This window comes from Pseudomonas sp. VE 267-6A (assembly GCF_024126555.1).
Lineage (GTDB): Bacteria > Pseudomonadota > Gammaproteobacteria > Pseudomonadales > Pseudomonadaceae > Aquipseudomonas > Aquipseudomonas palmensis.
The window spans coordinates 172,074-228,796 of the sequence record NZ_JAMYBY010000010.1 but is presented as its reverse complement, the minus strand read 5'-3'; the positions used below and the strand labels follow the sequence as shown (position 1 = coordinate 228,796).

Here is a 56,723-nt window from a genome sequence, read left to right as displayed (position 1 = left end):
CCAATTACCGCCTTGCCTACACCGAATGAGCCTATCGTCAGCATCGCTCCTGGTGTCACGTCGAGCGGGCTAGATTGCTTCGGCGTATTCACGCTGTTCCACAATTGCGACCATTCTCCCCAGACACCAGTGGCCAGGCGAGTGCGCAGAAATGCCATCGGCGTTCCCGCAGTCAACGTATCCCACAACTGGGTGGACATGTTGGAGCTACCACGCTCCAAGTGAAACAAAGTCCCGTTGGGTACAGTTCCGCTACCAAAACCGGGAGGATAGGGTGGCTTGGCTCCCAAACTAGTGTTGGCGATCAGATAAACACCGGTCTCACGAATATCGTCGATACTGCCTTCAAAACTGGCAGCTTTGGAGCCCAGACCAAAGTTCGCCATGATCGCCCGCACTGACGCGGCGTTGGCCAGCTTTGTACTCGTGTCAGTACCCGCCAACGTGGGTGCTGTCGGGGCGCCAGTCAATGCCGGACTTGCGAGGGGCGCCTTCAACGCCAGCGCAGCATTGACCTGAGTAGTCGTAAGCACATCAATCAGACCATAACCTGCCACAGTGGTAGGGTTGGTAGCGGCCACAATTCGGCCATACTTGTCGACAGAGACACTACGATAAGTACCAGGTACCACCCCGGTAGGCCCGAACGCCATGTCGAAGGCCAACGCCGTAACGCCTAAGGTTATGGGCGCATCCGTCACCAACTGCCACCCACTGTCACCATTGACCGTACCCCGCTCCACCAGCACCAGCAGGCCGGGCGTGACCTTGACGCTGCTGTCCGCATCCGGGCAACGTGTCCACGCTCCACTGGCAACCAGATACAGGCCGTTGTCCTTGGCAGCGGCCTGATTCTTCACCAGCACGCGCGCGCCCGCCTGTAGCGCAACACCATCCATCGTCTGCAACCCGCTCAAGGTGACCGCGGCCGTGGTCGCAGCCAGCACCGAGTGCTTGAAGTCGCGCTTGGCCAGTTCCTCGGTCACGAACTCGCGGGTCGCCAGCACTACACCCGGATCGATCTTGAGTTGCACATTGCTGGCGCTGCTGACCACCAGGTTCATGCGCACCACCTGGGTACGACCCGAGCCCTGGTTGAGCAGCGGCTTGTAGGTAGGCGCACAGTTGGCCACCGCCACCAGGTCGCCGTCGGCGTCGTACAGCCCCACCTCGCGAATCCAGCGACCGCCGATCTCGGCCGGAATCACCTGCTCGGCGACGATGACCGCACTGTCCTTTTCGTCGACCTTGAGCTGGTTCAGCGGCGCCCGCCGCCACTCGTTGAGCAGGCTGGTCCAGCTCGCGTCGGGCATTGGCAGCGGCGGGTTGTCCAGCCCTGCCGGACTGGCGTCACCGACGGCCATGTGTGTGATTTTCCAAGGAATGCCCAGGGCATCCGCATTGGCCTGTTTCGCGGCCCCCACCTTGGTCAGGATCGCGTAGAACTGGGAGTTCTGATCAACCATTAGTAAATGTCCAGATAGTCAATGGTGTGTTCTCGCCCACCACGCCCGATGGCCCCCATGACCGTGAGGTCGGCCGGCGCAGGCGGGTAGATGTCAAGTTCGTCGCCGTCTTGCAGCGCGGCGCCGAGGTAAAGCGACCCAGCGGTTTCCAGGCTGATGACCAGGCCACTCAGGTGTCGGCTGACGGGCCTGGCGTCGTCGATCAGCCAGGTCAGTTCCTGGTACGTCTGTTCGCTGATCCCCGCCTCGGACACGCCGATCTTCAGCGCGAACGTGCCGGGCACCGCCGGGGGCGTGGCCTTGAACCACTCGATCACTTCGATCAAATAACCAAACGGCTCCACCACGCGGCGCAATGCGCCGATCGTGCCCTTGTGGGCATGCACGTAGAACGAGGAGCGAATCACCGAGCGCTTGATCGCCTCGGGCCAGGTGTCGTCCCAACGGTCCACCGACCAGGCCCAGGCCAGCTGGTACAACAGGTTCGCCGGGCAGGTATCGGGGTTGTACAGGGTGCGCAGGGTGACCTTGAGGTCTTCGCTGGAGGCCGCCTCGACGGCCCGTTCCAGCGGCGTGCTGTTGAGCGGCAGGAGGCTGTGCATGTCAGCCCCCCCGCGTCAGTTCGAACCCGGTGCACCAGGCCGCCTGCGCCTTGCTCGGTCGGATGTCGGTCCAGTTGCGCAGCTCCACCCGGCTCACACCGGCGATGTGCAGTTGCGCATCGATGGCCGAGCGCGAGACCTCCACGCCAAGACGTCGTCGGGGGTTGACCCAGGCCTGCAGGCGCCGCTGGCACTCGGCCAGGGTCGCTTCGTTCTCCGGCCCCGTCCCGGCCATGTAGAGCACGGCATCGATGCGATAAGGAATCACCTCGGCACTGCGCACTTCCAGGCGGTCCGCCACCGGGCGTACATCGTCGTCGTTGAGGTAGGCGGCCACTTCGGCCAGCAACTGCGCACTGGCGATGCCGTTCTCCTCCAGGCTCAGCACCGTCACCTCCACCACTGCCGGTGACGGGCTTTCTGCAGAGGCATCGGCCACCTGCCCCGAGGCATTGCGTGCATGCAGGATGTAGCTGTTGCGCGGGCCGGCGGTGGTCAGGCCCTCGTACACCAGTTGCACCCGCTCGCGCAGTGCATCGTCTTCCTCAAGCACTTCGAGGGTCGGTGGCACACTGTTCGCGTCTTCGGCCTGTACCACCAGCCGCTTGAGCTGCACGTTGGCTGCCAGCTGGTCCAGGTCGCTGCCCTGGGCATAGGCCAGCAGCAGCGCCTTGGCGGCATCGTTGACCCGCGCCCGATTGAGCAGCTTGCGGTACGCGCCCACCTCCAGCAGTTTGGTCACCGGGTCGCTTTCCAGCAGCGCGTCCCAGTTCTCGCCCATGTGCGACCGAAAGGCCGCCAGGTCATCCTGGAAGATGTCCTCGAAGTCGAGATCTTCCAGCACCTGCGGCGCGGGCAGCGCCGACAGTTCCACGTTGCTCATGCCGTTATCTCCAGCAGTTGGCTGTCACCCAGGTACTGCCCGCTCAGCTGCAGGCTGATCTGCCCGCCCACTACCGCCACCACGCGCACTCGCTGCAATTTCAGGCGTGGTTCCCAGCGGGTCAGGGCGCGGGCGACCTCGGCCTGCACCGCACTCTTCCAGCCCTCGTTGACTGGCAGGTCGACGAAACGGCGCAGCTTGCTGCCGTAGTCGGGGCGCATGCGCCGGCTGCCCAGCGGGGTGGTGAGGATGTCTTCGATGGACTGGCGCAGGTGCCCGATGCCGGACAGCGTCTGCCCGCCGTGGCGGCTCATGCCGATCATCGCGGTACCTCCCTGGCCTGAATGCATTCACTAGCCATGTTGTCTCCAGGCATAAAAAAGCCCGCGTCGGCGGGCGGGGTTCAGTGCTTGTGATTGGCGGTGTTGCCGCCGGTGTCGATGATCTTGCCGGCCCCCAGAATGTCACCGGTCACGCGCAGGCCACCGTTGATGCTCACCTCACCGGTCAGGGCAATGTTGGCGGCGTTCAGGGTGATTGCGTTGTCGGTGACCAGCAGCGAGCTGCCGGCCACCTTGAGGCTGACGGTGCCACCGGGCAGCTCGATGCTGTAGCTGCGGGCCTGCCAGTCGTAGACCAGCGAGCCACCGTCATCGAAGCGCCATACCTCGACGTGCTCGCGGTTGTCGGGTGGCGCGCCGGCATTGCCGTACAGGCCCGGTACGAAGGTGCCCTGCGCCGGCTCACCGCTGGGGCTGAGCAGTGCGCCCTGCTCGTTCAGGCTCGGCGCACGCCAGTGGCGGGCCTTGCCTGCCGCGTGGCTGTGCCAGCGCACCCAGGCGCTGGTCCAGCCGGCGCCATCGGAGACCCGTACCCGCGCTGCCGTCAGGTCGATGCCGACCACCCGACATGGAATGACCAGCGCCGCCAGCATTCGGTCATGCATGGAGCTGGCGTAACTCATGCCATGTCCTCCGGTGCCTGGTAGCTGTCCTTGTGCGCAGGCCCTGTGTCGGGGCTGAAGGCGAACAGCAGCGAACCGGGTGGCTGGTCTGGCCAGGGCCACTGCAGGTCGCCAAGGTAAACGGGCTGCTGCCATTGCACCCGCCATTCCAGGGTGCCGGGTACTTCGGCAGGTATGGCCGTCTGCGCCTTCACATTGAGGGTCGCCGCGACGAAATCCACGCCCCAGAACTGCTTGTGCAGCACAAGCGTTGATTTCGCCGCCAATGTGGCGGCTTGCAGGGCGGCGTGTTGCTGCTGTGCATCCACCAGGATGCGTGCCTCGAAACGCGCCAGGATGCACAAGCGTCCATCGCCGGGGTCAACGCTTGCCTCCATAGCGGTGATGGTGTGACACAGTGCCGGTTGCGGAGTGTGCTCGTTGACTGCGCTGAACGCTTCAACCGTCGCGAAATCAGGTACACCCGCCTGGAATGTTGCGGTAATGGCCTGGCTCAATAGCTTGAGTTCGTTCACAAGCCCTCCTTTCGTGTCTTCTTCGGCAAGCCGCCCACTGCGGTTGCAGCGGGCGTTGCGTTCACTGCGGCGACTACGGCTCGAACCAGCCGGTCGGCGCAATCCGGCCCTCGGAGCGCTTGGCTGCCAGCGTGCCGGCATTCTTGAAGTTGAAGGTCTGCGGGTACAGGAACGCCAGCGATACGCCACCGAACACGAAGCTGCGCGAGCCGCTGTTGTCCTTCAGGTCGTAGTTGGTACGTACATCGTGGTTTCCGCTGTCGGGCGAGAAGTACTCGGCGTAGTCACCGGTGGCAGAGGTGCTCATGACGCACCTGGAGTCCATTCGAACGCCGGTAGCCAAGGGTGCGATATACCCGGAGCAGTCCATCAAGGTGCCGACAGGGCCTGGACTTGCACCGGGCGTTTCGGGTAGTAGCAGGTAAATGCCTCTGGACACCACCTCGGTGCCCGTGTCGTAGATGTTGCGCACCTCATGGGTGTCCAGATAGAACGACGCCAGGTAGCAGAAATGTGCGAACCCGGGGGGCGCGGGCAACAAAAATGCGCCGAAGGACAGCGCCCCTATGTTGTCGAGCGTAAGGGTGGTTGCAGTGTTAGCGACGACGGTCGCTACCCGGCCCGACCACTGCCCGCCCTCACTGATGACCAGGCACTGCACACCGGCAAGATTGTTGTCGGCCACCCAGTCGTAGCTTTTTGCAGCGATATCGTGGGTACCCTCGCCGGCCTTGTTCAGCGTGATCACGTTGCCGCTGATACTGCCCACGCGCAGGAACGGCATGGTTTTCACCACGGCACTGGCGTCACCTTCATTGGCACAGGCAAAGGCGGCGTACCAGCTCTCTTTGCAGTTGCTGCGTTCGGCACCGAGACCGGCTGGCGCCACGCTGGCGACCTTGTCAGCCATCGCGAAGGTCGGAACCATGCCCCGTGTGTATTGGCCGCGAAAGCGAAAACCGCCCATCGCAACAAAACTCCTGCTCAGCCTGACCGACGTGGCAGAGCCGTAGATCACCGCGTCGCGCGGCCCCTGGGCCAGGGTTAGGCCGACGTTGCCGGCATTCTCGTACAAGCGGGTGTTATCAGACATAGGTTTCTCCGGACATGAAAAAGCCGCTGCAAGCGGCTTTCGATAGTGTTGCGATGATCATTGCTCTTGGTCGCGCTCACGCAGATCGCGCGGCAGTGGCGCATCCGATGCCAGGGGCGGCACGCACTGTGCCACACCCAGCCGCTTCGCAGCCCAGCGCTCGTAAAGCCCGATGGCCACGTCGGCGCCCGCCATGGCGGTCAGGCAACCAAAGGCTGCGGCGCTCCAGATCGACAGCCCGCTGGCATACAGCAGCATCACGGTCGATACGCCGCAGACCATGCAGGCCCCGGAGCGCAGCAGCAGTCGCCTGAACAGGCCCCAGCCGCGGGCGCCCTCCTTGTCTGCGCGCCACATCTCGCCAGACAGACCGCCCAGCAATGCCAGGACGATCACCAGCCAGATCGGCATTTCCAGCAACGTCTGTTGCTCGTTTGTCATGCTCGTGCTCCCTTGTTGAACAGCCGATCACTCGGCATTCCAAAAAGCCCGGTCGCCCAGGCTTTTCAGTAATGCGTTGTCGGACCGCCGGCCACTGCTGGTGCGCCGTGCGATCCCGCCTCAAATTGTTCCTCCGACCGCGGCCGCCTGCCCGCCGGATAACTGCTTACGGTGCTTTACGCTGCACACCCGGGTCAGTTGCCAACCCTCTGAACAGTTCAGGCCTGTTCATCGCTGCCTTTGCCACTGCCGGTGTCTGACCGGCTTGAGACAAATGCTATGCATCAATGCATATTCAGTCAATGCATTTATGGAAATATTTATGCATCTGATTTTGCAATAACGCATGAAAGCCTTGCCCTGCTTGCACTGCAGTGCTGTCTTGAGGGGTAGATTTTTTGCAGGAACCGGCCTTGCCAGTGAAGGATTCAGTGGGATTGCCGCAAATATTTGGTGCGATCATTCGCCGACAAGGCCGCCCCCTGCAGTCATTTGCAGGCACAAAAAAACCCGCCGAGGCGGGTTTGATGCAGCGACAGAACCTAGCGGGCGTACATGCCCCACCAGAACACATGCCCGAGGATGCTGATCTGCTCCTCCTGCATCTGCTGGAAGGTGTAGTCCTCATCCGGGTGCTCGTCGCGGTTGAAGCTGCGCAGGCGGATACCCGTGGGCAGGCGATACAGCTGTTTCACGCGCAACTGGCCATTGTGGTTGATGGCATACAGGTCGCCGTCGACAATGTCGCCGATGCCGCTCTTGCCCGCATTCACCCCCACCGTGGCGCCATCACGCAGCACCGGCAGCATGCTGTTGCCGCGCACCGTCACGCACTTGGCCTGGTCGAACTGCACGCCGTTGTGACGCAGGCTGCGCTTGCCGAAGCGCAGGCTGGCCTTCTCGCTTTCCTCGATGACGAATCGTCCTGATCCTGCTGCCAACTCGACCTCACGAAGAAACGGAATGGACACCTCGTCGTCCTCGACGGGGGTGTCGTCATCCCACAGGCTGATGTCCTGCAGCTGCACGTCGGCGCGCGGCGCGTTCGCCGGGCGGGTATCGCCCAGGTCGGCACGGCCGCGCAACTGATCGGTGCTCACGCCGAAGTACTCGGCGATCTTCGACACATGCTTGTCGGAAGGATCGACGATCTTCTCGCTGAGAATCCGCGACAGGGTGGATTGGGGCACGCCGGTGCGACGGTGAAGCTCCGTGGGGGAGATCCCGTGGCGGTCGAGCAATGCTCTCAAGACGGTAGCTACGTTGCGTTTTTGCATAACGTGCATAGTACCCATCTCGTGCGCAAATGCAAATTCAAATATGCATTAACACAATGCCAGGGGCAAAAGGTCGCTGCGCAGCGTTAGGCCCGGCAACGGGGAAAAAATCCCTGTACCATTGCCCGCTGCCTTTGGTCTAAACGACACTGCGAGCCAAGTTTCTGTAATGAGCGATCTTTCCGCACACACCCCGATGATGCAGCAGTACTGGAAGCTGAAGAACCAGCACCCGGACCAGCTGATGTTCTACCGCATGGGCGATTTCTACGAGATCTTCTACGAAGACGCGAAGAAGGCCGCCAAACTGCTGGATATCACCCTGACCGCCCGCGGGCAGTCGGCGGGCCAGTCGATCCCCATGTGCGGTATCCCCTACCACGCCGCCGAAGGCTACCTGGCCAAGCTGGTGAAGCTGGGCGAATCGGTGGTGATCTGCGAGCAGATCGGCGACCCGGCCACCAGCAAGGGCCCGGTGGAACGCCAGGTGGTGCGCATCATCACCCCAGGCACGGTCAGCGACGAAGCCCTGCTCGACGAGCGCCGCGACAACCTGATCGCCGCCGTACTGGGTGACGAACGCCTGTTCGGCCTGGCCGTGCTGGATATCACCAGCGGCAACTTCACCGTGCAGGAGTTCAAGGGCTGGGAAAACCTGCTGGCCGAGCTCGAGCGGGTCAACCCCGTGGAGCTGCTGATCCCCGACGACTGGCCCCAGGGCCTGCCCGCCGAGAAGCGCCGTGGCTCGCGCCGCCGCGCACCATGGGACTTCGACCGTGACTCGGCGCGCAAGAGCCTGTGCCAGCAGTTCGCAACCCAGGACCTCAAGGGCTTCGGCTGCGAGAAGCTGACCCTGGCCATCGGCGCCGCCGGCTGCCTGCTCGCCTACGCCAAGGAAACCCAGCGCACCGCCCTGCCGCACCTGCGCAGCCTCAAGCACGAGCGGCTGGACGACACCGTGGTGCTCGACGGCGCCAGCCGGCGCAACCTGGAGCTGGACGTCAACCTGGCCGGGGGCCGTGACAACACCCTGCAATCGGTGATCGACCGCTGTCAGACCGCCATGGGCAGCCGCCTGCTGACCCGCTGGCTGAACCGGCCGCTGCGTGACCTGAAGGTGCTGCAGGCCCGCCAGAGCTCGATTCGCTGCCTGCTCGACGGCTACCGCTTCGAGAAGCTGCAACCGCAACTGAAGGACATCGGCGATATCGAGCGGATTCTCGCCCGTATCGGCCTGCGCAACGCTCGCCCACGGGACCTGGCGCGCCTGCGCGACGCGCTTGGCGCGCTGCCTGAACTGCAGAACGCCATGGCCGAGCTGGAGGCACCGCATCTGGCGCGCCTGGCGGCCATCGCCGGTACCTACCCGGAACTGGCCGACCTGCTGCAGAAGGCGATCATCGACAACCCGCCTGCGGTGATCCGTGATGGCGGCGTGCTCAAGGTCGGCTATGACGCCGAGCTCGACGACCTGCTGTCGATGAGCGAGAACGCCGGGCAGTTCCTGATCGACCTCGAAGCCCGCGAAAAGGCCCGCACGGGCCTTGCCAACCTCAAGGTCGGCTACAACCGCGTGCATGGCTACTTCATCGAGCTGCCGAGCAAGCAGGCCGAACAGGCGCCGGCCGACTACATCCGCCGCCAGACCCTCAAGGGCGCCGAGCGCTTCATCACCCCAGAGCTCAAGACGTTTGAAGACAAGGCGCTGTCGGCCAAGAGCCGCGCCCTGGCGCGCGAGAAGATGCTCTACGATGCGTTGCTCGAAACCCTGATCGGCCACCTGGCCCCGCTGCAGGACACCGCCGCGGCGCTGGCCGAACTGGATGTGGTCAGCAACCTGGCCGAGCGTGCGCTGAACCTTGACCTCAACTGCCCGACATTCGTCGACGAACCGTGCATGCGCATCAGCCAGGGTCGCCACCCGGTGGTCGAGCAGGTGTTGACCACGCCGTTCGTGGCCAACGACCTGGGCCTGGACGACAACACGCGCATGCTGGTGATCACCGGCCCGAACATGGGTGGTAAGTCCACCTACATGCGCCAGACCGCACTGATCGTGCTGCTGGCGCATATCGGCAGCTTCGTGCCGGCCGCCAGCTGCGAGCTGTCGCTGGTGGACCGCATCTTCACCCGTATCGGTTCCAGCGACGACCTGGCCGGCGGGCGCTCTACCTTCATGGTGGAGATGAGCGAAACCGCCAACATCCTGCACAACGCCACCGAACGCAGCCTGGTGCTGATGGACGAAGTGGGCCGCGGCACCAGTACCTTCGACGGCCTCTCGCTGGCCTGGGCCGCCGCCGAGCGCCTGGCCCAGCTGCGCGCCTACACGCTGTTTGCCACGCACTACTTCGAACTGACCGTGCTGCCCGAAAGCGAGCCGCTGGTGGCCAACGTGCACCTGAACGCTACCGAGCACAACGAACGCATCGTGTTCCTGCACCATGTGCTGCCAGGGCCTGCCAGCCAGAGCTACGGCCTGGCAGTGGCACAACTGGCAGGCGTGCCGGCACCGGTGATCCAGCGAGCCCGCGAGCACCTGGGCCGCCTGGAAACCAACAGCCTGCCCCACGAAACCGCGCCAGCAAGCCCGGGAGCGCCCAGCACGCCGCACCAGAGCGACCTGTTCGCCAGCCTGCCGCATCCGGTGATCGAGAAGATCGGCAAGCTCGACGTGGACAACCTGACGCCACGCCAAGCTATCGAAATGCTCTATACACTAAAGACTCTGTTATAACGCCCCATCGCACAAACTGATAGAATCCCGCGCGGTTCGGCGGGGCAGCGAGTTATTAGCCTGGCTCGCTGCCGACCTACCGAACCGAGCGGCCCTGTCTGGAAGGGAACGCTGCCGTCGCCTGAGGAGAAAATTAGAAATGACCTTCGTCGTCACCGACAACTGCATCAAGTGCAAGTACACCGACTGTGTAGAAGTCTGTCCGGTGGACTGCTTCTACGAAGGCCCGAACTTCCTGGTCATTCACCCGGATGAGTGCATCGACTGTGCACTGTGCGAGCCTGAGTGCCCCGCCGTTGCGATCTTCTCGGAAGATGAAGTGCCGGCCGGCATGGAAAACTTCATCGAGCTCAACGCCGAGCTGGCCGAAATCTGGCCGAACATCACCGAGAAGAAGGATTCGATGCCAGACGCTGCAGAGTGGGATGGCAAGCCGGGCAAGATTGCAGATCTGGAGCGTTGATCGACGCCGGATCAATGAAAAAGGCCCTTCGGGGCCTTTTTTATGTTCGCTGCAGGGCCAGCCACTTTTTCGCAGGCAAAAAAAAGGGGCGGTATGACCCGCCCACATTTTTTTCCGTAGTCCCTGTATTCCCTATCATCATCCTGATGAATCGCATCCCGCGATGTCCTTGGCGCTCATCCTTGAGAACCTGTGTCAGTCCGTAGACACAGTTCAGATACTATCCCCTGCAGCCGGCAGAGCAACTGGTAAAAGCTCTCAAAAAAAGTCCGGAAGGTGACGTCACCTCACAATAAACTCTTTCAATATCAATTGGTTAGACAAAATACCACGTCAAAACCGACTGGAATTTACACCCTCTTGATGTAAAGGCTTACGGATCTTGTAAGCGATAACCTACAAATCCAATAACAATACGCAACCGGGAAAGGTTGCCGCCGTGGTATCGGTGTTTCTGCGCGTGTCTGAGCGCTTGAGACAGCCACGAACAAAAACGCCTCGACTGGGTCGAGGCGCCTTTTCACAGCCGTCGCAGTTACTGGAACAGCGACTCGCTGGACAGTCCGTTCTTCTCCAGGATCTCCCGCAGCCGCTTGAGGCCCTCCACCTGGATCTGACGTACCCGCTCCCGGGTAAGACCAATCTCCAGGCCAACATCCTCCAGGGTGCTGCTCTCATGCCCGCGCAGGCCAAAGCGGCGAATCACCACCTCACGCTGCTTGTCGGTCAGTTCGCTCAGCCACAGGTCGATGCTCTGGGACAGGTCGTCGTCCTGCAACAGCTCGCAAGGGTCGGTGGGACGATCGTCGGTGAGGGTATCGAGCAGGGTCTTGTCCGAGTCCGGGCCCAGTGAAACGTCCACCGAAGACACGCGCTCGTTCAGGCCGAGCATGCGCTTGACCTCGCCTACGGGTTTTTCCAGCAGGTTGGCGATCTCTTCCGGTGACGGCTCGTGATCGAGTTTCTGGGTCAGCTCGCGTGCTGCACGCAGGTAGACGTTCAGTTCCTTGACCACATGGATCGGCAGGCGAATGGTGCGCGTCTGGTTCATGATGGCGCGTTCGATGGTCTGCCGGATCCACCAGGTGGCGTAGGTCGAGAAACGGAACCCACGCTCGGGGTCGAACTTCTCGACTGCGCGAATCAGGCCCAGGTTGCCCTCTTCGATCAGGTCGAGCAGCGATAGACCGCGGTTGACGTAGCGGCGCGCAATCTTCACCACCAGGCGCAGGTTGCTTTCGATCATGCGTTTGCGCCCGGCAGGGTCGCCACTTTGCGACAAACGCGCAAAATGAACTTCTTCTTCCGGGGAAAGCAGGGGCGAAAAGCCGATTTCGTTGAGGTAGAGCTGAGTTGCATCAAGTGCTCGAGTGTAATCGATGTACTTGTGCTGTTTGAGCGGTGAGCCTTGTTTGGCCCGGGTCCGAACCGGAGATACAGCAGGTTCGTCTGACACCACATCCGTTTCCAAAACGATGCCGGTTTCCATAAGGAGCACCTCATCGTCGATGTCAAACTCCGGCACTTCTTTACTGAGAGCCATTGTTATAGTCCTTTGCTGAGTTCGAACTCAGACTCAAGCGGCGCCTTTATCCTTGGCAACGCTGAGCCTGTCCCCACTACGCGAAGGAACAGGCCGGGTACATGCTTATCAACGACGTGGCAGGAATTGCAACGGATCTACAGGTTTGCCCTGGCGGCGAATCTCGAAGTGAAGCTTCACCCGGTCGGTGCCCGTGGACCCCATTTCGGCAATTGTCTGCCCAACCTTGACCTGCTGTCCCTCCCGAACCAACAGCCTGCGGTTGTGACCGTAGGCACTGACGTAGGTATCGCTGTGCTTGATGATTACCAGTTCACCGTAGCCCCGCAAGCCACTTCCGGCGTACACAACGGAACCATCCGACGCAGCAAAAACAGGCTGTCCCAAATCACCGGCGATATCAATGCCTTTATTCAAACTACCGTTTGAAGCGAATTTTCCAATCAGCACACCGTTGGCCGGCCATGCCCAGCCACCGGCCGAACGCTCCGAAGCCGGCACCTGGACGGGGGTGGTGGCGACGACGGGCGGCGCGCTGGTACCGCCTGGAGACGTGGTTTTTGCCGGTGCCGGGGTACCTGCCGGACGACGGGTGACCGTGGTCTTGCTGGAGGGCGAGGTGGAGGTGACGACCCGCGAGCCGCTGCTGGTAGCCGTGCCGGAGCCGAAGCGGATCGCCTGGCCGGGCCGGATGGTATAGGGCGCCGGGATACCGTTGCGCGCAGCGAGCTCCTTGTAGTCCCAGCCGTAGCGAAAGGCAATCGAGAACAGCGTATCGCCCGGGCGAACCACGTACTGCCCCGTAGTGACCACCGGGCGCTTGGGCGCGGCGCTGTTGCGGTCGACCACCCGCACGCTGCTCGAAGATGAACTGGAACACCCTGAAACCAGGGTTCCCAAGGCGAGTGCAATCACCAGAAGCTTTAAGCTCGATAGACCCATGCGCTGCCGAATGACTGTGTGACTCACCCGCCGCTCCCTTATGTGGTGACCGATGTAGGAATGCAATATTGTTGCAATTATAACCGAGCGCACAGGCAATGCAGATCAACTGCTTGCCAGGTTGTGCGATCGTTCAAGAAACCGCACGCCCCATAGACCCGGCAATGCACCGGGAATTCGACGCCCGCGAAAAAAATCGACTCAGCTCAATGTGCCATTGAGCAACGGCACGAAGCGTACGTCACACAGTTTGCGCCGCGAGAAGCCCTGTTCTTCGCGCACTATCAACAGCAATTGCTGTGTCTCGCCACTGGCGCCCACCGGTATCACCATGCGCCCGCCCGGTGCCAGCTGGTCGAGCAAGGCCTGGGGCACTTCGGGTGCCCCGGCGGTGACGATGATGCCATTGTAGGGGGCCAGTGCCGGCCATCCCTCGAAACCGTCGCCCCAGCGGAACACCTGGTTGCGCAGGTTCAACTCGACCAGCCGTTCCTTGGCGCGGTCCTGCAGGGGTTTGATGCGCTCTACCGAGAACACCCGCTCCACCAGCCTGGACAGCACTGCTGTCTGGTAGCCAGACCCGGTGCCGATCTCCAGCACCTTGTCCAGCGGACCGTCCTCCAGCAGCACCTCGCTCATGTACGCGACCATGAACGGCTGCGAGATGGTCTGGTTGTTGCCGATGGGCAGGGCGGTATCTTCATACGCACGGTGCGACAGCGCCTCGTCGACGAACATGTGCCGCGGGATGTTGCGCAAGGCCTCTAGCACCCGCTGGTCCTTGATGCCTTCCTCGATCAAACGCTGGATCAGCCGTTCACGGGTTCGCTGCGAAGTAAAACCGATACCATGGCGCATCAGATCCTCCGGCTCTCGCATCAGAGCAGCCCCTCCAGCCAACCCTCGAGACGGTCGAAGGCATCGTTGAAGGTGCGGTCAAGCTGTAGCGGGGTGATCGAGACATAGCCCTGCATCACCGCGTGAAAATCGGTACCCGGGCCGCCATCCTCGGCGTCGCCGGCCACCGCGATCCAGTAGCCTTCCTTGCCGCGCGGGTTGACCACCTTGGTCGGCGCCGCCGCACGTGCACGATGCCCCAGGCGTGTCAGCTGGATGCCACGGATGTGCTCCAGCGGCAGGTTGGGAATGTTCACATTGAGTACGGTGCGCGGTGGCAGCTCAAGGCTTGCATGCGCCTCGACCAGCTTGCGCGCGAAATAGGCGGCAGTGGGCAGGTTGTCCGGCAGGCGCGAGAGCAGCGAGAAGGCAAACGAGGTGCCCCCCAGGAATCGACCTTCCAGCGCCGCGGCGACCGTGCCCGAGTACAGCACGTCATCGCCCAGGTTGGCGCCCAGGTTGATACCCGAGACGACCATGTCCGGCGGATGCTCCAGCAGCCCGTTCAGGCCCAGGTGCACGCAATCGGTCGGTGTGCCGTTGAGGCTGATGTAGCCGTTGGCCAGGGTCTGCGGATGCAGCGGGCGGTCGAGCGTCAGCGAACTGCTGGCGCCGCTCTTGTCCTGGTCCGGGGCAATCACCACGCACTCGGCATAATCCGCCAGCGCAGCATGCAGCGCGGCGAGACCGGGTGCGGTGACCCCGTCGTCGTTCGAAATCAGAATACGCATGGGCTGTCCGTCTGCCCTGCCGGCACCAGATCGACGAGTTCGCGCACCACCACGGTGGCGAAGCATCCGGCCGGAAGGACGAATTCCAGTTGCAGGATATCAGGCTCGGGATAATGCCACGTCAAGCCGCCAATGGGCAGCCGCAGAATGCGCCGTTCCTGTTTGAGGTTGGCATTGCCCAGCCATTGGCACAGGGCTGCCTCCTGTTCGGCCACGCGTTGCTCGATCGCACCGCCTGCCCCACTGGTGGCCGGCAGGCCCTCGCCCCACAGCGGCCCGGTAGGGTGCAGGTCGAGTATTGCCAGGCGCGGATCGCTGCACTCGGCCTCGCCCGCCGCGAAAAAGCTGCGGCTGTCGGTAAACGCCAGCAGGTCGCCGACCTGAGCCTGTTGCCAGCTGCCATCGGCAACCCGCTCGGCCAGCACCCGGTTGAACAGGTAGCTGCGTGCGCTGGACAGCAGCCGCGAGCGCACATTGCGCTGCTCGGGCAGGGCCTTGCGCTCGGCCCACTGGCGCGCATCGTGCACGTTGCCGCCCGCAAAGCCGAAGCGCTGGCTGCCGAAGTAGTTGGGCACGCCTTGTATGCGCAATTGCTCGAGGCGCGCGTCCAGGGCCTGGTGATCGGCGCTGAGCGCTGTGAGGCGCAGGGTGAAGCCGTTGGCCGAGTGCGCGCCACGCTGGAGTTTGCGCGAGTGACGGGTGTGTCTGAGGATGCTCAGGGTTTCGTTTTCAGCCGCGCTCAGGTCAGGGTCGGCCTTGCCCGGCAGGTGCAGGCTGAACCATTGGCGAGTCAGCGCCTGACGGTCCTTGAGGCCGGCATAGCTCACGGTGCGCAGCGGTACGCCGGCGGCGCGGGCCAGGCGGCGGGCGGCCTCCTCGGTATTGAGGTCGCGTTTCTCGACCCACAGCCACAAGTGCTCGCCTTCACCCGACAGGGGAATGTCGAGCACTTCATCGACCTGGAAATCTTCGGCCGTGGCCTTGAGGATGGCGCTGCCCAGCGCCGGCCCGGCTGCCTGCGGGCCGAGCAGTTCGAGTTCGGTCATGCGCGCAGCAACAACGCGACGGCGTGAACGGCGATGCCTTCTTCACGGCCGGTGAAGCCGAGCTTCTCTTCGGTGGTGGCCTTGACGTTGACCTGGTCGAGCTCGACCTGCAGGTCCTGGGCGATCAGGGTACGCATGGTTTCGATGTGCGCGGCCATCCGGGGTGCCTGGGCCACGATGGTGGCGTCGACGTTGCCCACCTTCCAGCCCTTGGCATGGATGATCGACAGGATGTGGCGCAGCAGCACGCGGCTGTCGGCGCCCTTGAACTGCGGGTCGGTATCGGGGAAATGCTTGCCGATGTCACCCAGCGCGGCGGCGCCCAGCAGTGCATCGCTCAGCGCGTGCAGCAGCACATCGCCGTCGGAATGGGCCAGCAGGCCGAACTTGTGCGCAATGCGCACCCCACCCAAGGTGATGAAATCGCCTTCCGCGAAGCGGTGCACATCGTAGCCGTGGCCAATACGCATAAAAAAACGCCCTGATTGAGTCAGGGCGTGATTCTACCTGCTTTGCCGGGGGTTTGGCTTATTTGTAGGACTAGCCCTACGCCCGCCCCAATGCCGCCGCATGGTGGCGCAGGTGGTCATCGATGAAGCTGGCGATGAAGTAGTAGCTGTGGTCGTAGCCAGGCTGCAGGCGCAACGTCAGCGGGTAACCAGCCGCCTGCGCGGCCTGGGCCAGCACTTCGGGCTTGAGCTGGGTTTGCAGGAAGTCGTCGCGATCGCCCTGATCGACCAGCAGCGGCAGCGTTTCCTGCGCCTGCGCGATCAGCACGCTGGCATCCCATTCGCGCCAGCGTGAACGCTCCTCGCCCAGGTAGCGACTGAACGCCTTCTGGCCCCAGGGGCAGTCCATCGGGTTGCCGATGGGCGAGAACGCCGACACCGACACATAGCGCCCGGGGTTGCGCAAGGCGCACACCAGCGCGCCGTGCCCACCCATGGAGTGACCGCTGATGCTGCGCGCAGCGGAGGCCGGGAAATGCGCCTCCACCAGTGCCGGCAGCTCATCCACCACATAGTCGTGCATGCGGTAGTGCTCGGCCCACGGCTGTTCGGTGGCATTGAGGTAGAACCCCGCGCCCAGGCCGAAGTCCCAGGCGCCGTCCGGGTCGTCCGGTACCTGTGGCCCGCGCGGGCTGGTGTCCGGCGCCACGATGATCAGGCCGAGCTCGGCGGCAAGCTTGTGCGCGCCGGCCTTCTGCATGAAGTTCTCGTCGGTGCAGGTCAGCCCGCTCAGCCAGTACAGCACCGGCAGCTTGCCGCCCTGCTCCGCCTGCGGCGGCAGGTACACGGCAAACACCATGTCGCACCCCAGCACGCTGGAGCGGTGCCGGTAGCGCTTGTGCCAGCCGCCGAAGCTCTTCTGGCAGGAGATGTTTTCCAGGCTCATGGCAGACCTCAGAAGTGGATGACGCTGCGGATGCTCTTGCCTTCATGCATCAGGTCGAAGGCCTTGTTGATGTCCTCCAGGCCCATGGTGTGGGTAATGAAGGTGTCCAGCGGGATCTCGCCCTGCTCGGCCATGTCCACATAGCTTGGCAGCTCGGTGCGACCACGCACGCCACCGAATGCCGAGCCGCGCCAGACGCGGCCGGTGACCAGCTGGAACGGACGCGTTGCGATCTCCTGGCCGGCACCGGCGACGCCGATGATCACCGACTCGCCCCAGCCCTTGTGGCAGCACTCCAGGGCCGCACGCATCAGTTGCACGTTGCCGATGCACTCGAACGAGAAGTCCACGCCGCCATCGGTCAGGTCCACGATCACTTCCTGGATCGGGCGATCGTAGTCCTTGGGGTTGATGCAGTCGGTGGCACCCAGCTGGCGTGCGATCTCGAACTTGGCCGGGTTGATGTCGATGGCGATGATGCGGCTGGCCTTGGCCTTGACCGCTCCGATCACGGCCGACAGGCCGATGCCGCCCAGGCCGAAGATGGCCACGGTGTCACCCGGCTTGACCTTGGCGGTATTGAGTACCGCACCGATGCCGGTGGTCACGCCGCAACCGAGCAGGCACACCTTCTCCAGCGGGGCCTCTTTCTGGATCTTGGCCACGGAAATTTCCGGCAGCACGGTGTATTCGGAGAAGGTCGAGGTGCCCATGTAGTGGAACAGCGGCTGACCCTTGTAGGCAAAACGCGTGGTGCCGTCGGGCATCAGGCCCTTGCCCTGGGTCGCGCGGATGGCCTGGCACAGGTTGGTCTTGCCCGACTTGCAGAACTTGCACTGGCGACATTCCGGGGTGTAGAGCGGGATCACGTGATCGCCCACCGCCACCGAGGTCACGCCCTCACCGATGGCCTCGACGATGGCGCCACCTTCATGGCCCAGGATGGACGGGAAGATGCCTTCCGGGTCGGCGCCCGACAGCGTGTAGGCGTCGGTGTGGCAGACGCCGCTGGCGACCACGCGCAACAGCACTTCGCCGGCCTTGGGCATGGCCACGTCGACTTCGACGATCTCCAGCGGTTTCTTGGCTTCGAAGGCAACGGCAGCACGGGACTTGATCATCAAGGTTCTCCACAAAGGTTTCAGTTCAGGCGTGAAGTGTAATTCATCGTCTTTTGCTTAATAATCGAGCCAAACACAAAACATTATTGCCATGCAGGGATAATCGATGAGCAGCCGCTGGGAAGGGATCGACGAATTCGTCGCGGTGGCCGAATCGGGCCAGTTCACCGCAGCAGCCGAGCGCCTGGGGGTATCGTCGTCGCACGTCAGCCGTGCGGTGGCGCGCCTGGAAGATCGCCTGCAGACGCGCCTTTTGTACCGCAGCACGCGCAAGGTGACCTTGAGTGAGGCTGGGCAGACCTTTCTTCAGCACTGCCAGCGCCTGCAGGATGGCCGCGAAGAGGCCCTGCGCGCCATAGGCGACCTGACCAGCGAGCCCAAGGGGCTGCTGCGCATGACCTGTGCGGTGGCCTATGGCGAGCGCTTCATCGTGCCGCTGGTCACCCGCTTCATGGCGCAGTACCCGCAGTTGCGGGTGGACATCGAGCTGACCAACCGCACCCTCGACCTGCTGCACGAAGGCATGGACATGGCGATTCGTTTGGGCCGGTTGCAGGAGTCACGCCTGGTGGCGGCACGCCTGGCCCCACGGCGCATGTACCTGTGCGCCTCGCCAGCGTACCTGGAGCGCTATGGGCGGCCCCACAGCGTGTCGGAGCTGGCGCGGCACAACTGCCTGATCGGCAGCACGGATATCTGGGCCTTGCAGCAGGAGGGGCGGGAAATCAGTCAGCGGGTGCAGGGCAACTGGCGCTGCAACAGCGGGCAGGCGGTGCTGGATGCGGCGCTGCAGGGGATGGGGCTGTGCCAGTTGCCGGACTACTACGTGCTGGAGCATCTGGGCAGTGGCGCGCTGGTGTCGCTGCTTGAAGCGCATCAGCCGCCGAATACGGCGGTGTGGGCGTTGTACCCGCAACAGCGGCACCTGTCGCCGAAGGTGCGCAAGCTGGTGGATTATCTACGGGAGAAGTTGGGACAGTTGCCTGAGTACCGCAGCGTGTAGAAAACGTCGCGGGCTCCCACAAATCATTCACCCGCCCTTGAACGTACTGCAGTCCCTTGTGCAAGGCTGGCTTGCCAGAGAATGGGCCACCGTGGTCAATTGCCGCGATTGGCCCAGCGCTGCCTCAGCCACTCCAGGTCTTCCGGTCGCGTCACCTTGATATTGTCGTTGCGCCCTTCGACCAGGCGTGGTGCCTGCCCCGACCATTCGATGGCAGACGCCTCGTCGGTGATCGCCACGTCCGCCACCAGGCTGTCTGCCAGCGCACGGTGCAATGCCCCCAGGCGGAACATCTGCGGGGTGTACGCCTGCCACACCGTGCTGCGGTCGATAGTGGCGCTTACCCGCCCGTTGGCATCGGCACGCTTGAGCGTGTCGCGCGCCGGCACCGCCAGCAGCCCGCCCACCGGATCATTCGCCAGCTCGCCCAGCAGGCGGTCAAGGTCGTCGCGCGCCAGGTTCGGCCGCGCCGCATCGTGCACCAGCACCCAGTCGTTGTCGGCCGCGCCCTGGGCGTGCAGCAGCAGCAAGGCGTTGAGCACCGAATCGGCACGCTCGCGCCCACCTGCCGCACGCTGGATGCGCGTATCGCTGGCGCAGGCCAGGCCCGGCCAGTAAGGGTCGTCGGCAGCAATGCTGACCACCACGCCCTTGAGGCATGGATGGTCGAGAAAACAGTCGAGGCTATGCTCGAGAATCGTCCGCCCGCCCAGTTGCAGGTACTGCTTGGGACGGTCGGCCGCCATGCGGGCACCAACACCCGCGGCAGGAATCACTGCCCAGAAGGCAGGCAGGGACGCCGTCATTGGGCCAACTGGTAGAGGGTTTCACCCTCCTTGACCATACCCAGCTCATGACGAGCGCGTTCTTCGACGGTTTCCATACCTTTCTTCAACTCCAGCACTTCGGCATCAAGCACGCGATTACGCTCCAGCAGACGCTCGTTTTCAGCGTGCTGGTCGGCGATCTGCTGCTTGAGGTCGGCAACCTGGGCCAGGCTGCCGTTGCCCACCCACAGACGGTACTGCAGGCCACCCAGCAACAGGAGCAAGACGAGGAACAACCAATAGGGACTACGCATCAGGGTATCCACTGGAAAAAGGCCGCCCGTGCACAAGGGGCTGATGGCACGAAGCCTGACCGAAGCCAGGCTTTGTGGGGAAAGCACTTGCTGCACAGGGTTGCTGAAAGATTAGCTGCGTCTTTCAGCCTCACACTGCGGCCTTTTTACCATCTCTGGCTTAGCCGCGAAACTCGCCGCGACCACGGTACACAGCCTTGCTGCCCAGTTGCTCTTCGATACGCAGCAATTGGTTGTACTTGGAGACGCGGTCGGAGCGGCACAGCGAACCGGTCTTGATCTGGCCGGCAGCGGTACCCACGGCCAGGTCGGCAATGGTCGAATCTTCGGTTTCGCCCGAACGGTGCGAGATCACCGCGGTGTAACCGGCGGCCTTGGCCATCTGGATGGCTTCCAGGGTTTCGGTCAGGGTGCCGATCTGGTTGAACTTGATCAGGATCGAGTTGGCGATCTTCTTGTCGATGCCTTCCTTCAGGATCTTGGTGTTGGTCACGAACAGGTCGTCACCGACCAGTTGCACCTTGTCGCCGATCTTGTCGGTCAGGATCTTCCAGCCAGCCCAGTCGGACTCGTCCAGGCCGTCTTCGATCGAGATGATCGGGAAACGCTCGGTCAGGCCCTTGAGGTAGTCGGCAAAACCGGCTGCATCGAACGACTTGCCTTCACCGGACAGGTTGTACTTGCCGTCCTCGTAGAACTCGCTGGCCGCACAGTCCAGCGCCAGGGTCACGTCGGTGCCCAGGGTGTAGCCGGCGTTGGCGATGGCTTCGGCGATGGCCGACAGCGCGTCTTCGTTGGAAGCCAGGTTAGGTGCGAAACCACCCTCGTCACCCACGGCGGTGTTCAGGCCACGGGCCTTCAGTACTGCCTTGAGGTGGTGGAAGATCTCGGTGCCCATGCGCAGCGCGTCGGAGAAGGTCTTGGCGCCGACCGGCTGCACCATGAACTCCTGGACGTCGACGTTGTTGTCGGCGTGCTCGCCGCCGTTGATGATGTTCATCATCGGGACCGGCATCGAGTACTGGCCAGGGGTGCCATTGAGGTTTGCGATGTGCGCGTACAGCGGCAGGTCCTGGTCCTGTGCAGCGGCCTTGGCGGCAGCCAGGGACACGGCGAGGATGGCGTTGGCGCCCAGGTTGCCTTTGTTTTCAGTACCGTCGAGCTTGATCATCGCCAGGTCGAGCGCTTTCTGCTCGACCGGGTCCTTGCCCAGCAGCAGGTCGCGGATCGGGCCGTTGATGTTGGCGACGGCCTTCAGTACGCCCTTGCCCATGTAACGGCTCTTGTCGCCATCACGCAGCTCCAGCGCTTCGCGCGAGCCAGTGGAAGCACCCGACGGCGCACAGGCGCTGCCGATGATGCCGTTGTCGAGCAGTACGTCCGCTTCGACGGTAGGGTTACCGCGCGAATCGAGAACTTCACGACCTTTGATGTCGACGATTTTTGCCATTGTTGTAAGCACTCCAGAATTGACGAAAACAACGCAGCTGAGAAAAAAACCGGGTCCGTCACAGGCGGTCGGCGCACGGGCAGGCCTGACGAGGACAAGCCCCTGACCCCGGGGTCAGGGGATGAACGGGCGGTACTTTACCGGAGAATCGAGGTTTACGCGGTTTCTACCGTCGGAAAACTCTTGACCAGTTCGTCCAGTTGCTTGAGCTGGGCCAGGAATGGCTCCAGTTTGTCCAGGCGCAGGGCGCACGGGCCGTCGCACTTGGCATTGTCAGGGTCCGGGTGGGCCTCGAGGAACAGGCCCGCCAGCCCCTGACTGAGGCCGGCCTTGGCCAGGTCGGTGACCTGGGCACGGCGGCCACCTGCGGAATCGGCGCGACCACCCGGCATCTGCAGGGCATGAGTCACGTCGAAGAACACCGGGTACTCGAACTGCTTCATGATGCCGAAGCCGAGCATGTCCACCACCAGGTTGTTGTAGCCGAAGCTCGAACCACGCTCGCAGAGGATCAGTTGGTCGTTGCCGGCCTCTTCGCACTTGCTCAGGATGTGCTTCATCTCCTGGGGTGCGAGGAACTGCGCCTTCTTGATGTTGATCACCGCGCCGGTTTTGGCCATCGCGACAACAAGATCAGTCTGGCGCGACAGGAAGGCCGGCAGCTGGATGATGTCGCACACGTCAGCCACGGCCTGCGCCTGGTGCGGCTCGTGCACGTCGGTGATCACCGGCACGTTGAAGGTGCGCTTGATCTCTTCGAAGATCTTCATCCCCTCTTCCAGGCCAGGGCCGCGGTAGGAGTTGATCGACGAACGGTTGGCCTTGTCGAAGCTGGCCTTGAACACGTAGGGGATACCGAGCTTCTCGGTAACCCGCACGTATTCTTCACAGACCTTCAGGGCCAGGTCACGGGATTCCAGCACGTTCATGCCGCCGAACAGGACGAACGGCTTGTCGTTGGCGATCTCGATGTTACCGACGCGAATGATCTTCTGGGTCATGGATCAGGCCTTGTTCTTTTGAGCCAATGCAGCTTTGACGAAGCCGCTGAACAGCGGGTGACCGTCACGCGGGGTAGAGGTGAACTCCGGGTGGAACTGGCAGGCCACGAACCACGGATGGTCCTTGGACTCGACCACTTCGACCAGTGCGCCGTCGCCGGAACGACCCGATACCACCAGGCCCGCCTCGATCAGTTGCGGCAGCAGGTTGTTGTTGACCTCGTAGCGGTGACGGTGACGCTCGACGATCACGTCCTTGGCGTAGCAGTCGTGCACCTTGGAGCCGCTTTGCAGCTGGCACTCCTGGGCGCCCAGACGCATGGTGCCGCCAAGGTCCGAGGCTTCGGTACGGGTCTCGACCGCGCCGGTGGCATCTTCCCACTCGGTGATCAGGCCCACCACCGGGTGACCGCTGGCGCGATCGAACTCGGTGGAGTTGGCGTCCTTCCAGCCCATCACGTTGCGGGCGAATTCGATGACCGCCACCTGCATGCCCAGGCAGATACCCAGGTAAGGCACCTTGTTCTCGCGAGCGTATTGAACGGCAGTGATCTTGCCTTCCACGCCGCGCAGGCCGAAACCGCCCGGTACCAGGATGGCGTCCACGCCTTCGAGCAGGCCGGTGCCCTGGTTCTCGATGTCTTCGGAGTCGATGTAGCGCAGGTTGACCTTGGTGCGGTTGCTGATGCCGGCATGGCTCATCGCTTCGATCAGCGACTTGTAGGCATCGAGCAGTTCCATGTACTTGCCGACCATGGCGATGGTGACTTCGTGCTCGGGGTTGAGCTTGGCATCGACCACCGCGTCCCACTCGGACAGGTCGGCGCTGCCGCACTGCAGGCCGAAACGCTCGACGACGAAGTCGTCCAGGCCCTGGGAGTGCAGGATGCCCGGGATCTTGTAGATGGTGTCGGCGTCTTCCAGCGCGATCACCGCACGTTCTTCAACGTTGGTGAACTGCGCGATCTTGCGGCGCGACGAGCTGTCGATCGGGTGATCGGAACGGCACACCAGCACGTCCGGCTGCAGGCCGATGGAGCGCAGCTCCTTGACCGAGTGCTGGGTAGGCTTGGTCTTGGTCTCGCCGGCGGTGGCGATGTACGGCACCAGGGTCAGGTGCATCAGCATCGCGCGCTTGGCGCCCACTTCGAAGCGCAGCTGGCGGATGGCCTCGAGGAACGGTTGCGACTCGATGTCACCCACGGTACCGCCGATCTCGACCATGGCCACGTCGGCATCGCCGGCGCCCTTGATGATGCGGCGCTTGATTTCGTCGGTGATGTGCGGGATCACCTGGATGGTGGCACCCAGGTAGTCACCACGGCGCTCCTTGCGCAGCACGTGCTCGTACACGCGGCCGGTGGTGAAGTTGTTGTTCTGGGTCATGGTCGTGCGGATGAACCGCTCGTAGTGGCCCAGGTCCAGGTCGGTCTCGGCGCCGTCGTGGGTGACGAACACTTCACCGTGCTGGAACGGGCTCATGGTGCCCGGGTCGACGTTGATGTACGGGTCCAGCTTGAGCATGGTGACCTTGAGCCCCCGCGCCTCCAGGATGGCCGCCAATGAAGCCGAGGCAATGCCTTTCCCCAATGAAGAAACAACACCGCCCGTGACGAATATGTAGCGCGTCATGAAAAACCCTAGAAGTCTGCGTTAAAGCGGTCAGTGCCGCCGGGGAAAGCGAAGGAAGGCCGAAGCCCCCGATCACCTGCGTCAATCACAGTGCATCTTAAAAAACTGCCGCGCCTGGTCAGACCGGGGGTTGAAAACCCGGTAAGGAGCTCGCTAAACATTTTTAGAATCGCCCAGCAAAAAACTGCTTGGTAATCGGCAACTGCCGTGATTCAGATGAAGTCACAGAAGTTGTATCAAGAAGGGAGCGTAGTCTACCGGAATGTCCCTTTCATCTCAAACCTTGCGCGCTTGTCGGTACGCACCAGTGCAGTTGCCCGTCGGCAAGCCCCAGCCCCGGCAGGTTGGCCACCGCCAGCAACTGCCCGTCGCGGTACAGCAGCGGCACGCGCTGGCGGGCGAACAAGGGTAGCTGGCGCTCGTTGAGCAACCGCTTGAGGTCGCGATGGCCTCTGCCCTCGATCGCCATCCTCTCGCCGCCCTGGCGATAGCGCACCTGCAGCGGGCCCTGCGGCAACCTGCCGATTAGTGTCAACTGGCCATTACCGGGCAGTGCAAGCGGCTGGCGCGGGTCGAGCCAGGGGCCCGGCTGCGCCGGCGGCGTGAGCCAGTGCGCACCCAGCCAGTAGATGCGCAGGCCACTGCGGTGCAGCTCGCCATCGGCCAGGCGCCATACAGGACGCCCTTCGCCGCCGGCATCGCGCACGTCTTCCCAACCCGACCAGTGGCGAGTGTCCGGCAGGCGCGTGCGCGCCGCCAGCCAGTACTGCAGGGCGTTGCGCTGGCGTGCCGGGGACAGTTGGCGCAGCACCTCCAGATCCAGCGACGGGCAGCCCAACCAGGCGAAGGCATCAGGGGTCGAGGCTTGTGCGAGGTCCTGCTGCGCCACTTCATCGAGCAGGCCCTGCGCCTCGGCCAGGTGCGCGGCGCTGCGCGCCAGGCTGCGCGCCGCCTGGGGCCAGCGTCGGGTCAGCGCCGGCAGCACCTGGTGGCGCAGGTAGTTGCGCGAGAACTGGGTGTCATCGTTGCTGGGGTCTTCTATCCAGTGCAGGCCATGCGCGGTGGCGTAGGCCAGCAGTTCATCACGCGGGGTATCCAGCAAGGGTCGCAGCAGGCTGCCCTGCCCCAGCGCCCGCTGCGCCGGCATTCCCGACAGGCCACGCAGGCCGGCCCCGCGCAACAGCCGAAACAGCAGCGTCTCGGCCTGGTCGTCGCGGTGCTGGCCGGTCAGCAGCAGTTCGCCCGGGCGCAGGGCCTGGGCGAAGGCTGCATAGCGCGCGTCCCGGGCGCCCTGCTCCAGGCTGGCGCCTGGGGCGACGTGCACATGGATGATGTCCAGCGGTACGCCCAGGCTGTCGCACAGGCGCTGGCAGTGGGCCGGCCACGCATCGGCAGCGGCTTGCAGACCGTGGTGGACATGGAGGGCACGAAGGGGCGCAGCCGGCTGTTGGGCCAGCAGGTGTAGCAGGACGGTGGAGTCGAGGCCGCCAGAGAGGGCGATGCACCAGCCGGTAGCTTGGTGCCAGGGGGACAGGGTGTTGCGCAGGTCGATCATCGGTGGCCCTTCGCCGGCAAAGCCGGCTCCTACAGAAGCGAAAGGGCCACCGATGAGTTCAGATCAGAGCCCGTAGCTCATCAGGCGATCATAACGGCGCTTGAGCAGCGCGTCGTTGTCGAACGCCTTGAGCATGTCCAACTGCTCGATCAGCGAAGCGCGGATGTTGGCCGAGGCTGCCGCCGGGTCACGGTGTGCGCCGCCCAGTGGTTCGCCGATCACCTTGTCAACGATACCCAGGCCCTTGAGGCGCTCGGCCGTGATGCCCATCGCTTCGGCTGCGTCAGCAGCCTTCTCGGCAGTCTTCCACAGGATCGAGGCGCAGCCTTCCGGCGAAATCACCGCGTAGGTGGAGTACTGCAGCATGTTCAGCTGGTCGCAAACGCCGATGGCCAGTGCACCGCCCGAACCGCCTTCGCCGATCACGGTGGCGATGATCGGCGTTTTCAGGCGAGCCATCACGCGCAGGTTCCAGGCAATCGCTTCGCTCTGGTTGCGCTCTTCGGCGTCGATGCCGGGGTAGGCGCCCGGGGTGTCGATGAAGGTCAGGATCGGCATCTTGAAGCGTTCGGCCATTTCCATCAGGCGGCACGCCTTGCGGTAGCCTTCAGGGCGTGGCATGCCGAAGTTGCGGCGTACCTTCTCGCGCACTTCACGGCCTTTCTGATGACCGATCACCATCACCGGCTGGTCGTCCAGGCGGGCTATGCCACCAACGATCGCGGCGTCGTCGGAGAAGTGGCGGTCGCCATGCAGCTCGTCGAACTCGGTGAAGATGTGGTCGATGTAGTCCAGGGTGTACGGACGACGCGGGTGACGCGCCAGGCGCGCGATCTGCCAGCTGGTCAGGTTGCCGAAAATGCTCTCGGTCAGCGTGCTGCTCTTGTCTTGCAGACGGGCGATTTCATCGCCGATGTTCAGCGAGTTGTCATTGCCGACCAGGCGCAGCTCTTCGATCTTGGCTTGCAGGTCAGCAATCGGCTGTTCGAAATCCAGAAAATTCGGGTTCATAGGCATCCGTCTTGGGTCGACGGCCAGGCGGCCGGCCGGTTGATCCGTTTGGCGCCCTACCTTAAGGGATCAGGCGCATTCAGGTCGAGATTAAAAATTCATCAATTCATCGATATTGCAGGAAGACGTTCTCACGCCCGAACTGGTCACGCAGGGCCTGAATCAGTCCGTCCGCGGGGTCGATGCGCCAACCTTCGCCAAACTGCAGCAGGGCGCGCGCATCGTTGCCGGTGTATTCCATGCTGATCGGGCACGCGCCGCGATGGCGCTTGAACAGCTCGCCCAGCCACGCCAGGCGGTCGCCCTTGAGGGCGTCGGCATGGATCTTCAGGCGCAGGCTTTCGGCCAGGTTGGTACGTGCATCTTCCATGCTCATCACGCGCTTGACCCGCAGGCGCAGGCCACCGGAGAAGTCGTCATTGCTGACCTCCCCTTCGACCACCACCATCGCGTCGGTCTGCAGCAACGGCTGCGCGGCCATGAACGCATCGGCAAACAGCGACGCCTCGATGCGCCCGGAGCGGTCGTCGAGGGTCACGAAGCCCATCTTGTCGCCCTTCTTGTTCTTCATCACGCGCAGCGCAATGATCATGCCGGCCACGGTCTGGGTATCGCGGGCCGGCTTGAGGTCGATGATGCGCTGACGGGCGAAACGGCGGATCTCGCCTTCGTACTCGTCGATCGGGTGGCCGGTCAGGTACAGGCCCAGGGTGTCCTTCTCGCCGCGCAGGCGTTCCTTGAGGGTCAGCTCGCGGGCGTTGCGGTGGTTGGCATAGACGTCGGCGTCGGCCTCCACGAACAATCCGCCGAACAGGTCCGAGTGCCCGCTGTCGTGGGTGCGTGCGGTCTGTTCGGCCGACTTGATCGCCTCTTCCATCGCCCCGAGCAGCACCGCGCGGTTACGGTCGATGTTGGCCTGGTAGGCCTTGATCTCGTCGTGGAAGAACGGCCCCAGGCGATCCAGTGCACCGCTGCGGATCAATGCATCGAGGGTGCGCTTGTTGATGCGCTTGAGGTCGACCCGCTCGCAGAAGTCGAACAGGTCCTTGAACGGCCCGCTGCTGCGCGCCTCGACGATCGCGTCGACAGGGCCCTCGCCCACGCCCTTGATCGCGCCCAGGCCATACACGATGCGGCCGTCGTCGTTGACCGTGAACTTGAAGTCGGAGGTGTTCACATCCGGTGCATCGAGGCGCAGCTTCATGCTGCGCACTTCCTCGATCAGGGTCACCACCTTGTCGGTGTTGTGCATATCCGCCGACAGTACCGCAGCCATGAACGCGGCCGGGTGATGGGTCTTGAGCCAGGCGGTCTGGTACGACACCAGGCCGTAGGCGGCGGAGTGGGACTTGTTGAAACCGTAACCGGCGAACTTTTCCACCAGGTCGAAGATGTTGCCCGCCAGGTCCGGGTCGATGTTGTTGGTGGCGCAGCCTTCGATGAAACCGCCACGCTGCTTGGCCATTTCCTCGGGCTTCTTCTTGCCCATCGCCCGGCGCAGCATGTCCGCACCGCCGAGGGTGTAGCCGGCCATCACCTGGGCGATCTGCATCACCTGTTCCTGGTACAGGATGATGCCGTAGGTCGGCGCCAGTACCGGCTTGAGGCCTTCGTACTGGTAGTCGGAGTGCGGGTAGGCCAGCTCGGCGCGGCCGTGCTTGCGGTTGATGAAGTCGTCCACCATGCCCGATTGCAGCGGGCCCGGGCGGAACAGTGCCACCAGTGCGATAAGGTCTTCCAGGCAGTCGGGCTTGAGCTTCTTGATCAGCTCCTTCATGCCGCGCGACTCGAGCTGGAATACCGCAGTGGTCTCGGCCTTCTGCAGCAGGTCGTAGGTTTTCTTGTCGTCCAGCGGGATGAAGTCGATGTTCAGGTCCGGCAGGCCGGCCTTGGCCTGCTCGCGGTTGATCGTCTCCATTGCCCACTTGATGATGGTCAGGGTACGCAGGCCGAGGAAGTCGAACTTCACCAGGCCGGCCGCCTCCACGTCATCCTTGTCGAACTGGGTTACCAGGCCGCCGCCCTCTTCGTCACAGGCAATCGGCGAGAAGTCGGTGAGTTTGGTCGGCGCGATGACCACGCCACCGGCGTGCTTGCCGGTGCCCCGGGTAACGCCCTCGAGCTTGAGGGCCATGTCCCAGATTTCCTTGGCATCCTCGTCGGTCTTGAGGAAGTCGCGCAGCATTTCCTCCTGCTCGTAGGCCTTCTCCAGGGTCATGCCGACTTCGAACGGAATCATCTTCGACAGGCGGTCGGCCAGGCCGTAGGACTTGCCCTGCACCCGCGCCACGTCACGCACCACCGCCTTGGCCGCCATGGTGCCGAAGGTGATGATCTGGCTCACCGCATTGCGCCCGTAGGCGTCGGCCACGTACTCGATCACGCGGTCGCGACCGTCCATGCAGAAGTCGACGTCGAAGTCGGGCATCGAGACCCGTTCAGGATTGAGGAAACGTTCGAACAGCAGGTCGTAGGCCAGCGGGTCGAGGTCGGTGATCTTCAGCACGTAGGCCACCAGCGAGCCGGCACCCGACCCCCGGCCCGGACCTACCGGCACGCCGTTGTTCTTGGCCCACTTGATGAAGTCCATAACGATCAGGAAGTAACCGGGGAAGCCCATCTGAATGATGATGTCCAGCTCGAACTTCAGCCGGTCGAGGTAGACCTGGCGCTTCTCTTCATAGTTGGGCGTGGTGTCCTTGGGCCATAGCACCGCCAGGCGCTCTTCCAGGCCTTCATGGGACACATGGCGCAGGTATTCGTCGATGCCCATGCCGTTGGGCGTGGGGAAGTCGGGCAGGAAGTGCTTGCCCAGCTGCACCTCGATGTTGCAGCGCTTGGCGATCTCGACCGTGTTGGCCAGGGCGTCGGGCAGGTCGCTGAACAGCTCGGCCATTTCTTCCGGGCTTTTCAGGTACTGCTGGTCGCTGTAGTTGCGCGAACGCCGCGGATCGTCCAGGGCACGGCCTTCGCCGATGCACACACGGGTTTCGTGGGCGTCGTAGTCGGTCTGCTTGATGAAGCGCACGTCGTTGGTGGCCACCAGCGGCGCGCCCAGGCGGTCGGCAAGGGCCACGGCGGCGTGCAGATACTCTTCGTCGCCGCTGCGGTTGGTGCGCTGCACCTCGACATAGAAGCGATCGGGGAACATCGCCATCCAGTCGCGCAGCAGGGCCTCGGCTTCCTGCGGGTTGTTGCCCAGCAGTGCCATGCCGATATCGCCTTCCCTGGCCGCCGACAAGGCGATCAGACCCTCGCTGGCCGGGGCGATCCACTCGCGCTCGATGACCACCACGCCATTGCGCTGGCCGTCCATCCAGCCACGGGAGATCAGCTCGGTGAGGTTGCGGTAGCCCTTGGCGTTCATCGCCAACAGGCAGATGCGCGACAGCGGCAGGTCGGGGTCGGCGTTGGACAGCCACAGGTCGGCCCCACAGATCGGCTTGATCCCGCTGCCCATGGCGGTCTTGTAGAACTTGACCAGCGAGCACATGTTGCTCTGGTCGGTGACGGCCACCGCCGGCATGTTCATCCCGGCCAGGGCCTTGACCAGCGGCTTGATCCGCACCAGGCCATCGACCAGCGAGAATTCGGTGTGCAGGCGAAGATGAACGAAAGAAGCCGACATGATGATCCTATAGCAGCACAAAACAACAAGGCCCGGATTGTACCGGGCCTCGATCAAAACTACAGCCTGCGCGGGAGTGGTCAGGCTGAACGGGGGTTGCCTCTACACCGGCAACAGGCCGTTGGCCTGCAGGCCACGGGCCTCGAATGCAGCCCGTACCGGGGCGAACGAGCGCCGGTGAATCGGCGTGGGGCCAAGCCGGGCCAGAGCTTCAAGGTGCAGCGGGGTCGGGTAGCCCTTGTGCCCGCCGATGCCGTAGCCAGGGTAGATCAGCTCGAAGGCAGCCATTTCCCGGTCACGGGTCACCTTGGCCAGGATAGAGGCCGCAGCGATGGCCGGCACCTGGCTGTCACCCTTGACCACCGGCGCCGATGGCACGTTGAGCTTGGGGCAACGGTTGCCATCGATCAGTGCCAGCTTGGGCGTGATGTGCAGGCCTTCGACCGCGCGCTGCATGGCCAGCATGGTGGCATGCAGAATGTTCAGCTGGTCGATCTCGTCGACCTCGGCGCGGGCGATGTGAAAGCTCAGGGCCTTCTCGCAGATCTCGTCGAAGAGCTTTTCGCGGCGCGCCTCGGTGAGTTTTTTCGAATCGTTCAGGCCCAGGATCGGCCGGCTCGGGTCGAGGATCACGGCAGCGGTCACCACCGCGCCACACAGCGGGCCGCGGCCGACTTCGTCAACCCCGGCGACCAGGTCTTCGACCAGGTTGAAATCCAGTCCGATTTGCATTTATCGATGTTCCAGCAAGGCCAGTACCGCGTCGGCTGCCTGGTTGGAGGCATCGCGGCGCAGGGTACGGTGAATCTGATCGAAGCTCTCGGTCTGCTGCTCGCCACCATTCACCAGTGGTGCCAGGGTCTGCGCCAGGGCCTCGCTGGTGGCGGCCTCCTGCAGCAGTTCGGGCACCAGCAGGCGCTGGGCCAGCAGGTTGGGCAGCGATACATAAGGGCTTTTGACCAGGCGCTTGAGAATCCAGTAGGTCACCGGGGCCACGCGGTACGCCACCACCATGGGTCGCTTGAACAACAGCGCCTCCAGGGTAGCGGTGCCCGAGGCGATCAATACCGCATCGCAGGCCGCCAGGGCCTGGTGCGACTGGCCGTCGAGAAGGGTCAGTGGCAGGTCGCGGCCTTCGAGCATCTGTTCGAGCTGGGCACGGCGCACCGGGTTGGCGCAGGGCGAGACGAAGCGCACCCCCGGCACCAGCTCGCGAAGCCGCTGTGCGGTATCCAGAAACAGTGCACCCAGGCGCCCTACTTCGCCGCCACGGCTGCCTGGCATCAGGGCCACCAAGGGTCCGTCGGGCAGGCCCAGCGCCTCACGCGCTGCAGTGCGGTCGGCCTGCAGCGGGATGGTATCGGCCAGCGGGTGGCCGACGAAACGCACCGGCACGCCCTGCTCTTCATAGAACCGCGCCTCGAACGGAAACAGCGTGAGCATCAGGTCGCAGCCTTCGCGGATCTTCAGCACACGCTTCTGCCGCCAGGCCCAAACAGAAGGGCTGACGTAGTGCACGGTCTTGATGCCGGCCTGGCGCAGTTTCAGTTCGATGTTGAGGGTGAAGTCGGGGGCATCGATACCGATGAACACGTCCGGCTTCTGCTCGATCAGCGTCTGGATCAGCAGCTTGCGGCGCTTGAGCAGCTCGCGCAGGCGACCCAGCACTTCGACCAGGCCCATGACGGCCAGGCGCTCCATGGGAAAGTAGGAACTCAGCCCCTCGGCTTCCATCAATGGGCCGCCGACGCCGATAAAGCGTACCTGCGGATGGCGGGCCTTGAGTGCACGCATCAGGCCGGCGCCAAGAATATCGCCGCTGGCTTCGCCTGCCACCAGCGCTACACAGAGTGGCGCCATGTCAGCGGGTGATGCCGCGGGCGGAGTTCTGGATCGACTTGACGAACAGGTCGACCTCGGGGAACTGCTGGGCGGGCTCGGCCAGTTCGGCGATGGCCTGGTCGACCGTCAGGTTCTGGCGATACACCACCTTGTAGGCGCGGCGCAGGGCATGGATAGCTTCATCGCTGAAACCGCGACGGCGCATGCCTTCGAAGTTCATGCTGCGCGCCTCGGCCGGGTTGCCGAACACGGTGACGAAGGCCGGCACATCCTTGCCGATGGCGGTACCCATGCCGGAAAAGCTGTGGGCGCCGATATGGCAGAACTGGTGCACCAGGGTAAACCCGGACAGTATCGCCCAGTCGCCCACATGCACATGCCCGGCCAGCGCGGTGTTGTTGACCAGGATGCAGTGGTTGCCGATCACGCTGTCGTGCCCGATATGGGCATAGGCCATGACCAGGTTGTGATCACCCAGGGTGGTTTCGCTACGGTCCTGCACGGTGCCACGGTGAATGGTCACGCCTTCGCGGATCACGTTGTGGTCGCCGATCACCAGGCGCGTCGGTTCACCCTTGTACTTGAGGTCAGGGGTGTCTTCGCCGACAGAGGCGAACTGGTAGATGCGGTTGTGCTTGCCGATGCGGGTCGGCCCTTTGAGAATCACATGCGGACCAATCACGGTCCCTTCCCCGATCTCGACCCCGGCACCGACGATCGACCATGGGCCGACCTCGACGCCGTCGGCAATCTTTGCCGATGGATCGATGATTGCCCGAGGGTCAATCAAACTCATAGTTTGCGTTCCGCGCAGATGATCTCGGCCGAGCATACCGGCTTGCCGTCCACCGACGCCTGGCACTCGAACTTCCAGATCTGGCGCTTGCAGCTGATGAACTTGGCTTCGAGGATCAGTTGATCACCCGGCAGCACCGGCTGGCGAAAGCGCAACTTGTCGGAACCGACGAAGTAGTACAGGGTACCGTCCGCGGGTTTGACGTCCAGCATCTTGAACCCGAGGATGCCGGCTGCCTGGGCCATCGCTTCGATGATCAGCACGCCGGGCATGATCGGGTGCGCCGGGAAGTGACCGTTGAAGAAAGGCTCGTTGATGCTGACATTCTTGTAGGCACGAATGCGCTGGGCCTCTACGTCCAAGTCCACCACCCGGTCCACCAGCAGGAACGGGTAACGGTGAGGCAAATATTCGCGAATCTCGTTGATGTCCATCATTTCGGGGGGAAGCCTGTAGTAAAGATAGGGAGCGCGCACGTTCGAGCGGCGCTCCTTTAGCAAATCAAGGAGCGCAGTCTAGCGGCTGGGCGCTCTTGATCAGGAAATGGTATCAGCCTTCTGATGAAGCTTTGTCGCCCGAGGTCACGGCCTCGAGTCGCTTTTCCACTTGTTGAAGACGTTTGGCCATCTCATCCAGCTGGCGAATGCGCGCGGCACTCTTGCGCCACTCACCCAGCGGCTGCATGGCCGTACCGGACGAATAGGCACCTGGCTCGGTGATGGAACGGGTGACCATGGTCATCCCGGAGACGAACACCCCATCACACACATCAATATGCCCGACCATGCCGACACCGCCGGCGATGGTGCAATGCTTGCCGATCTTGGTGCTGCCGGAAATACCGACACACGCGGCCATTGCCGTGTGGTCGCCGACCTGTACGTTATGGGCGATCTGGATCTGGTTGTCGAGTTTCACGCCATTGCCGATACGGGTATCGGCCAGTGCACCGCGGTCGATGGCGGTGTTCACGCCGATCTCGACATCGTCGCCGATGCTCACGCCGCCGATCTGGGCAATCTTCTGCCATACGCCCTTTTCATTGGCGAAACCGAAACCCTCACCCCCCAGCACGGCGCCGGACTGGATCACCACACGCTTGCCGATATGCACATCGTGGTACAGCGTGACGCGCGGGGCCAGCCAGCCGCCTTCGCCGATCACGCTGCGCGCACCGATGAAGCAGTGGGCACCGATGGTCACGCCAGGGCCGATCTGCGCCCCGCTTTCGATCACTGCACAGGCACCGATGCTGGCGCTGGCATCGACCTGTGCGTCTGCAGCCACCACGGCGCTGGGATGAACTCCCGCCACAGCCCTGGGCTTTGGATCGAACAGGTGGGAAACACGTGCGTAGGCCAGGTAGGGATCTGCAACGATCAGCGCGTGACCGGCAAAGCCCTCGGCATCGGCAGCCTTGAGCAGGACCGCAGCGGCCTTGCTCTCAGGCAGGAATTTGCGGTACTGCGGGTTGGCCAGGAAGCTCAGTTGTCCCGGGCCAGCCTCGTGCAGGGTCGCAAGGCCAGTGATGTCGAGCTCCGCCGGGCCACTGAGGGTGGCCCCGAGGAACTCGGCCAGCTGGCCGAGTTTCATGGTCGCAGTCATGTTCAACGGGACTGGTTCATGCGCTCGATGACCTGGCGGGTGATGTCGTACTGAGGCTTGACATCAATGACCGCGCCACGCTCGAGTACCAGGTCGAAAGCACCCTTCTTGATCACTTCCTCCACTGCGCCGTCGAGCTTGGGCTTGAGCTGCTTGAGCATCTCGCGGTCGGCAACGGCCTTGGCTTCGTTCAGCTCCTTGGACTGGAACTGGAAGTCACGGGCCTTTTGCTTGAATTCAAGCTCCAGACGCTCGCGCTCGCCCTGGGCCATCTTGTCGCCACCCTTGACCAGACGGTCCTGGATGCCCTTGGCGCTGCTTTCCAGGTTTTTCAGCTTGGTCAGTTGCGGGCCGAATTTCTTCTCCGCATCGACCGCGTACTTCTTGGCCGCGTCCGATTCCAGCAGCGCCATCTGATAGTTCAGGACGGCAATTTTCATCTCGGCAAATGCCGGGGTCGCGATCAGGGTCGCAGCCAGTACAGCCAGTTGAGTCAACTTACGCACGATGCACTCCTACAGAATCCGTTGTCGTTTACGCGGGGCAGACCCTTAGAAGGTCTGGCCCAGAGAGAATTGGAACACCTGGGTATCGGCATCGTCCGGCTTCTTGACCGGCATCGCCAGGCTGAAGCTCAACGGGCCCAGTGCAGTAATCCAGGTCACGCCCAGGCCGACCGAGCTGGCCAGGCCGCTGAGGCCGACCTTCTCGCAATCCGGCTTGGAGCCGCAGTTGGTGTCGAACACGTTACCCACGTCCCAGAAAACCGAGGTGCGCAGCGAACGCTGGTCCTTGACGAACGGCAGTGGGAACAGCAGTTCCACGCCGCCCTGCACCAGCACGTTGCCGCCGAACGGCAGTGGATCCTGGTCCGGGTCGCGCGCAGTGCCAGGGTTGTTGCCTTTACTCGGGGTACTGCGCGGGCCCAGGCTGCTGTCCTTGAAGCCACGCACGGAGTTGAAGCCACCGGCGTAGTAGTTCTCGTAGAACGGCAGGCCCGAGGTGCCGCCGAAGCCGTCGCCGTAGCCCAGCTCGGTGTGCAGACGCAGGGTGTAGTCGTTGTTGATCGGCTTGAACAGCTGGCCACGGTAGTCAAGCTTGAAGAACGACAGGTCGCTGCCCGGGGTGGTCGCCTCGAGCACCAGGCTCTGGGAGTGACCACGGGTAGCCAGCACGCCCTTGTTCAGGGTGGACTCCGACCAGCCGGCCGATGCCTTGAAGTTCAGGTAGTTGTCGCCTTCCTTTTTGACGAAGTCGAAGATCTCGTCAACGGTGTAGCGACCGGTCTTGATCTTGTCCTGCTGGGCGGTGAGGCCGAAGGTCAGGCGCGAAGTCTCGCTGATCGGGTAGCCGACGCTGACGCCCGCACCCAGGCTGTCCACCGCATAGCTGGCCACGTCGACGTCGAGGTCGTCGTAGTCGGTGGTGCGGTAGAAGGCGTTGTAGCCAAGGCTCACGCCATCGGCAGTCCAGTAGGGGTCCACGAAGCCGAAGTTGTAGCGGCTCTGGTATTCGGAACGGGTCAGGCCGATGGAGACCTTGTTACCAGTACCCAGGAAGTTGTTCTGGCTGATCGAACCACCCAGGATCAGGCCGGCGCTCTGCGCGAAACCGACGCTGGCGGTGATCGAACCCGATGCCTGCTCTTCGACGCTGTAGTTCACGTCGACCTGGTCGTCGGTGCCCGGTACGGCCGGGGTCTCGACGTTGGCTTCCTTGAAGAAGCCCAGGCGCTCGAGGCGGGTCTTGGACTGGTCGATCAGGTAGGTCGATGCCCAGCCACCTTCCATCTGGCGCATCTCGCGGCGCAGCACTTCGTCCTCGGACTTGGTGTTGCCACGGAAGTTGATGCGGTTGACGTAGGCACGCTTGCCCGGGTCGACGACGAAGGTGATGTCGACGGTGTGGTCGTCATCGTGAGGCTGCGGCACGCCGTTGACGTTGGCGAAGGTATAGCCTTCGTTGCCCAGGCGGCGGGTGATCAGCTCGGAGGTGGTGGTCATCACCTTGCGCGAGAACACCTGGCCAGGCTGCACCAGCATCAGTGCCTTGACCTGGTCTTCCGGCACCTTCAGGTCGCCGGACAGCTTGACGTCACGAACGGTGTACTTCTCGCCCTCGTTGACGTTCACGGTGATGTAGACGTGCTTCTTGTCCGGGGTGATCGACACCTGGGTGGAGGCGATGTCCATGTTGATGTAGCCGCGGTCCAGGTAGTAGGAGCGCAGGCGCTCGAGGTCACCGGACAGTTTTTCGCGGGCATACTTGTCGTCGTTCTTGAAGAACGACAGCCAGTTGGTGGTCTTGAGCTCGAACAGGCTGGCCAGCTCGTCATCGCTGAACTTGGTGTTGCCCACCACGTTGATGTGCTGGATGGCAGCGACGGTGCCTTCGTTGATCTTGATTTTCAGACCTACGCGGTTGCGCGGTTGCGGCACCACCTCGGCGTCGACCTCGGCCGAGTAGCGGCCCTGGGCCACGTACTGGCGCTGCAGCTCGTTGCGCACACCTTCGAGGGTGGCACGCTGGAAGATTTCACCTTCGGCCAGGCCCGACTGCTTCAGACCCTTCATCAGGTCTTCGGTGCTGATGGCCTTGTTGCCTTCGATCTCGATGCTCGAGACGGAAGGACGCTCGACCACGGTGATGATCAGGACGTTGCCGTCGCGACCCAGTTGGATGTCCTGGAAGAAGCCGGTCTTGAACAGCGCACGGGTGGAATCCACCAGGCGCCGATCATCGGCCTCGTCCCCAACGTTCAATGGCAAGGCGCCGAACACGCTGCCCGCGGAAACCCGCTGCAGACCATTGACACGAATATCGGAGATGGTGAAGGACTCGGCGTGAACTTCAGCGATCATCAGTACGGCGAGAACCGCAGTTAGCAGCAGACGTTTCATGAAGTCCTTTCTTATTCCAACTGGCAATAAACGACCCACCGCGGGACGCGGCAGGTTCGCAATTGAGCGAAGCGTTACAGTCGACCCAAATCGTTGATCAGGGCAAGCAACATCACCCCGACTACCAAACTGATACCGATCTGGACCCCCCAACCTTGCACCCGATCCGAAAGCGGACGACCACGCGCCCATTCGATCAGGTAAAACAGCAAATGCCCCCCATCCAATACAGGAATGGGCAGCAAATTAAGAACCCCCAGGCTAATGCTCAGGTAGGCGAGGAAATTCAGGAAATCCCCAACGCCGGACTGGGCCGAAGCGCCCGCCACTTTAGCAATGGTTATCGGTCCGCTCAAGTTTTTTACCGAGAGCTCGCCGAACAGCATTTTCTTCAGCGAATCGAGGGTCAGCACGCTCATGTTCCAGGTGCGCGAAACACCCTCGCCCAGGCCCTGCAGCGGGCCATAACTGACCTCGCGCAACATGGCCGCAGGCCACTCCACCGGCGCCACGCCCGCCCCCAGGTAACCACTGGCATTCTGGCCTTCGCCACGGCTGGCGAGGGTTACCGGCAACTCCAGCGTCGCCCCGTCACGCCCCACGCTCAGCACGATGCGGCTGCCGGCACGGCCGCGCACGGTGTCCACCACCTGCTGCCAATCGTCAAGCGCCTTGCCGTCGAGTGCCAGCAGGCGGTCGCCGGTTTTCAGACCGGCGGCCTGGGCCGGCCCCTTGGGATCAAGTTCGGCCAGCACCGGCACCAGCGCCGGGCGCCATGGGCGGATGCCCAGGGAGCGGATCGGGTCGGGCTCGTCGGCACCCTTGAGCCAGGCATCGAGCTTGAGCACATGGCTGCTGTCGGTGCTGGCACCCTCTTCACGCACGCTGACCTGCAGCGCGCCGCTTTCACCCAGCCGGCGCACCAGCTGCAGGTTGACCGCTGCCCAGCCGTTGGTCGGCTTGCCGTCGACCGCGACGATCTCCTGGCCGGCGCTAAGGCCTGCGGCGGCCGCCAGGCTGCCAGCCTCGACCGCGCCGATGACCGGCCGCGCCTGCTGGCTGCCAAGCATGGCCAGTGCCCAGAAGAACACGATGGCCAGCAGAAAGTTGGCGATGGGGCCGGCGGCGACGATAGCGATGCGCTGGCGCACGCTCTTGCGGTTGAACGACTGCTCCAGCTGGTCGGCAGGCACTTCGCCTTCGCGCTCGTCGAGCATCTTCACGTAGCCGCCCAGGGGAATGGCGGCCACCACGAACTCGGTGCCATGGCGGTCATGCCAGCGTACCAGCGGCATGCCGAACCCTACGGAAAACCGCAAAACCTTGACGCCGCAGCGCCGCGCCACCCAGAAGTGACCGAACTCGTGAAAGGTGACCAGCACGCCCAATGCGACCAGGGTGCCGATAATCATGTAGAGCGCACTCATGTCTTTCTCCGAATAGCGTTCAGCGGGAGCGGGCGCAACCCGTGGCGACGTCGCACCTCAGACCCCGTGACGATCCAACCAGTGCCCGGCCAGGCTGCGTGCACGCTGGTCGGCTGCAAACACCGCCTCCAGCGTCGGCACGGCAACGACCGCTTCCTGGTTGAGCACGTGCTCGATGATACTCGGGATCTGCGGGAAGCGGATGCGCCGCTGAAGAAATGCCTCGACGGCCACTTCATTGGCCGCATTGAGCATCGCAGGGGCACTGTTGCCGGCGTCCGCCGCTTCACGCGCCAGGCGCAGACACGGAAAGCGCTGCTCGTCCGGCGCCTGGAAATCCAGGCGGGCAACGGCGAACAGGTCCAGCGGCGCCACACCCGAGTCGATGCGCTGCGGCCAGGCCAGGGCGTTGGCGATCGGCGTGCGCATGTCGGGGTTGCCCAACTGCGCCAGCACCGAACCATCGACGTAGTCGACCAGCGAGTGAATCACGCTTTGCGGGTGGACCACCACCTCGACCTGGGCAGGCCTGGCATCGAACAGCCAGCACGCCTCGATCAGCTCCAGGCCCTTGTTCATCATGCTGGCCGAGTCGACGGAGATCTTGCGCCCCATGGACCAGTTCGGGTGCGCACAGGCCTGCTCCGGGGTGACGTGCTCCAGCTCGGCCTGCGGCGTTTCACGAAACGGACCACCGGAGGCGGTCAGCAGGATGCGCCGCACACCCACCTGGGCCAGGCCGCGGGCATAGTCACCGGGCAGGCACTGGAAGATCGCGTTGTGCTCGCTGTCGATCGGCAGCAGTACCGCACCACTGCGCTGCACGGCCTGCATGAACAGGGCGCCGGACATCACCAGCGCCTCCTTGTTGGCCAGCAGCACCTTCTTGCCCGCCTCCACTGCGGCCAGGGTCGGACGCAACCCCGCCGCACCGACGATGGCCGCCATCACCGCATCCACCTGCAAGTCGGCCGCCACCTGGCACAGGCCCTGCTCGCCCACCAGCACCTCGGTACTCGACCCCGCAGCACGCAGGTCGGCCTGCAACTGCTGCGCGGCCTCATCGCCCGGCACCACGGCAAACACCGGAGCATGGCGCAGGCACAGGGCCAGCAGCTCGCCCAGGCGCGAATAGCCGCTCAGGGCATAGGCCTGGTAGCGCTCGGGGTGACGGGCAATCACGTCCAGTGTGCTCAGGCCAATGGAGCCTGTGGCGCCCAGCACCGTGATCCGTTGCGGGCGGCTCACAGCGCGCCCCAGTTGGCGGCCCACAGCAGCACGGCAAACAGCGGGATGGCAGCCGTGAGGCTGTCGATGCGATCCAGTACCCCACCATGCCCCGGCAGCAGGTTGCTGCTGTCCTTGATTCCGGAACGGCGCTTGAACATGCTTTCGGTCAGGTCGCCGACCACCGACACCAGTACCACGACGGCGGCACCGAACAGACCGAGGATCAGCTCGCCGGCGCTCCACTCGCGGGTCACGCCCACCACCGCCGTGATCACCAGGCTCAGCGCCAGGCCACCGTAGACACCTTCCCAGCTCTTGCCGGGGCTGACCTGCGGCGCCAGCTTGCGCTTGCCAAAGGCCCGGCCCGAGAAGTAGGCGCCGATATCGGCGCCCCATACCAGGACCATCACCGCCATGATCAGCCAGTTGCCCAGGGGCCAGTGCTTGATCAGCACCAGGCCTTGCCAGGCCGGCAACAGCACCAGCAGGCCGATCAGCAGGCGGCAGGCCACACTGGCCCACAGCTCGCTGGTACGCGGGTAGGTCAGCACCAGCCAGGTGGCCAGCGCCCACCACAGCACCGAAACGCCCAGCACCCAGGGTGCCAGCTCCGGCATCAGGTGCAGCAGCATCAGCAGGCCGGCGACCACCACGGCATAGGCAACCCGCAGGCCCTGGGCGATCAGCCCGGCCAGGCGGGCCCATTCCCAGGCCCCGAGGGTGACCACCAGGCCGATGAACAAGGCAAAGTTCGCCCCGTCGAGCAGGAAAAACCCGCACAGGGCAATCGGCAACAGAATCAGCGCAGTGATGATGCGTTGTTTAAGCATTAAGCACGGGCTCCAGCCTCGACCTGCTCGCTGGTTTTACCGAAGCGGCGCTGGCGCGAAGCGAAATCGGCCAATGCAGTGCGCATGGCCTCGTGTTTGAAGTCCGGCCAGAACAGGTCGGAGAAATACAGCTCGGCGTACGCCAGCTGCCACAGCAGGAAGTTGCTGATGCGGTGCTCGCCACCGGTGCGGATGCACAGGTCGGGCAACGGCAGATCGCCTGTCGCCAGGCACGGCTGCAGCAACTCGGGGGTGATGTCTTCCGGGCGCAGATGCCCGGCCTGCACTTCACGCGCCAGGCGCTGGGCGGCCTGGGCGATATCCCACTGACCACCGTAGTTGGCGGCGATCTGCAGGATGAAGCGATTGCTGCCTGCGGTCAGCGCCTCGGCCTCGCGCATGGCAGCCTGCAACTCAGGGTGAAAGCGCGAGCGATCACCGATGATGCGCAGGCTGATGTTGTTCTCGTTGAGCCGCCTGGCCTCGCGACGCAGCGCCGAGAAGAACAGCTCCATCAGCGCACCGACCTCGTCGGCCGGGCGCTGCCAGTTCTCGCTGGAGAACGCGAACAGGGTCAGGACCTCGACCTTGGCCTCGGCGCACACCTCGATGACCGCGCGCACCGCATCCACGCCTGCCTTGTGCCCGGCAACGCCGGGCAACAGGCGCTTCTTCGCCCAGCGATTATTTCCATCCATGATGATCGCGACATGGCGCGGCACCGATGGAGGCACACCCTGCTTGGTCTTTTCCATTGAAAAAAGTCCCGGCCCTTAAACGGCCATCAGGTCCTTTTCTTTCTCTTCGGTGGCCTTGGTGATCTGGGCCTCGGTATCTTTGGTCAGCTTGTCGATATCAGCGATGGCGCGACGCTCTTCGTCTTCACTGATTTCCTTGTCCTTGACCAGCTTCTTCAGCTCACCCAGAGCATCGCGGCGAATGTTGCGCACAGCAACGCGCGCGTCTTCGGCTGCACTGCGCGCCTGCTTGGTGAAGCCCTTGCGGGTTTCTTCGGTCAGGGCTGGCATGCTGATCAGCAGCAGCTCACCCAGGTTGGTCGGATTGAGATTCAAACCGGCGCTCTGGATGGCCTTGTCGACGGCAGCGAGCATGTTGCGCTCGAACGCCACGACTTGCAGGGTGCGCGAATCTTTCACGGTGACGTTGGCCACGCCGCTGATCGGGGTGTCGGTACCGTAGTAAGGCACCATCACGCTTGCCAGGATGCTGGGGTGTGCCTTGCCGGTACGAATCTGGCCGAACGCATAAGCCAGAGACTCCAGGGATTTCTGCATACGCGCTTGGGCGTCTTTCTTGATTTCGTTGATCATTTTTGAACTTCCTCGATCAGGGTCCCTTCAGCGCCACCATGCACGATGTTCAGCAGGGCGCCAGGCTTGTTCATGTTGAAGACGCGCAACGGCATCTTGTGGTCTCGGCACAGACAGATAGCTGTCAGGTCCATCACGCCCAGCTTGCGATCCAGCACTTCATCGTAGGTAAGATGATCGAACTTCTCGGCATGCGGGTCTTTGAATGGGTCTGCAGTGTATACACCATCGACCTTGGTTGCCTTCAATACCACGTCGGCATCGATTTCGATGGCGCGCAGGCAGGCGGCGGAGTCGGTGGTGAAGAACGGGTTGCCGGTACCGGCCGCGAAAATTACCACTTCTTTCGAGTTCAGGTGGCGCATGGCCTTGCGGCGATCATAGTGATCGGTCACGCCTACCATGGAGATCGCCGACATGACGATGGCGGTGATGTTGGCGCGCTCCAGCGCATCGCGCATGGCCAGCGCATTCATTACCGTGGCCAGCATGCCCATGTGGTCGCCGGTAACGCGATCCATGCCCGCTGCGCTGAGCGCCGCGCCACGGAACAGGTTGCCGCCACCGATCACCAGGCCGACCTGCACACCGATACCGACCAGCTGGCCGACTTCCAGCGCCATGCGATCCAGCACCTTGGGGTCGATGCCGAACTCTTCCGAGCCCATCAGGGCCTCGCCGCTAAGCTTGAGTAGAATGCGTTTATAGCGAGCTTGATAACCACTGCCCTGCTGAGCCATTGCGAATCTCTCCTGCGGCGTTTTGAAAAAAAATCTGGGCGGGCTGTTTTCAGCCTGCTAACTGTAGCGTGGCGCAGCGACTGCGCCAGCGAAAGGGCGGCGTTGTAAACCGCCCCCGCTTTGACAAAGAGGCTGCGCGCGTGAGCGGGCAGCCTCTTTGGGGCGACAGAAGTGACTCTGTCTTACTGCTTGGCAGCAGCCAGCTGTGCAGCAACTTCTTCAGCGAAGTTGTCGACTGGCTTCTCGATGCCTTCGCCTACCTTGAAGTAGGTGAAGGAAACGATTTCGGCACCGGCTTTCTTGGCCAGCTCGCCGACCTTGATTTCCGGGTTCATGACGAAGGCTTGCTCGACCAGGCTGGCTTCGGCCAGGAACTTCGAGATACGGCCTTTGACCATGTTCTCGACGATGTTCTCAGGCTTGCCTTTGATCTTCTCTTCGTTCAGCTGCAGGAACACGGCTTTTTCGCGCTCGATCGCTTCGGCCGAAACTTCCGACGGCAGCAGGAACTCAGGGTTGCTTGCCGCCACGTGCATGGCGATCTCTTTGGCCAGTTGGACGTCGCCGCCCTTCAGGACCACTGCAACACCGATCTTGTTGCCGTGCAGGTAGGTACCGACAACGTCACCTTCAACGCGCACCAGGCGACGGATGTTGACGTTTTCGCCAACCTTGGCCACCAGGGCTTCACGAGCAGCTTCACGCGCAGCGATCAGCGGCGCAGCGTCGGTCAGTTTTTCAGCGAAGGCTTGCTCGACGCTTTCGGCGACGAAGGCCTTGAAGTCGTCTTGCAGGGCCAGGAAGTCGGTCTGCGAGTTCACTTCCAGCAGGACAGCGGACTTGTCGTCGGCCTTGATGGCGATGGCGCCTTCAGCGGCAACGTTGCCAGCTTTCTTGGCTGCCTTGATGGCACCCGAAGCGCGCATGTCGTCAATGGCTTTTTCGATGTCGCCGCCAGCCTTTTCCAGGGCTTTCTTGCAATCCATCATGCCTTCGCCGGTACGCTCGCGCAGTTCTTTTACCAGCGCTGCAGTAATTGCTGCCATTTCAAATTCCTCTTGGATAGGTTTTCAACCATTCCACCCGATACCTGACGGGCGTTCAATTCTGGAAATCCACTGCCAGAGCACATGCAGTTCGCAATGATGCAACGGCGACGCTGACAAGAGGATTTCAAGGTGGCAAAAAGGGGGCCAAGCCCCCTTTTTGCGTGCCGAGTCGACGCTAAGCGTCAGCTACTCAGGCTTCGGCAGCCGGTGCAGCTGCTTCTTCTGCGAACACTTCGGTGCCGCCGGCAACGTTGTTGCGACCACGGATAACGGCGTCAGCCATCGAACCCATGTACAGCTGGATGGCGCGAATGGCGTCATCGTTGCCTGGGATGATGTAGTCAACGCCTTCAGGGCTGCTGTTGGTATCGACAACGCCGATGACCGGGATACCCAGCTTGTTGGCTTCGGTGATAGCGATGCGCTCGTGGTCAACGTCGATCACGAACAGGGCATCAGGCAGGCCGCCCATGTCCTTGATACCACCCAGGCTGCGGTCCAGTTTTTCCAGATCGCGGGTGCGCATCAGCGCTTCTTTCTTGGTCAGCTTGGTGAAGGTACCATCTTCGGCCTGGGTTTCCAGGTCGCGCAGACGCTTGATCGAAGCACGGATGGTCTTGTAGTTGGTCAGCATGCCGCCCAACCAGCGGTGATCGACGTACGGCGAACCGCAACGTGCTGCTTCTTCAGCAACGATCTTGCCAGCGGAACGCTTGGTGCCGACGAACAGAATCTTGTTTTTGCCCTGGGCCAGGCGCTCTACGAAGGTCAGTGCCTCGTTGAACATCGGCAGGGTTTTTTCAAGGTTGATGATGTGGATCTTGTTGCGCGCGCCGAAAATGTACTTGCCCATTTTCGGATTCCAGTAACGGGTTTGGTGACCGAAGTGCACACCGGCCTTCAGCATATCGCGCATGTTGACTTGGGACATGATAGTTCCTTGATAAGTCGGGTTGGGCCTCCACGTATCCCAATGACCAACCCCGAAACCGAAGTCAGGGGCACCCAGGCCATCGTGTCGACACGTGTGTGGGTTTGAGCAGACGGGGCTATCCCCGAAAGCGGCGCATTTTATACCACACAAGTGAGCCGAGCGAAACCGAAAAAACAGACGACACCCGAGGGTTGCACCCGCCCTGCTCACGCAGCGACCGATGCAATCAACATAAATAGTAGGCAATGCCCCGCAGCCCAGGCCCCAGCCCGCCGCCTCGCTCTGTTAGAATCACGCCTTTCCCGTTTCATTTGCGCCTGCGCGCGCCGTAGAGAGCCTGCAATGACCGTCACTATCAAAACCGCCGAAGACATCGAAAAGATGCGCGTCGCCGGCCGCCTGGCCGCCGAAGTCCTGGAGATGATCGAAGAACACGTCAAGCCCGGTGTCACCACCGAGGAACTCGACCGCCTGTGCCACGACTACATCGTCAACGTGCAGCAGGCCATCCCCGCGCCCCTGAACTACAAGGGCTTCCCCAAGTCGATCTGCACCTCGGTCAACCACGTGGTGTGCCACGGCATCCCGGGCGACAAGCCGCTCAAGGATGGCGACACGCTGAACATCGACGTGACCGTGATCAAGGACGGCTACCACGGCGACACCAGCCGCATGTTCCACGTCGGCACCGTGCCGGTATGGGCCGAGCGCCTGTCCCAGGTCACCCAGGAGTGCATGTACAAGGCCATCGAGCTGGTCAAGCCGGGCTGCCGCCTGGGCGACATCGGCGAAGTGATCCAGAAGCACGCCGAAAAGAACGGCTTCTCGGTGGTGCGCGAGTTCTGCGGCCACGGCATCGGCAAGGTGTTCCATGAAGAGCCGCAGATCCTGCACTACGGCCGCGCCGGTACCGGCATGGAACTCAAGGAAGGCATGACCTTCACCATCGAGCCGATGATCAACCAGGGCAAGGCCGACACCAAGGTGCTGGGCGACGGCTGGACCGCCATCACCAAGGACCGCAAGCTCTCGGCGCAGTGGGAACACACCCTGGTGGTCACCGCCACCGGCTACGAGATCTTCACCCTGCGCAAGGACGACACGATCCCGCGCACTTCGGCCTGACCCTCACAGGAACGTCATCGATGCCCCAGGTGGACCCCGAGCTGTTCGACCGCGGCCAGTTCCAGGCGGAACTGGCCCTCAAGGCCAGCCCCATAGCGGCCTTCAAGAAAGCCATCCGCCAGGCCGGCGAGGTGCTCGACGGGCGCTTTCGCAGCGGCCGCGAGATCCGCCGACTGATCGAGGACCGCGCCTGGTTCGTCGACAACATCCTGCAACAGGTATGGAACCAGTTCAGCTGGAGCGAAGCCGCCGACATCGCCCTGATCGCCACCGGCGGCTACGGGCGCGGCGAGCTGCACCCCTACTCCGACATCGACCTGCTGATCCTGCTCGATGACGCCGACCACGAGGTGTTTCGCGACTCGATCGAGCGCTTCCTCACCCTGCTCTGGGACATTGGCCTGGAAGTCGGCCAGAGCGTGCGCTCGGTGGACGAATGCGCCGAACAGGCGCGCGCCGACCTCACGGTGGTCACCAACCTGATGGAAAGCCGCACCATCTGCGGCCCCGAACACCTGCGCCAGCGCATGCTCGAGGTCACCAGCACGGCGCACATGTGGCCGAGCAAGGAGTTCTTCCTGGCCAAGCGCGCCGAGCAGAAGGCGCGCCACCACAAGTACAACGACACCGAGTACAACCTGGAACCCAACGTCAAGGGCTCCCCCGGTGGCCTGCGCGACATCCAGACCGTGCTCTGGGTAGCGCGCCGCCAGTACGGCACGCTCAACCTGCATGCGCTGGCCGGCGAAGGCTTCCTGCTGGAGAGCGAGAACAACCTGCTGGCCTCGTCACAGGAGTTTCTGTGGAAGGTGCGCTACGCCCTGCACATGCTCGCCGGGCGCGCCGAAGACCGCCTGCTGTTCGACCACCAGCGCAGCATCGCCGCGTTGCTGGGCTTTACCGATGACAACCCCAAGCGCGCCATCGAACAGTTCATGCAACAGTACTACCGGGTGGTGATGAGCATCGCCGAGCTCAGCGACCTGATCATCCAGCACTTCGAGGAAGTCATCCTCGCCGATGACAGCGCCAGCAGCACCCAGCCGCTGAACCCGCGCTTCCAGCTGCATGACGGCTATATCGAGGCGGTGCGCAGCAACGTGTTCAAGCGCACCCCGTTCGCCATGCTCGAGATCTTCGTGCTGATGGCCCAGCACCCCGAGATCAAGGGCGTGCGTGCCGATACCATCCGCCTGCTGCGCGAGCACCGGCACCTGATCGACGACGAGTTCCGCAACGATATCCGCAACACCAGCCTGTTCATCGAGCTGTTCAAGTGCGAGATCGGCATCCACCGCAACCTGCGCCGCATGAACCGCTACGGCATCCTGGGGCGCTACCTGCCCGAGTTCGGCCTGATCGTGGGGCAGATGCAGCACGACCTGTTCCACATCTATACGGTCGATGCGCACACCCTGAATCTGATCAAGCACCTGCGCAAACTGCAGTACACCCCCGTGTCCGAGAAATTCCCGCTGGCCAGCAAGCTCATGGGGCGCCTGCCCAAGCCCGAGCTGATCTACCTCGCCGGCCTGTACCACGACATCGGCAAGGGGCGTCAGGGCGACCATTCCGAGATCGGTGCGGTGGACGCCCAGGCATTCTGCAGCCGCCACCAGTTGCCCGCCTGGGACAGCCGGTTGATCGTGTGGCTGGTACAGAACCACCTGGTGATGTCGACCACTGCCCAGCGCAAGGACCTCTCCGACCCGCAGGTGATCCACGACTTCGCCCAGCTGGTCGGCGACCTGGTACACCTGGACTACCTCTATGTGCTCACCGTGGCCGACATCAACGCCACCAACCCGAGCCTGTGGAACTCCTGGCGCGCCAGCCTGCTGCGCCAGCTCTACACCGAAACCAAGCGGGCCCTGCGCCGCGGCCTGGAAAACCCGCTGGAACGCGAAGAGCAGATCCGCCAGACCCAGAGCGCAGCTCTGGACATCCTGGTACGCGAAGGCACCGACCCGGACGACGTCGAACAACTGTGGTCGCAACTGGGCGATGACTACTTCCTGCGCCACACCGCCGCGGACGTGGCCTGGCACTCCGACGCGATCCTGCAGCAGCCGGCCGACGGCGGCCCACTGGTGCTGATCAAGGAGACCACCCAGCGCGAGTTCGAGGGCGGTACGCAGATCTTCATCTATGCCCCCGACCAGCACGACTTCTTCGCCGTGACCGTGGCCGCGATGGACCAGCTCAACCTGAACATCCACGACGCACGCATCATCACCTCCAGCAGCCAGTTCACCCTCGACACCTACATCGTGCTCGACAACGACGGCGGTTCGATCGGCGACAACCCGCAGCGCGTCAAGGAAATCCGTGAAGGCCTCACCGAAGCCCTGCGCAACCCCGACGACTACCCCACCATCATCCAGCGTCGGGTACCGCGCCAGCTCAAGCACTTCACCTTCGCGCCCCAGGTGACCATCCTCAACGATGCCCAGCGCCCGGTGACCATCCTCGAGCTCAGCGCCCCGGACCGCCCGGGCCTGCTGGCACGCATCGGCAAGATCTTCCTGGAGTTCGACCTGTCGCTGCAGAACGCCAAGATCGCCACCCTGGGCGAGCGGGTGGAAGACGTGTTCTTCATCACCGACGCCGACAACCAGCCGCTGTCCGACCCTGAACTGTGCCGCCGCCTGCAGGCCGAGATCGTCGAGCAGTTGCGCGTCGACCAGGCCACCGGCGTCGAGATGACCCGCCTCACCCTTTGACCGATTGACGAGACCCAGCGCCAATGAACAACGCTTTGAACCAGCTTCAGCCCTACCCGTTCGAGAAACTGCGTGCCCTGCTCGATGGCGTGACGCCGGCCGCAGACAAGCGCGCCATCGCCCTGTCGATCGGCGAGCCCAAGCACGCCTCGCCGGCATTCGTGGCCAAGGCGCTGGCCGACAACCTCGACAAGATGGCGGTGTACCCCACCACCCTGGGCCTGCCCGCGCTACGCGAAAGCATCGTGCACTGGTGCGAGCGCCGCTTCGGTGTACCGGCCGGCTGGCTGAATGCCGCACAGCACGTGCTGCCCGTCAACGGCACCCGCGAGGCGCTGTTCGCCTTCACCCAGGCGGTGGTCAGCCGTGGTGAGGACGCGCTGATCGTCAGCCCCAACCCGTTCTACCAGATCTACGAAGGTGCCGCGTTGCTCGCCGGCGCCCAGCCGCACTACCTGCCGTGCCTGGACAGCAACGGCTTCAACCCGGACTTCGACGCGGTGCCAGCCGAGATCTGGCAGCGTTGCCAGATCCTGTTCCTGTGCTCGCCAGGCAACCCGACTGGCGCACTGGTGCCGCTGGACACCCTGAAAAAACTCATCGCACTGGCCGACGAGCACGACTTCGTGATTGCCGCCGACGAGTGCTACAGCGAGCTGTACTTCGACGAGCAGGCCCCGCCACCCGGCCTGCTCAGCGCCTGCGTGGAACTTGGCCGCAGCGACTTCAAGCGCTGCGTGGTGTTCCACAGCCTGTCCAAGCGCTCCAACCTGCCAGGCCTGCGTTCGGGCTTCGTGGCCGGCGATGCCGAGATTCTCAAGGCCTTTTTGCTCTACCGCACCTATCACGGTTGCGCGATGCCGGTACAGACCCAGCTGGCGAGCATCGCCGCCTGGAACGACGAGGCGCATGTCCTGGAGAACCGCGACCTGTATCGCGAGAAGTTCGACGCCGTGCTGCAGGTGCTGGCCCCGGTAATGGATGTACAGAAGCCCGACGGCGGTTTCTACCTGTGGCCGAAGGTCCCCGGCGATGACGCGCAGTTCTGCCGCGACCTGTTCGAACAGCAGCACGTGACCGTGGTGCCGGGCTCGTACCTGTCTCGCGAGGTGGAGGGCTTCAATCCGGGGGCCGGACGCGTGCGCCTGGCGCTGGTGGCCCCGCTTGCCGAATGTGTCGAGGCGGCCCAGCGCATCCGCGCATTCGTCGAAGGCTGAGCCGGTACGCCTGGTCGGCCGACCGATAGATAAGTAACGCCCAAGGCCCGGTCGGCCCGCCAATCATGGAGCTCCACTCAACAGGAGCTCCAGCATGGACATACCAACCTTGTGCAAGGTCACCCAGGTGGCCGATCAGCAGCAATCCTACGAAACAGCCCTGAAAGAAAACCCGCTCAACGCCCCGCAGCCCTCGCGCTCGGGTCGTCAGAAACGCGGCGTTGCCTACCACAGCCGCCTGTGGGCGCCGGGCCGGACCCTGCTCATCGCCTTCGCGGCCGACATACCGGAACAGACGCAACAGAGCATCTTCGAGGTTGCCTGCCAATGGCTGGCGTACGCCAACCTCAAGTTCCAGCGCACCGCCGACTGGGCCGAAGCACAGATCAGGATCGAGATGAAGCCAAGCGGCACGGGGATCAACCATTCACTGGTCGGTACCGACGCCTTGCTCCGCGAAGACAGCACCATGACCCTCAGCGACTGGCCTGGCGATGAGCAGTTCCAGCGCAGCGTGCTGCATGAGTTCGGGCACGCGCTGGGCCTGGACCATGAACATCAGCACCCGGATGCGGACATCCAGTGGAACCTGGTCAAGCTGCTGGAATACGCCGAAAAGGTCGGCATGCCCATGGAAGAGATTGCTGAAAACTTCCTCAACAGGATCGAACGCACGCAGGCATTGCACAACGCCTACGACCCGGGTTCGGTCATGCACTACCCGATTCCGGCCACCTTCACCCTTAACAATGTGGCTTTCACCGGCTCGGCGCAGCTCAGTGACGGCGACAAGGCGCTGGCGGGCAAGGCCTACCCCTTCACCCCGGTACACCCGTGAAGTGCACCCCGCCCAGCCCGGCAGCGGGCGGGACCTGGGCGCCAGCGTGCGCCTGACCTGTCCGCGCGACTGACCCTCAGCGCGGGGCCGCCATGCGACCCCGAGCACTTCACTTGACCGGCCCCAGGTTGGCCTCGCTCATGTCCAGCTCACCCAGCACCTGGCGCACCACGTCATCACCGATCTGGTGCTGGCGGTGCAGGCTGTACAGCTCCAGGCGCTGCGCCCGCAGCGCCCGCAGGCGCAGGCGTCGCTCCAGTTGATCCATCTGCGCGGCCAGCGCCTGGGCCTCGGCACTGTCGTTGAACACATCCAGTTGCTGCCGGTACTCGGCCATCAGGCGCGCCTTCAACTCGGCGGCCAGTGCGGCCTGGGAGGCATCCTGGGGCGCGCCGGGCTCCACCAGTTCCTCGGCCTCCAACGCATGGATCGCCGCCTCGGCGGTGCGCCGCCAGGCCTCGCGCGCCTCCTGGCGCAGGGTATCGTCGGGGCTCTTCTCCACCCCGCGCAGCAGCAACGGCAAGGCAATGCAGGCCGATACCAGCGACAGCAGAATCACCCCTGCGGCGATGAAGATCAGCAGGTCGCGTTCGGGGAACGCCTTGCCCGCGCCGATCAGCAGCGGCACCGACATCACGCCCGCCAGGGTCACCGCCCCGCGCACGCCGCCCACGGTCAGCAGCCAGCACGAACGCGCGTTGGGCACCAGCACCAGGTCTTCCTTGCCGCGCCAGCGCCGGATCACCCCGATCAGGCGCCAGATGCTCTGCACCCAGATGAACCGCAGCGCCAGCAACACCAGGAAGATCGCCACCACATCCAGGCAGCGGTACAGCAGGGTTGGCCACAGCGATGCCTCATGGCTGGTCACCGCCTTGGCGATATCGGGCAGTTGCAGGCCCAGCAGCAGGAAGATCAGGCCGTTGAAGGCGAACTCCAGCAGCGACCACACACTGCGGTTGAGCAGGCGCGTGCTGGTCTGGCGCGGCAGCAGGTCAAGCCAGCTCTGCATCATGCCCGCCGCCACCGCCGAGAGAATGCCCGAGGCGCCCAGGCGCTCGGCCAGCACATAGGCGGCGAACGGCAGCAACAGCATGAACACCACGTGGGTGGCCGGGTCGTCCCAGCCGCGCGCGATCATCCACACCCGCAGGCGCCCCACCAACCAGCTCAGCGCCACGCCGATGGCCAGGCCACCCACGGCCACCAGCACGAAGGTCACACTGGCCTCGGCCAGCGAGAACACCCCGGTGATCGCCGCCACCAGCGCAAACTTGAACGTCACCAGGCCCGAGGCATCGTTCATCAGCGCCTCACCCTGCAGCATGTGCATCAACGGGGTGGGCAGGCGATCCTGGCTGATTGCCGACACCGCCACCGCGTCGGTGGGCGACAGCACAGCGGCCAGGGCAAAGGCCACCGGCAGCGGTATGCTCGGCAGGATCCAGTGGATGAAATAGCCGGCCCCCACCACCGTGAACAGCACCAGCCCCACCGCCAGGGTCAGGATCGGCCCGCGCAGGCGCCAGAACTCGCGCTTGGGCATGCGCCAGCCATCGGAGAACAGCAACGGGGGCAAGAACAGGAACAGAAACAGCTCAGGGTCCAGGGCCACGTGCAGGCCCAGGGTCGGCCAGGCCAGCAGCGCACCGGCACCAATCTGCACCAGCGGCAGTGGCAGCGGGATCAATCGCCCCACCAGTTTCGAGACACTGACCAGCATCAGCAGGATGAGAACGGTATAGGCTGACTGCATACGGCGTGTTTTTCCTGTTCAGTTTCAAATACGCTCAACGGCCAGGGTTATGCCATTGAAACAACATGTTACCGGGATCTGCATGAACACAACCGCTCCACCTAAGTCGCAGACCCGCCGGCAATCTGTAACACAATGCTACAAAAGAGGAGCCTCGCATGATCACCCCCGCGTCGACCCTATTGACCCACGATAGCCCCAACCGTGCGCTGCTGGTCATCGATGTGCAAAACGATTTCATCCCCGGCGGCGCCCTGGCGGTGCCCGGTGGCGACGAGATCGTGCCGCTGGTCAACCAGCTCGGCCGCCAGTTCGAGCGCGTGGTGCTGGCCCAGGACTGGCACCCGGCCGGGCACGCCTCGTTCGCCTCGAGCCACCCGGGCAAGAATCCGTTCGAGGTCATCGAACTGTCATACGGGCCGCAGACACTCTGGCCCGACCACTGCATCCAAGGGAGCCCCGGCGCACAGTTTCACCCGGACCTGAACATTGCCCACGCACAGCTGATCGTGCGCAAGGGCGGCAACCGCCAGGTCGACAGCTACTCGGCGTTCACCGAAGCCGACCAGACCACCCCCACCGGCCTGGCCGGCAACCTGCGCGAGTGCGGCATCGACACGCTGTTCCTGTGCGGCCTGGCCCTGGACTTCTGCGTGGCCTGGACGGCACTGCACGCACGCCGCAAAGGGTTCACCACCTATGTGGTGCTGGACGCCTGCCGCGCCATCGATACCGCAGGCTCCTGCGCGGCGGCGATGGCACAGATGCAGGCTGCCGGGGTGCAGTTCATTCAGGCGCGGCAACTGGGCGGCGCCAGCCGTGGCGCCCTGCCCGATGTTGTCGCATAATCCAGCCCACCCATTCTTCGAGGAGTTTCGGGGCGGCTGCGGGAACACCCGCGCGCCCTTAACGTTCAATGGCTTATATTCTCTTCGGCATCAAAGCCTGTGACACGATGAAGAAAGCCCGTACCTGGCTTGAAGAACACCACATCCAGTACGACTTTCACGACTACAAGACCCAGGGTATAGACCGGGACCACCTGAACCGCTGGTGCGACGAGCACGGCTGGCAGGTGGTACTCAACCGCGCAGGCACCACCTTCCGCAAGCTCGATGACGCGCAGAAGGCCGACCTCGACCAGGCCAAGGCCGTCGAGCTGATGCTGGCACAACCCTCGATGATCAAGCGCCCGGTGCTCGACCTGGGCGGCAAGACCCTGGTCGGTTTCAAACCGGACCTGTACGCGGCAGCCCTGCGCTGAACCGCGACGCCTTCACTCAATTTCGCAAGAGGTAACCGCATGTCCACTTCACTGTTCAGCCTGGCCTTCGGCGTCGGCACTCAAAACCGTCAAGGCGCCTGGCTGGAAGTCTTCTACGCACAGCCACTGCTCGCCCCGAGCGCCGAGCTGGTCGCAGCCGTCGCCCCGATCCTGGGCTATGAAGGCGGCAACCAGGCCATCGCGTTCAGCAACGCCCAGGCCGCGCAACTGGCCGAGGCCGTCAAGGGCGTCGACGCCGCCCAGGCTGCACTGCTGACCCGCCTGGCCGAAAGCAACAAGCCGCTGGTGGCCACGCTGCTGGCCGAAGACGCCACCCTGAGCTCCACCCCTGAGGCCTACCTCAAGCTGCACCTGCTGTCGCACCGCCTGGTCAAGCCCCACGGCCTGAGCCTGGCCGGCATCTTCCCGCTGCTGCCGAACGTGGCCTGGACCAGCCAGGGCGCCATCGACCTGGCCGAACTGGCCGAGCAGCAACTCGAAGCCCGCCTCAAGGGCGAGCTGCTGGAAGTGTTCTCGGTCGACAAGTTCCCGAAAATGACCGACTACGTGGTGCCGAGCGGCGTGCGTATCGCCGACAGCGCCCGCGTGCGCCTGGGTGCCTATATCGGCGAAGGCACCACCATCATGCACGAAGGCTTCGTCAACTTTAACGCCGGCACCGAAGGCCCGGGCATGATCGAAGGCCGCGTTTCGGCGGGCGTGTTCGTCGGCAAGGGTTCGGACCTGGGCGGCGGCTGCTCCACCATGGGCACCCTGTCGGGCGGCGGCAACATCGTCATCAAGGTCGGCGAAGGCTGCCTGATCGGCGCCAACGCCGGTATCGGCATCCCGCTGGGCGACCGCAACACCGTCGAAGCCGGCCTGTACATCACCGCCGGCACCAAGGTGAACCTGCTCGACGAGAACAACGAGCTGGTCAAGGTGGTCAAGGCCCGCGACCTGGCTGGCCAGACCGACCTGCTGTTCCGCCGCAATTCGCTAAACGGCGCGGTCGAGTGCAAGACCCACAAGTCGGCCATCGAGCTGAACGAAGCGCTGCACGCCCACAACTAAGTGGTACGATCGGGTCTGGCCCTCTGCCAGACCCGATATCAGGCCCTACACATCATGTTCCAGCCCTCTCCCTGGCGCGCAGACTTCCCTGCCATCGCCGCCCTGCAACGCCAGCACCAGACCTACCTGGACAGCGCTGCCACCACGCAGAAACCCCAGCACCTGCTCGACGCCCTGAGCCACTACTACACCCAGGGTGCGGCCAACGTGCACAGGGCCCAGCACCTGCCCGGCGCACTTGCCACCCAGGCCTTCGAGGCCAGCCGCGAAAAAGTCGCCGCCTGGCTCAATGCCGCCGATGCGCAGCAGATCGTGTTCACCCATGGCGCCACCTCGGCGCTCAACCTGCTGGCCTATGGCCTGGAATGGCGCCTGGAGGCGGGCGACGAGATCGCCGTCAGCGCCCTGGAGCACCACGCCAACCTGCTGCCCTGGCAGCAGTTGGCCCAGCGCCGCGGCCTCAGGCTGGTGATCCTGCCCCTCGACGCCAACGGGCATATCGACCTGGAGGCGGCCCTGCAACTGATCGGCCCGCGTACCCGCGTGCTGGCGGTGAGCCAGTTGTCGAATGTGCTCGGCACCTGGCAGCCGCTGCAACCGTTGCTCGACCACGCCCGCGCCCAGGGCGCCCTCAGCGTGGTCGATGGCGCCCAGGGCGTGGTGCACGGGCGTCACGATGTACAGCAACTGGGCTGCGACTTCTATGTGTTTTCCAGTCACAAGCTGTATGGCCCGGACGGCCTTGGCGTGCTCTATGGGCGCCGCGAGGCGTTGGGCCTGCTGCGTCACTGGCAGTTCGGCGGCGAGATGGTGCAACTGGCCGGCTACCAGCAGTCGAGCTTTCGCCCCGCCCCGCTGGGTTTCGAGGCCGGCACGCCGCCGATCGCCAGCGTGATCGGGCTGGGTGCCAGCCTGGATTACCTGGCCAGCCTCGACGCCACCAGCGTGGTCGAACATGAAGCCGCCCTGCACCGCCATCTGCTGCGCGGCCTCAACGATCGTGAAGGGGTGCGGATACTGGGCGCGCCGCAACTGGCCCTGGCCAGCTTCGTGGTCGAGGGCGTGCACAATGCCGACCTTGCGCACCTGCTGACCGAACAGGGCATCGCCGTGCGCGCCGGTCATCACTGCGCCATGCCGCTGGTCAACAGCCTGGGCCTGGACGGCGCGATCCGCGTGTCGCTGGCGCTGTACAACGATTCCCACGACCTGGAGCGCTTCTTCAGCGCCCTGGACCAGGCCCTGGAGCTGCTGCGATGAGCCTGCCCGACGCCGCCCGCGAGGCGCTGGATGTATTCGAACAGGCTGCCGGCTGGGAGCAGCGCGCCCGCCTGCTGATGCAATGGGGCGAGCGCCTGCCCCCCCTGGACGCGACGCAGCAGTGCGAGGCCAACCGCGTGCACGGTTGCGAAAGTCAGGTGTGGCTGGTGGCCGAGCAGGTCGAAGGCCGCTGGCACTTCAAGGCCGCCAGCGATGCGCGGCTGCTGCGCGGCCTGCTGGCGCTGCTGCTGGTGCGGGCCGACGGCTTGACCGGCAGCCAGCTGCAGCAGCTGGACCTGCCCGCC

The 56,723-nt window shown here is 63.6% G+C and carries 52 protein-coding genes and 1 pseudogene (1 of these 53 only partly in view); 12 read left to right on the top strand and 41 right to left on the bottom strand.

The window, feature by feature from the left end:
• Positions 1-695: 695 nt before the first annotated feature.
• The 9 genes and pseudogenes from NJH59_RS14215 to NJH59_RS14175 all read right to left on the bottom strand — a co-directional run.
• Positions 696-1,466: pseudogene (locus tag NJH59_RS14215) on the bottom strand (phage tail protein); the annotation flags it as partial.
• A complete protein-coding gene (locus NJH59_RS14210) occupies positions 1,466-2,068 on the bottom strand; it encodes a phage tail protein I (RefSeq protein ID WP_054914988.1) in 603 nt (200 codons plus the stop codon). The pseudogene NJH59_RS14215 and the gene NJH59_RS14210, both read right to left, overlap by 1 nt.
• 1 nt (position 2,069) lies before the next feature.
• The gene (locus tag NJH59_RS14205; RefSeq protein ID WP_104572111.1) at positions 2,070-2,951 is read right to left on the bottom strand and encodes a baseplate J/gp47 family protein; all 882 of its coding nucleotides are present in this window, start codon (positions 2,949-2,951) and stop codon (positions 2,070-2,072) included.
• Positions 2,948-3,274, bottom strand: a complete 327-nt coding sequence (locus NJH59_RS14200) for a GPW/gp25 family protein (RefSeq protein WP_043864285.1) — start codon at positions 3,272-3,274, stop codon at positions 2,948-2,950. The genes NJH59_RS14205 and NJH59_RS14200 overlap by 4 nt, the downstream gene beginning before the upstream one ends.
• 80 nt (positions 3,275-3,354) lie before the next feature.
• Positions 3,355-3,915 (bottom strand): phage baseplate assembly protein V, encoded by a 561-nt coding sequence (locus NJH59_RS14195; protein ID WP_253086904.1) that lies wholly within the window; start codon positions 3,913-3,915, stop codon positions 3,355-3,357.
• Positions 3,912-4,430: a hypothetical protein gene (locus NJH59_RS14190; RefSeq protein ID WP_100633084.1), complete on the bottom strand. Its 519-nt coding sequence runs from the start codon at positions 4,428-4,430 to the stop codon at positions 3,912-3,914. The genes NJH59_RS14195 and NJH59_RS14190 overlap by 4 nt, the downstream gene beginning before the upstream one ends.
• Positions 4,431-4,503: 73 nt before the next feature.
• Positions 4,504-5,523: a hypothetical protein gene (locus NJH59_RS14185; RefSeq protein WP_253086903.1), complete on the bottom strand. Its 1,020-nt coding sequence runs from the start codon at positions 5,521-5,523 to the stop codon at positions 4,504-4,506.
• Positions 5,524-5,580: 57 nt separating this feature from the next.
• Entirely contained in the window at positions 5,581-5,964 is a 384-nt protein-coding gene (locus NJH59_RS14180; RefSeq protein ID WP_253086902.1) for a phage holin family protein, read from the bottom strand.
• Between the two features lie 542 nt (positions 5,965-6,506).
• A complete protein-coding gene (locus tag NJH59_RS14175; RefSeq protein ID WP_078480062.1) occupies positions 6,507-7,241 on the bottom strand; it encodes an XRE family transcriptional regulator in 735 nt (244 codons plus the stop codon).
• A gap of 169 nt (positions 7,242-7,410) precedes the next feature.
• On the opposite strand from NJH59_RS14175, the gene mutS reads away from it, so the two are divergent.
• Positions 7,411-9,978, top strand: a complete 2,568-nt coding sequence (gene mutS / locus NJH59_RS14170) for a DNA mismatch repair protein MutS (protein ID WP_054914991.1) — start codon at positions 7,411-7,413, stop codon at positions 9,976-9,978.
• A 139-nt stretch (positions 9,979-10,117) separates the two neighbouring features.
• Complete coding sequence (gene fdxA, locus NJH59_RS14165) at positions 10,118-10,441, top strand: ferredoxin FdxA (RefSeq protein ID WP_043863281.1); 324 nt, start codon at positions 10,118-10,120, stop codon at positions 10,439-10,441.
• 535 nt (positions 10,442-10,976) lie between these two features.
• Here the strand turns inward: fdxA and rpoS are convergent.
• From rpoS to NJH59_RS14125, 8 genes are all read right to left on the bottom strand, one after another.
• Positions 10,977-11,984, bottom strand: coding sequence for an RNA polymerase sigma factor RpoS (gene rpoS / locus NJH59_RS14160; RefSeq protein ID WP_054914992.1), 1,008 nt, complete (start codon positions 11,982-11,984; stop codon positions 10,977-10,979).
• Positions 11,985-12,092: 108 nt separating this feature from the next.
• On the bottom strand, positions 12,093-12,953 hold the full coding sequence (locus NJH59_RS14155; RefSeq protein WP_043863279.1) for a peptidoglycan DD-metalloendopeptidase family protein: 861 nt from the start codon (positions 12,951-12,953) through the stop codon (positions 12,093-12,095).
• 174 nt (positions 12,954-13,127) lie between these two features.
• On the bottom strand, positions 13,128-13,805 hold the full coding sequence (locus NJH59_RS14150; RefSeq protein ID WP_162484879.1) for a protein-L-isoaspartate(D-aspartate) O-methyltransferase: 678 nt from the start codon (positions 13,803-13,805) through the stop codon (positions 13,128-13,130).
• Complete coding sequence (surE, locus tag NJH59_RS14145; RefSeq protein WP_043863278.1) at positions 13,805-14,554, bottom strand: 5'/3'-nucleotidase SurE; 750 nt, start codon at positions 14,552-14,554, stop codon at positions 13,805-13,807. Before surE ends, NJH59_RS14150 begins: the two co-directional genes overlap by 1 nt.
• Entirely contained in the window at positions 14,542-15,600 is a 1,059-nt protein-coding gene (gene truD / locus NJH59_RS14140) for a tRNA pseudouridine(13) synthase TruD (protein WP_043863277.1), read from the bottom strand. The genes surE and truD overlap by 13 nt, the downstream gene beginning before the upstream one ends.
• Entirely contained in the window at positions 15,597-16,070 is a 474-nt protein-coding gene (gene ispF, locus NJH59_RS14135; RefSeq protein WP_043863276.1) for a 2-C-methyl-D-erythritol 2,4-cyclodiphosphate synthase, read from the bottom strand. Before ispF ends, truD begins: the two co-directional genes overlap by 4 nt.
• Positions 16,071-16,146: 76 nt before the next feature.
• Positions 16,147-16,995: an S-formylglutathione hydrolase gene (gene fghA / locus NJH59_RS14130; RefSeq protein WP_043863275.1), complete on the bottom strand. Its 849-nt coding sequence runs from the start codon at positions 16,993-16,995 to the stop codon at positions 16,147-16,149.
• A gap of 8 nt (positions 16,996-17,003) precedes the next feature.
• Positions 17,004-18,116, bottom strand: coding sequence for an S-(hydroxymethyl)glutathione dehydrogenase/class III alcohol dehydrogenase (locus tag NJH59_RS14125; RefSeq protein WP_043863274.1), 1,113 nt, complete (start codon positions 18,114-18,116; stop codon positions 17,004-17,006).
• A 106-nt stretch (positions 18,117-18,222) separates the two neighbouring features.
• Here NJH59_RS14125 and NJH59_RS14120 point away from each other — a divergent pair, with 106 nt between their 5' ends.
• The gene (locus NJH59_RS14120; protein WP_043863273.1) at positions 18,223-19,119 is read left to right on the top strand and encodes a LysR substrate-binding domain-containing protein; all 897 of its coding nucleotides are present in this window, start codon (positions 18,223-18,225) and stop codon (positions 19,117-19,119) included.
• Positions 19,120-19,214: 95 nt separating this feature from the next.
• Here the strand turns inward: NJH59_RS14120 and ispD are convergent, their stop codons facing one another.
• The 23 genes from ispD to rpsB all read right to left on the bottom strand — a co-directional run bounded on the left by ispD (position 19,215) and on the right by rpsB (position 45,158).
• Positions 19,215-19,925 (bottom strand): 2-C-methyl-D-erythritol 4-phosphate cytidylyltransferase, encoded by a 711-nt coding sequence (gene ispD / locus NJH59_RS14115; protein WP_054914996.1) that lies wholly within the window; start codon positions 19,923-19,925, stop codon positions 19,215-19,217.
• Entirely contained in the window at positions 19,922-20,200 is a 279-nt protein-coding gene (gene ftsB, locus NJH59_RS14110; protein WP_043863271.1) for a cell division protein FtsB, read from the bottom strand. The genes ispD and ftsB overlap by 4 nt, the downstream gene beginning before the upstream one ends.
• Positions 20,201-20,360: 160 nt before the next feature.
• A complete protein-coding gene (gene eno, locus NJH59_RS14105; protein ID WP_253086901.1) occupies positions 20,361-21,650 on the bottom strand; it encodes a phosphopyruvate hydratase in 1,290 nt (429 codons plus the stop codon).
• A gap of 155 nt (positions 21,651-21,805) precedes the next feature.
• Complete coding sequence (gene kdsA / locus NJH59_RS14100) at positions 21,806-22,651, bottom strand: 3-deoxy-8-phosphooctulonate synthase (RefSeq protein WP_043863269.1); 846 nt, start codon at positions 22,649-22,651, stop codon at positions 21,806-21,808.
• A 3-nt stretch (positions 22,652-22,654) separates the two neighbouring features.
• Entirely contained in the window at positions 22,655-24,283 is a 1,629-nt protein-coding gene (locus tag NJH59_RS14095; RefSeq protein ID WP_043863268.1) for a CTP synthase, read from the bottom strand.
• A gap of 271 nt (positions 24,284-24,554) precedes the next feature.
• Positions 24,555-25,838, bottom strand: a complete 1,284-nt coding sequence (gene tilS, locus NJH59_RS14090) for a tRNA lysidine(34) synthetase TilS (RefSeq protein ID WP_253086900.1) — start codon at positions 25,836-25,838, stop codon at positions 24,555-24,557.
• Between the two features lie 63 nt (positions 25,839-25,901).
• A complete protein-coding gene (locus NJH59_RS14085) occupies positions 25,902-26,849 on the bottom strand; it encodes an acetyl-CoA carboxylase carboxyltransferase subunit alpha (protein WP_043863266.1) in 948 nt (315 codons plus the stop codon).
• Positions 26,850-26,955: 106 nt separating this feature from the next.
• Positions 26,956-30,477 carry a DNA polymerase III subunit alpha gene (gene dnaE, locus NJH59_RS14080; RefSeq protein ID WP_058541490.1) on the bottom strand — a complete coding sequence of 1,174 codons (3,522 nt, stop codon included), beginning with the start codon at positions 30,475-30,477 and terminating at the stop codon, positions 26,956-26,958.
• A 102-nt stretch (positions 30,478-30,579) separates the two neighbouring features.
• On the bottom strand, positions 30,580-31,209 hold the full coding sequence (gene rnhB, locus NJH59_RS14075; RefSeq protein ID WP_054914999.1) for a ribonuclease HII: 630 nt from the start codon (positions 31,207-31,209) through the stop codon (positions 30,580-30,582).
• Complete coding sequence (gene lpxB / locus NJH59_RS14070; RefSeq protein ID WP_104571828.1) at positions 31,210-32,337, bottom strand: lipid-A-disaccharide synthase; 1,128 nt, start codon at positions 32,335-32,337, stop codon at positions 31,210-31,212.
• A 1-nt stretch (position 32,338) separates the two neighbouring features.
• On the bottom strand, positions 32,339-33,115 hold the full coding sequence (lpxA, locus tag NJH59_RS14065; protein WP_043863262.1) for an acyl-ACP--UDP-N-acetylglucosamine O-acyltransferase: 777 nt from the start codon (positions 33,113-33,115) through the stop codon (positions 32,339-32,341).
• Positions 33,112-33,552 carry a 3-hydroxyacyl-ACP dehydratase FabZ gene (gene fabZ, locus NJH59_RS14060; RefSeq protein ID WP_038613986.1) on the bottom strand — a complete coding sequence of 147 codons (441 nt, stop codon included), beginning with the start codon at positions 33,550-33,552 and terminating at the stop codon, positions 33,112-33,114. Before fabZ ends, lpxA begins: the two co-directional genes overlap by 4 nt.
• A gap of 112 nt (positions 33,553-33,664) precedes the next feature.
• The gene (gene lpxD / locus NJH59_RS14055; protein ID WP_058541488.1) at positions 33,665-34,720 is read right to left on the bottom strand and encodes a UDP-3-O-(3-hydroxymyristoyl)glucosamine N-acyltransferase; all 1,056 of its coding nucleotides are present in this window, start codon (positions 34,718-34,720) and stop codon (positions 33,665-33,667) included.
• A gap of 2 nt (positions 34,721-34,722) precedes the next feature.
• A complete protein-coding gene (locus tag NJH59_RS14050) occupies positions 34,723-35,226 on the bottom strand; it encodes an OmpH family outer membrane protein (RefSeq protein ID WP_043863260.1) in 504 nt (167 codons plus the stop codon).
• Positions 35,227-35,271: 45 nt separating this feature from the next.
• On the bottom strand, positions 35,272-37,620 hold the full coding sequence (bamA, locus tag NJH59_RS14045; RefSeq protein ID WP_043863259.1) for an outer membrane protein assembly factor BamA: 2,349 nt from the start codon (positions 37,618-37,620) through the stop codon (positions 35,272-35,274).
• A gap of 74 nt (positions 37,621-37,694) precedes the next feature.
• Positions 37,695-39,047: an RIP metalloprotease RseP gene (gene rseP / locus NJH59_RS14040; protein WP_253086899.1), complete on the bottom strand. Its 1,353-nt coding sequence runs from the start codon at positions 39,045-39,047 to the stop codon at positions 37,695-37,697.
• A gap of 57 nt (positions 39,048-39,104) precedes the next feature.
• Positions 39,105-40,295: a 1-deoxy-D-xylulose-5-phosphate reductoisomerase gene (ispC, locus tag NJH59_RS14035; RefSeq protein WP_078480072.1), complete on the bottom strand. Its 1,191-nt coding sequence runs from the start codon at positions 40,293-40,295 to the stop codon at positions 39,105-39,107.
• Complete coding sequence (locus NJH59_RS14030) at positions 40,292-41,107, bottom strand: phosphatidate cytidylyltransferase (RefSeq protein WP_054915002.1); 816 nt, start codon at positions 41,105-41,107, stop codon at positions 40,292-40,294. Before NJH59_RS14030 ends, ispC begins: the two co-directional genes overlap by 4 nt.
• A complete protein-coding gene (uppS, locus tag NJH59_RS14025) occupies positions 41,107-41,862 on the bottom strand; it encodes a polyprenyl diphosphate synthase (RefSeq protein WP_043863255.1) in 756 nt (251 codons plus the stop codon). The genes NJH59_RS14030 and uppS overlap by 1 nt, the downstream gene beginning before the upstream one ends.
• A gap of 18 nt (positions 41,863-41,880) precedes the next feature.
• Positions 41,881-42,438 (bottom strand): ribosome recycling factor, encoded by a 558-nt coding sequence (frr, locus tag NJH59_RS14020; protein WP_043863254.1) that lies wholly within the window; start codon positions 42,436-42,438, stop codon positions 41,881-41,883.
• Positions 42,435-43,178 (bottom strand): UMP kinase, encoded by a 744-nt coding sequence (gene pyrH / locus NJH59_RS14015; protein WP_038614006.1) that lies wholly within the window; start codon positions 43,176-43,178, stop codon positions 42,435-42,437. The genes frr and pyrH overlap by 4 nt, the downstream gene beginning before the upstream one ends.
• Before the next feature lie 182 nt (positions 43,179-43,360).
• Positions 43,361-44,224, bottom strand: a complete 864-nt coding sequence (gene tsf, locus NJH59_RS14010; RefSeq protein ID WP_043863253.1) for a translation elongation factor Ts — start codon at positions 44,222-44,224, stop codon at positions 43,361-43,363.
• A 193-nt stretch (positions 44,225-44,417) separates the two neighbouring features.
• A complete protein-coding gene (gene rpsB, locus NJH59_RS14005; RefSeq protein WP_043863252.1) occupies positions 44,418-45,158 on the bottom strand; it encodes a 30S ribosomal protein S2 in 741 nt (246 codons plus the stop codon).
• A gap of 345 nt (positions 45,159-45,503) precedes the next feature.
• On the opposite strand from rpsB, the gene map reads away from it, so the two are divergent.
• The 4 genes from map (at position 45,504) to NJH59_RS13985 (ending at position 51,064) form a co-directional block, all read left to right on the top strand.
• On the top strand, positions 45,504-46,286 hold the full coding sequence (gene map, locus NJH59_RS14000) for a type I methionyl aminopeptidase (protein WP_043863251.1): 783 nt from the start codon (positions 45,504-45,506) through the stop codon (positions 46,284-46,286).
• Between the two features lie 20 nt (positions 46,287-46,306).
• Positions 46,307-49,009: a [protein-PII] uridylyltransferase gene (locus NJH59_RS13995; protein ID WP_253086898.1), complete on the top strand. Its 2,703-nt coding sequence runs from the start codon at positions 46,307-46,309 to the stop codon at positions 49,007-49,009.
• A 23-nt stretch (positions 49,010-49,032) separates the two neighbouring features.
• Complete coding sequence (gene dapC / locus NJH59_RS13990; protein ID WP_054915003.1) at positions 49,033-50,226, top strand: succinyldiaminopimelate transaminase; 1,194 nt, start codon at positions 49,033-49,035, stop codon at positions 50,224-50,226.
• A gap of 94 nt (positions 50,227-50,320) precedes the next feature.
• Entirely contained in the window at positions 50,321-51,064 is a 744-nt protein-coding gene (locus NJH59_RS13985; RefSeq protein ID WP_253086897.1) for a M12 family metallopeptidase, read from the top strand.
• A gap of 109 nt (positions 51,065-51,173) precedes the next feature.
• Here NJH59_RS13985 and NJH59_RS13980 read toward each other — a convergent pair whose 3' ends face one another.
• The gene (locus tag NJH59_RS13980) at positions 51,174-52,820 is read right to left on the bottom strand and encodes a Na+/H+ antiporter (protein WP_043863248.1); all 1,647 of its coding nucleotides are present in this window, start codon (positions 52,818-52,820) and stop codon (positions 51,174-51,176) included.
• Positions 52,821-52,978: 158 nt separating this feature from the next.
• Here NJH59_RS13980 and pncA point away from each other — a divergent pair, with 158 nt between their 5' ends.
• From pncA to NJH59_RS13955, 5 genes are all read left to right on the top strand, one after another.
• Complete coding sequence (pncA, locus tag NJH59_RS13975; protein WP_043863247.1) at positions 52,979-53,668, top strand: bifunctional nicotinamidase/pyrazinamidase; 690 nt, start codon at positions 52,979-52,981, stop codon at positions 53,666-53,668.
• Between the two features lie 68 nt (positions 53,669-53,736).
• Entirely contained in the window at positions 53,737-54,084 is a 348-nt protein-coding gene (locus NJH59_RS13970; RefSeq protein ID WP_043863246.1) for an ArsC family reductase, read from the top strand.
• Positions 54,085-54,123: 39 nt separating this feature from the next.
• Positions 54,124-55,158 carry a 2,3,4,5-tetrahydropyridine-2,6-dicarboxylate N-succinyltransferase gene (gene dapD / locus NJH59_RS13965; protein ID WP_043863245.1) on the top strand — a complete coding sequence of 345 codons (1,035 nt, stop codon included), beginning with the start codon at positions 54,124-54,126 and terminating at the stop codon, positions 55,156-55,158.
• A gap of 54 nt (positions 55,159-55,212) precedes the next feature.
• Positions 55,213-56,418 (top strand): cysteine desulfurase, encoded by a 1,206-nt coding sequence (locus NJH59_RS13960; RefSeq protein WP_054915006.1) that lies wholly within the window; start codon positions 55,213-55,215, stop codon positions 56,416-56,418.
• Positions 56,415-56,723: the 5' portion of a SufE family protein gene (locus tag NJH59_RS13955; RefSeq protein WP_253086896.1), read on the top strand. It continues 102 nt past the right edge of the window; only the first 309 of its 411 coding nucleotides appear in the window; the start codon lies at positions 56,415-56,417; its stop codon lies off the right edge, out of view. Before NJH59_RS13960 ends, NJH59_RS13955 begins: the two co-directional genes overlap by 4 nt.

What these genes read in the sequence shown, in the direction of transcription:
- ftsB (WP_043863271.1), bottom strand. Translation starts at nt 20,200, where the DNA reads ATGCGTAGTCCCTATTGGTTGTTCCTCGTCTTGCTCCTGTTGCTGGGT.
- NJH59_RS14180 (WP_253086902.1), bottom strand. Translation starts at nt 5,964, where the DNA reads ATGACAAACGAGCAACAGACGTTGCTGGAAATGCCGATCTGGCTGGTG.
- rnhB (WP_054914999.1), bottom strand. Translation starts at nt 31,209, where the DNA reads ATGCAAATCGGACTGGATTTCAACCTGGTCGAAGACCTGGTCGCCGGG.
- ispF (WP_043863276.1), bottom strand. Translation starts at nt 16,070, where the DNA reads ATGCGTATTGGCCACGGCTACGATGTGCACCGCTTCGCGGAAGGCGAT.
- NJH59_RS14200 (WP_043864285.1), bottom strand. Translation starts at nt 3,274, where the DNA reads ATGATCGGCATGAGCCGCCACGGCGGGCAGACGCTGTCCGGCATCGGG.
- tsf (WP_043863253.1), bottom strand. Translation starts at nt 44,224, where the DNA reads ATGGCAGCAATTACTGCAGCGCTGGTAAAAGAACTGCGCGAGCGTACC.
- dnaE (WP_058541490.1), bottom strand. Translation starts at nt 30,477, where the DNA reads ATGTCGGCTTCTTTCGTTCATCTTCGCCTGCACACCGAATTCTCGCTG.
- lpxB (WP_104571828.1), bottom strand. Translation starts at nt 32,337, where the DNA reads ATGGCGCCACTCTGTGTAGCGCTGGTGGCAGGCGAAGCCAGCGGCGAT.
- ispD (WP_054914996.1), bottom strand. Translation starts at nt 19,925, where the DNA reads ATGACGGCGTCCCTGCCTGCCTTCTGGGCAGTGATTCCTGCCGCGGGT.
- pyrH (WP_038614006.1), bottom strand. Translation starts at nt 43,178, where the DNA reads ATGGCTCAGCAGGGCAGTGGTTATCAAGCTCGCTATAAACGCATTCTA.
- NJH59_RS14185 (WP_253086903.1), bottom strand. Translation starts at nt 5,523, where the DNA reads ATGTCTGATAACACCCGCTTGTACGAGAATGCCGGCAACGTCGGCCTA.
- NJH59_RS13970 (WP_043863246.1), top strand. Translation starts at nt 53,737, where the DNA reads ATGGCTTATATTCTCTTCGGCATCAAAGCCTGTGACACGATGAAGAAA.
- mutS (WP_054914991.1), top strand. Translation starts at nt 7,411, where the DNA reads ATGAGCGATCTTTCCGCACACACCCCGATGATGCAGCAGTACTGGAAG.
- uppS (WP_043863255.1), bottom strand. Translation starts at nt 41,862, where the DNA reads ATGGAAAAGACCAAGCAGGGTGTGCCTCCATCGGTGCCGCGCCATGTC.
- pncA (WP_043863247.1), top strand. Translation starts at nt 52,979, where the DNA reads ATGATCACCCCCGCGTCGACCCTATTGACCCACGATAGCCCCAACCGT.
- NJH59_RS14195 (WP_253086904.1), bottom strand. Translation starts at nt 3,915, where the DNA reads ATGAGTTACGCCAGCTCCATGCATGACCGAATGCTGGCGGCGCTGGTC.
- NJH59_RS13995 (WP_253086898.1), top strand. Translation starts at nt 46,307, where the DNA reads ATGCCCCAGGTGGACCCCGAGCTGTTCGACCGCGGCCAGTTCCAGGCG.
- NJH59_RS13980 (WP_043863248.1), bottom strand. Translation starts at nt 52,820, where the DNA reads ATGCAGTCAGCCTATACCGTTCTCATCCTGCTGATGCTGGTCAGTGTC.
- NJH59_RS14210 (WP_054914988.1), bottom strand. Translation starts at nt 2,068, where the DNA reads ATGCACAGCCTCCTGCCGCTCAACAGCACGCCGCTGGAACGGGCCGTC.
- rpsB (WP_043863252.1), bottom strand. Translation starts at nt 45,158, where the DNA reads ATGTCCCAAGTCAACATGCGCGATATGCTGAAGGCCGGTGTGCACTTC.
- lpxD (WP_058541488.1), bottom strand. Translation starts at nt 34,720, where the DNA reads ATGACTGCGACCATGAAACTCGGCCAGCTGGCCGAGTTCCTCGGGGCC.
- truD (WP_043863277.1), bottom strand. Translation starts at nt 15,600, where the DNA reads ATGACCGAACTCGAACTGCTCGGCCCGCAGGCAGCCGGGCCGGCGCTG.
- NJH59_RS14125 (WP_043863274.1), bottom strand. Translation starts at nt 18,116, where the DNA reads ATGATCAAGTCCCGTGCTGCCGTTGCCTTCGAAGCCAAGAAACCGCTG.
- NJH59_RS13985 (WP_253086897.1), top strand. Translation starts at nt 50,321, where the DNA reads ATGGACATACCAACCTTGTGCAAGGTCACCCAGGTGGCCGATCAGCAG.
- fghA (WP_043863275.1), bottom strand. Translation starts at nt 16,995, where the DNA reads ATGAGCCTGGAAAACATCTCCTGCCAGAAGAGCTTCGGCGGCTGGCAC.
- fdxA (WP_043863281.1), top strand. Translation starts at nt 10,118, where the DNA reads ATGACCTTCGTCGTCACCGACAACTGCATCAAGTGCAAGTACACCGAC.
- fabZ (WP_038613986.1), bottom strand. Translation starts at nt 33,552, where the DNA reads ATGATGGACATCAACGAGATTCGCGAATATTTGCCTCACCGTTACCCG.
- rseP (WP_253086899.1), bottom strand. Translation starts at nt 39,047, where the DNA reads ATGAGTGCGCTCTACATGATTATCGGCACCCTGGTCGCATTGGGCGTG.
- NJH59_RS13960 (WP_054915006.1), top strand. Translation starts at nt 55,213, where the DNA reads ATGTTCCAGCCCTCTCCCTGGCGCGCAGACTTCCCTGCCATCGCCGCC.
- NJH59_RS14205 (WP_104572111.1), bottom strand. Translation starts at nt 2,951, where the DNA reads ATGAGCAACGTGGAACTGTCGGCGCTGCCCGCGCCGCAGGTGCTGGAA.
- kdsA (WP_043863269.1), bottom strand. Translation starts at nt 22,651, where the DNA reads ATGACCCAGAAGATCATTCGCGTCGGTAACATCGAGATCGCCAACGAC.
- NJH59_RS14150 (WP_162484879.1), bottom strand. Translation starts at nt 13,805, where the DNA reads ATGCGAGAGCCGGAGGATCTGATGCGCCATGGTATCGGTTTTACTTCG.
- frr (WP_043863254.1), bottom strand. Translation starts at nt 42,438, where the DNA reads ATGATCAACGAAATCAAGAAAGACGCCCAAGCGCGTATGCAGAAATCC.
- dapD (WP_043863245.1), top strand. Translation starts at nt 54,124, where the DNA reads ATGTCCACTTCACTGTTCAGCCTGGCCTTCGGCGTCGGCACTCAAAAC.
- NJH59_RS14175 (WP_078480062.1), bottom strand. Translation starts at nt 7,241, where the DNA reads ATGCAAAAACGCAACGTAGCTACCGTCTTGAGAGCATTGCTCGACCGC.
- bamA (WP_043863259.1), bottom strand. Translation starts at nt 37,620, where the DNA reads ATGAAACGTCTGCTGCTAACTGCGGTTCTCGCCGTACTGATGATCGCT.
- surE (WP_043863278.1), bottom strand. Translation starts at nt 14,554, where the DNA reads ATGCGTATTCTGATTTCGAACGACGACGGGGTCACCGCACCCGGTCTC.
- NJH59_RS14095 (WP_043863268.1), bottom strand. Translation starts at nt 24,283, where the DNA reads ATGACGCGCTACATATTCGTCACGGGCGGTGTTGTTTCTTCATTGGGG.
- map (WP_043863251.1), top strand. Translation starts at nt 45,504, where the DNA reads ATGACCGTCACTATCAAAACCGCCGAAGACATCGAAAAGATGCGCGTC.
- NJH59_RS14085 (WP_043863266.1), bottom strand. Translation starts at nt 26,849, where the DNA reads ATGAACCCGAATTTTCTGGATTTCGAACAGCCGATTGCTGACCTGCAA.
- tilS (WP_253086900.1), bottom strand. Translation starts at nt 25,838, where the DNA reads ATGATCGACCTGCGCAACACCCTGTCCCCCTGGCACCAAGCTACCGGC.
- rpoS (WP_054914992.1), bottom strand. Translation starts at nt 11,984, where the DNA reads ATGGCTCTCAGTAAAGAAGTGCCGGAGTTTGACATCGACGATGAGGTG.
- dapC (WP_054915003.1), top strand. Translation starts at nt 49,033, where the DNA reads ATGAACAACGCTTTGAACCAGCTTCAGCCCTACCCGTTCGAGAAACTG.
- NJH59_RS14030 (WP_054915002.1), bottom strand. Translation starts at nt 41,107, where the DNA reads ATGCTTAAACAACGCATCATCACTGCGCTGATTCTGTTGCCGATTGCC.
- NJH59_RS14120 (WP_043863273.1), top strand. Translation starts at nt 18,223, where the DNA reads ATGAGCAGCCGCTGGGAAGGGATCGACGAATTCGTCGCGGTGGCCGAA.
- eno (WP_253086901.1), bottom strand. Translation starts at nt 21,650, where the DNA reads ATGGCAAAAATCGTCGACATCAAAGGTCGTGAAGTTCTCGATTCGCGC.
- lpxA (WP_043863262.1), bottom strand. Translation starts at nt 33,115, where the DNA reads ATGAGTTTGATTGACCCTCGGGCAATCATCGATCCATCGGCAAAGATT.